Raw genomic sequence first — 57,671 nt, 5'->3', positions numbered from 1 at the left:
CTGAGGGTCGGTCAAGGCCTCGCACAAGGCTTGCACGACTTCGCGCTCCTCCCAGGCTTCCAGCAGCGCGGCCGCCTGGGCGCGCACCGTCTCGGCCGTGTCATGGGCCAGGCGGTCGATCAACCAGGGCAGTCCATCCGGTTCTTCGAGATCGGCCAGTTCGATCAGGGCAATGCGGCGCACACCCGGGTCGGGGTCTTGCAGGCGCGGTTGCAGGGCCAGGATGTCCGGATGGTCGATGTCGTCAAAGTTACAGGTCAGGTCAGTCATGTTCTTCAACTCAGCAGATACGGGATCTCGACCTTCACCGCACCGGTGGGGCAGTCTTTCTCGCAGGGCATGCAGTACCAGCATTCGTCGAAGGCCATGTAGGCTTTCTGCGTCGCCGGGTTGATGGCCAGGAGGTCCATCGGGCATACGTCGACACAGACCGTGCAGCCTTTTTCGGCGATGCACTTGTCTTCGTCGATGGTCACCGGGGCGTTGGAGCGGAAGAACACTTCCTGGGGCTGGTAGGCCATTTCACGGGATCCTTGGCGCGTATCGCGCTCTGTCTTTGAACGGGCGGTGTGGCGAATGGGTCAAGCAGCGTCGGCGCCTACGCGCAGACGGTCATAGGCCTGCATTTCATCGGCATCCAGCGCCACGATGTAGGGCTCGACCGGCTTCTTGAAACTTTCCATGCGTCCGTCTTTACCCTTTTTCAGGTGGCAATGACAGAACCAGTCACGGTCGTTGCGCAGGGGGTGATCCACCCGATGGTGGTACAGGCCCCAGCGGCTCTCGGCGCGGTACAGCGAGGCCCTGGCGGCCATTTCCGCGCAGTCGCGAATCACGCTGACTTCCATCGCCCGCATCAGCTCATGGGGGGTGTTGGCCTTGAGTTGGTCCAGATCGCGCTCGATCTGCGCAAAACGCTCCAGGCCCAGTTGCATCTTCCTGGTCACCTTGGGCGGTTGCAGGTAGTCGTTGACGAAGCGGCGCAGCTTGTACTCGACCTGGGCTGGCGGCAGCCCGTGTTCGCGGTCGAGCGGCGCATAGACCCGCGCCTGCTCGCGTTCGATCTGCTGCGCATCCAGAGTGGTAAAGGCCCGTTCGGCGACGTAGTCGGCCGCGTTGTTGCCGGCAAACCAGCCGTAGGTAAAGGCGCCCAGCATGTAGTTATGGGGCACGGCGGCCATGTCGCCTGCCGAATACAGCCCCTTGACCGAGGTTTCTGCGCGCTCGTTGACCCACACTCCGGACGCCGAGTGACCGCTGCAAAAGCCGATCTCCGAAATGTGCATCTCCACCATCTGGCTGCGGTAATCGGTGCCGCGATTGGCGTGGAACTGGCCACGGCTGGGGCGTTCGTTGCTGTGCAGGATCTGCTCGATGTTCTGGATGGTTTCTTCGGCCAGGTGATCGAGCTTGAGGAACACCGGGCCGTTGCCGCTTTCCAGTTCCTGATGGAACTCCCACATCATCTGGCCGCTCCAGTAGTCGCACTCGATGAAGCGTTCGCCCTTGTTATTGGCGGTGTAGCCGCCCAGCGGGCCGGTGACGTAGGCGCAGGCCGGACCGTTGTAATCCTTGATCAGCGGGTTGATCTGGAAGCACTCCAGGTTCGCCAGCTCCGCCCCTGCGTGGTACGCCATGGCGTAGCCGTCCCCGGCGTTGGTGGGATTCTCGTAGGTGCCCATCAGGTAACCCGACGCCGGCAGGCCCAGGCGCCCCGCCGCACCACAGGCCAGGATGACTGCCTTGGCTTTGATGACATGGAAATCCGCCGTTCGGCAATCGAAGCCCATCACCCCGTTGACCGCGCCTTCTGCGTCGGTCAACAGCCGGGTGCAGACCACACGGTTGGTGATGCTCACCCGCGCCCGCTTCAACTGGCGATAAAGCACCTTCTTGATGTCGTGGCCCTCGGGCATCGGCAGCACATAGGCGCCCATGTGGTGGACCTTCTTCACCGCGTAGTCGCCGGTTTCGTCCTTCTCGAATTTCACACCCCAGCGGTCCAGTTGCTCGATGGTTTCGAAGCTGTGGGTCGCGTAGGCATGCACCGCCGCCTGGTTGACGATGCCGTCGTTGGCAATGGTGATTTCCTTGGTGTACTGCTCGGGCGTGGCGTGGCCGGGAATCACGGCGTTGTTCAGGCCGTCCATGCCCATGCTGATCGCGCCGCTGCGCTTGACGTTGGCCTTGTCGATCAGCAACACCCGCAGCTCGCGGTTGCGCTCCTTGGCCTTGATCGCGGCCATGGGGCCGGCGGTGCCTCCACCGATTACAACGATGTCGTATTCCTGTTCAAGGGTCTGGCGCGTCATGACTGGGCCTCTCGCTGACGGTCGATCCGCAGGCGGTACTGGAATGCATCGCCGCGGTAGTAAAGGTGTTCGAAATCCACGGGCGCGCCGTCTGCGGTATGGGTCAGGCGTTCGATGCGCATGATTGGCGAGCCAGCCTCGACGTTCAGTGCAGCTGTCAGGTCCTCGTCGGCCAGCACCGCGTCGATGGCCAGGTCCGCATGCCCCAGGGACAGGCCGCAGTCGTTTTCCAGGATCAGAAAGATGTCGCGGGTCACAAGATCGGCATTCTCCAGCCGCTCGCCCAGGTGTTTGGGTAGCCAGGTCACTTCCAGCGACACTGGCTCGCGATTGATCAGCCGCACCCGCTTGATCTGCGCCACCGTCTCTCCCACTTCCAGGTTCAGGCGCTCGGCGACGAGCTTGTCGGCGGGCACGAAACGCAGGCTGCGCAAACGGTTGATGACCTCATAACCGCGCCCGGTCATGGATTCGGCCAGGCCTTGCAGGGTGCTGACGTTCTGGAACGCCTTGGGTTTGGAGACGAAGGTGCCTTTGCCGTGAATCTTGAAGATCAGCCCTTCCTTCTGCAGATCACCCAGCGCCTGGCGCACGGTAATGCGGCTGACCTTGAACACCGCCCCCAACTCGCTTTCCGAGGGCATCTGGCTGTTGGGCAGGTACTCGCCATCCAGGATGCGGGCGCGTAGCAGATCGCGCAGTTGGGTGTGCAAGGGCACGCTGGAAAGCGGTGAAAGGGTCTTGGCGGCGTCGGTCATGGCGATCACTTGTTATAACGAGTTATGACGTGATGTTATGAACCTAAGAGCCGCTTGTGAAATACCGTTTGTTTATAAGGTTAGCGCGCCGCTAAATTTCCGGTACACCTCACATCACCCTTCTGTGGGAGCGGGCTTGCCCGCGAAGCCGGTGGGTCTGCCACCGTCGATGCATCATGTCCGACGCATTCGCGGGCGAGCCCGCTCCCACAGGGGTCGCATTCGCCATGGTGACAAGCGCTCAGGTGGTATAGGTCAACGGCAACTGCGTGGTGGACTTGATCTGCTCCATGGCGAAGCTGGAGCTGATGTCGGTGATGCCCGACAGCTGGATCAGCTTCTTGTACACCGCGTCGTAACCGGCGATGTCCGGCACCACGATTCGCAGCATGTAGTCGGTATCACCGGCCATGCGGTAGCACTCCACCACTTCCGGCAAGGTCGCGATCAGGTCATGGAAGCTGCCCAGCCATTGCGCGTTGTGCTGGTTGGTTCGAATGGCGGCGAACACCGTGACCGCGACGTTCAACTGCGCCGGGTCGAGCAAGGCCACCCGGCCGCGAATCATGCCCTGCTCTTCGAGCTTCTGCACCCTGCGCCAGCAGGCGGTACTGCCCAGGCCGATACTGTCGGCGATTTCGGCAATGGGCCGCGTGCAGTCGGCTTGCAGAATCCCGAGAATCGCCTGGTCGAACTTGTCCATCGTAGGGGCACCCAGAAGAAGCGTTATCGCCGAATGCGATAAGGATAAGCCCATTTGCAAGGACCTGCGAAATCTTATTCTCCGAAAGATGGACACAGGAGAAAAATAATCTATTCATTGTGTGAATCTGCGTCGAGTTATCAATTTTTTTTCAGGTCAGCGCTAGTAGTATTTTCTGCATTATGGACAGCACGGATTCCTCCAATGAGCACCCTTCCCTGTTACTTCGATTACGCCGCCACCACCCCTGTCGATGACCGCGTCATCCAGGCCATGGTCACGTGCCTGGGCCGCGAAGGCACCTTTGGCAACCCGGCTTCCAGTTCCCACGGCTACGGCAACCAGGCCCGCCAGGCCGTTGAACTGGCGCGGCGTCAGGTCGCTGAACTGGTAGGCTGCGGGGCAGAATCGATCATCTGGACCTCGGGCGCCACCGAGTCCAACAACCTCGCCATCAAGGGCATCGCCCAGAGCGCCAAGGGCCCGCGCCGCCACTTCATCACCAGCCGCATCGAGCACAAGGCGGTGGTCGATACCGTTTCGCAACTCGAACAGGCCGGCTTCCCGGTCACCTGGCTCGAGCCTGACCGTCAGGGCCTGATCCAGCCGGAAGCCGTGCGCCAGGCACTGCGCGAAGACACCCTGCTGGTGTCGCTGATGATGGTCAACAACGAACTGGGCACGCTGACCGACATTGCCGCCATCGGTGAGTTGGTGCGTGAGCATGGCGCGATTTTCCACGTCGATGCGGCGCAAGGCGCAGGCAAGCTGGCCATTGATCTGAATACGCTGGCCGTGGACCTGATGTCGTTCTCTGCCCACAAGATCTACGGGCCCAAGGGCATTGGCGCGCTGTACGTCGGTGACCGCGCCCGCCCGCTGCTTGAAGCGCAGATCCACGGCGGCGGCCATGAGCAGGGTTTCCGTTCCGGCACCCTGGCCACCCACCAGATCGTCGGTATGGGCTCGGCGTACGCCTTGGCCAGCGCCGAGATGGTCGAAGAGGTTCAGCGGATTTCCGTGCTGTCGGCGCAGTTGCGCGAAGGTCTGCTGCAATTGCCGGGGGTCAGTCTCAATGGCGATCCGCTGCAGCGCGTGCCCCACACGCTGAACATCTGCGTCGACAAGGCCGGCTTCAATGCCCTGAGCCTGGCGGGTGACATTGCGGTGTCTTCGACGTCGGCCTGCAATTCGGCCAGCAGCGGCGCTTCCCATGTGCTGCTCGCGCTAGGCCTGACCCAGGCGCAGGCAGGCAGCAGCCTGCGCCTGAGTCTGGGCCGCTATACCCAGGCGGCGGACGTGGAAAAGGCCATCGCCGTGATCGCCCAGCGGTTGAGCAGCTAGGCCGCAACCTTTTGGTGAGGTGTAACCTCCAGGGGTTACATTTCGGAAAGTAACCCCTAAAGGTTACTTTCCTGACAGTTTGAGCACCGCCAAGCCAATCGCGATGCTCACCGTGAAACTCACCAGCGTGCCGAGCAGCACGTATTCGCTGAGCGGACGCTGGTCGGCGCCCTTGATGTCGTTGAACCGCAGAATGCTCTTGGCCGTGAGCAGAAAGCCGATGGCGGACCACTGCTCCAGCAGCACGAAGGTCAGAATCAACACTCGCTCCAGATAGCCGATCCAGGTGCCGGCCTTCTTCAGCGAGTCTTTGCTGCTGGCCTCCACGGCCGCCATGAACGGCGTCAGTACCGCGCCGGTCAGCGCCGAGGCGGGCCGCAGCACCAGGACATACGCCAGCAGCACCAACAGGTTATGGCCGGTGAACAGGGTTTTGCACAGCTCCCAGGCCCAGTTCCAGTACCCTTCGGCACTGAGCCAGATCACCGTCAATGCACCAACCTGCAAGCCGAACTGCAGCACAAAGGCAAACGCCGATCTGACCTTCGTCATTAGCCAGCCGATCAGCGCCCGAATCAGCGCAAACCCCAGGCCTGCGCCAAGCGCAGGTAGCCCGTGGCGATCGAACGCAAACAGCACGGCAGCGACCGCAGCACCTTGCACCAGCGCCTGTAGTCCCCTGAACGCAAGGCTCGCCGGTTGGCCGCGATGCTCTTGCCATTTGCCGAAAACGAACTCAAGCAGCAGATTGAGCAGAATCAACGCCAGCAAGACGGTAGAGGCATCACGCATCGACCACCTCCAGCAGCCATTGGCCGGTACAAGCCAGGTAGCGATCGAGCAAACGCGCCTGCCCCCGCTGCAAGGCCTTGTTGACCGCGACGCGGGACTTGCCCAGTTGCTCGGCGATGCTTTGCTGGTCGCCGCCGTCCAAGAGATGCGCGTAATAGGCCTGGGCTTCCACCACCGTCCATTTGTCGACGACGGCGGCGACAAACTCGGTTACCAGCCCGGCGCCGCGCTGCAACAGCGGGTCATGACTGAACAGGCCCAGAGTCAGTTTTTTCATGCCATCGAGCCCCTGCCCCGACAGCACGAAAGCTTCGCCGTAGCGCCCGCCGGATGCCGCGCCGCCAATGCCGATGGCAATCCGCGCATCCCAACGCTCACCCGCCGGGCTTGCCGAAATCAGACCGGCACGAATCGCCAGCGCACATTCAAACGCCTTGGCAGCGTGTTTCAGCTCCACCTGAAAACCATCACCACGGAAGGTGTCGATGGTCAGGCCGTAGGGCTTCTTCAGCGTCGCAAGTATGCGTTTGAGCCCGTCAAGGTAGGCATGGGTGTCGCTGACGGTCTGGGAATGCATCAGATCCCCGGTCAACACGGCTTTGGTGGTCATGGGTGCCCCACAAGGAAAATGCGATAGCGACCACTATAGGCCAAATTGCAGAAAAGTAACCTTTTTGGGTTACTTTCGAAAATGTAACCTGAAAAGGTTACACCTCAAGCCGCGCAAACCCTGCCAAACCCCGTGAAAACAGGGGCCCGGCCATCACACAACCACCCCGCTCTCTGGCACAATCGCGCATCCGTTTTTCCGAGACAGTCATGAGCATGGACCTGAACAGCGTTTATCAGCGCCTGAACACCGGCAGCAAGAAGTGGAGCCAGTACCCGCAGGACGTGTTGCCGATGTGGGTGGCCGACATGGACTTCGCGGTGGCCGAGCCGATCATGCAGGCGCTGAAGAATCGTCTGGAGCACCCGCTGCTCGGTTATTCGGTGGCCCAGGACCGTCTGCGGCAGACGCTGGTGGCCCGCCTGGCCGATCAGTATGGCTGGCACATCGCACCGGAAGACCTGGTGTTCCTGCCAGGCGTTGAGCCTGGGGTGAACATGGCGCTCAATGCGCTGGTCCAGGCTGACAGCGCCGTCGTGGTACAAACGCCGAACTACTCGCCGCTGCTGGATGCCCCTGGCAATTGGGACCTGGCGCGGATTGATCTGCCGTTTCACGCCGATGCAGATGGCATTTACCACACCGACATCAACGCTCTGCAAAACACCCTGTCCGACGCCCGCTGCCTGCTGCTGAGCAACCCGCACAACCCGCTGGGCAAGGTCTTCGAGCGCGATGAGTTGCGCGCCATCGGCCAGGCCTGTGTGGACCGTGATGTGCTGATCATCTCCGACGAGATTCACGCCGACATCCTGTTCGACGGGCGCAAGCACACCCCCATCGCATCCTTGAGCCCAGAGATCGCCGCGCGCACGGTCACGCTGATGTCCGCCAGCAAGGCCTGGAACATCGCCGGGATGAAGACCGCCTTCGCCATCGTGCAGAACCCCGAGCTGCGCAAGCGCTTCAACCGCGGCCAGCGCGGCTTGGTCGACAGCGTCAACGTGCTCGGTTATGAAGCCACCCAGGCGGCCTACAGCGAAGGCGGCCCGTGGCTTGCGCAGATCATGGCCTACCTGCAGGACAACCGCGACTATCTGGCCCACGCCATCAAGACCCGTTTTCCCGGCATTGCCATGAACCTGCCGCAAAGTACCTTCCTGGCCTGGCTGGATTGCTCGGGGCTTGGTCTGGAGAACCCACAGCGGTTTTTCCTTGAGCAGGCAAAGGTGGCGATGAGCGCGGGTCTGGAATTCGGCGACGATTGCGGGCAGTTCGTGCGCCTGAACTTTGGCTGCCCGCGGCCAATGCTCGAAGAAGCACTGGCGCGGATGGAGCGCAGCCTGCTCGTCAGAAATACTTGAGCCAGGAGATGTCGCGACGCCGGGCCTTGAGCTCGGCGAACCAGCGCACGGCAGGGAACAGTGCCACGATCAGCACCGCAGCGCACAGCCACACCGCCGCGACCGAATCGAAGCCGAAGTAACGGCCCTGATTCTGCCCCCACAGCGCAACGGCGATCAGGTACAGCACCTTGAGCACGTACAGGTGCAACAGGTAGAAAAACATCGGCGCGGCGCCAAAAATTACCAGAGGCTTGAGCCATTTCGACGACCCGGCGCGCTCCAGCCACGCCAGCATCAGCAGGCCCACGCCCAGCGTAAGGCTCAGGAACAGCAGCGATGGCGGGTACTTGGTGATGTTGAAAATGCTCATCAGCGTCAGGGTCGTGGTGTCGCCAGGCACCCATGGCTTCTCGCCGTAACCGTTCATGCCGCGCAAGGCCAGGAACAGCGCCACCAGGCCAACGCCCCAGGCGACCAGATTGGTCTGGCGCCTGATGGCATCTGCGTTACGGGCGAACCACGGCCCGGCGGCGTAGCCCACCGCGATGACGCCGATCCACGGCAACAATGGATATGAGGTGCGCAGACGCAGGCTGTCGTCGACCCCGATCCAGCCTCGGTCATGCAACACGGCCCAGGGAATGTGTATCAGCGAGTCGGCCCCGAAATGCAGCGTATCCAGCATGTTGTGCCCGGCGATGATCGCGATGCCCAAGGCGGCCAGGGCCAGGCGCGGCAAGGCGACCAGCGCCGCGAGTGCGATCATGCTAAGGCCGATGGCCCAGATCACTTGCAGGTAGATCACAGCGGGCGGGAACTCAAAGGTCCAGGCGAAGTTGACCAGCGTCACCTCCAGCGCAATCAACACCAGCCCGCGAACGAACAGGAAACGGCTGACCTGCCCCCGGCCCGGATGACGCTCGCCGTAGAGAAACGCCGAAAGGCCAGTCAGAAACACGAACAGCGGCGCGCAGAAATGCGCCAGGGTGCGGCTGACGAACAATTCCGGGCTGGTGCTGGCGACATCCATCGGGTCGGACACCTGGCGGTGCAGAAAGAAGGTTTCGCGCACGTGATCCAGCAGCATAAAAACGATGATGAGCCCGCGCAGCGCGTCGATCGATTGCAAACGGGTGTGGATCGCTGGCAAGACGGGCTGGAAGCGACTCATGGGCGGCGCCCCTCATTCACAGCCCCGAACGTCGGCGCGTGGCCGATGGATGACCAGGCCACGGCATCATGGGGGTGCAGGCTTTCAAGGTGCCTGACCGACACGCTGCTTACCGGAAAACCCATGGCCAGCGCCTGCTGAACCTTGCGCGCCGCATCCTCGACGTACATCAGGTTCTGCCCGTTGAGCCGGGCGAAGGCCTGTTCGTCGGCGCGCTTGACCGCCGTCTGCACCGGTGTGCCGAGGGCGTCTTCGATCAGGTCGATCAGGCTGTGCAAGCCCAGGTGATCGGCGTCCTGGTCGATCCGCACCTGAACCCGGGCCACGCTGCGCTGGCTGTGGGGCGTGGCATGGGAACCGTTGTGGCGCAACCACGCAGACACCTGCGCGCTGTCCACGGGACCAGCGCCGAAATGCAGGATGAATGCCTGTTCCAGCAGTTGCCGGGACAGCGCAGCCGAACACGGGCAAGTCGATGAATAGGTCACCTCGACGCCCGCCTCCAGCAGCAGACGGCCCTGCTGCCATTGCGCATCGATCACCACCGGATAGGATTTCCAGCCGCTCAAGCCTTGAGTAACCAGCGCCGGGCGTTTGCACAGCAGATCGAAGGTCAGGCGCAGCCGGGCCTGGGAGCTATGGCAATCGGCGTGGCTGGCCACCATCAATTCCAGCAGCGCGGCAAGGCTGGCCGGGCTGACCGCCTGATGTTCGGCGAAACGGTCGAGCAGCGTGTACAGCCGCGACATGTGAATGCCCTTGATCTGCGGTACCGGCAGATCGACATGCAGGTCGGCACGGGCATGAACCGGAGCGGCGGCGCCGGGCTCGTCGAGGGTCAGGGGAATGTCGATGCCCTGCATACCGACCCAATCGAGCGGCAGCAGGGCTTGGGACAATTCGGAGGAAGCGACGTCGGGAAGCGGATTGTTCATGGGAAGGATGAAGTCTCGAAGCGCATTTGATAGTTATAACATAACATTTCAAATGCAGACTTCCCACTGCTACGGGATCGGGGTATTCACAAAGGACGGGGTGTATCAATAACCTGTGGGAGCGGGCTTGCCCGCGAATGCGGTGTATCAAGCTACATCGAAGCGTCATCCCTGACGCCTTCGCGGGCTAGCCCGCTCCCACAGATCCGATCCCGGCAGCCATCCCACGGTCCGTAGCAGCACGGCTTGCCGGCGGGAGCGATTTCAGGGACGCCCCCGCCGGCAAGCCAAAATGCTACGGTTATGCCTCAATACCCCAACGAAAGCCCGGTATTACGACGCGGGTCGTTGGCCCCGTAGAAACGGTTGTTGCCCACCGGTTTGCCACCCAATGACGGCGCGCCGACCAGAATGGCGGCCAGGTGGTTGGCGTCCTGCGGCTCGGCGAACTTGTGGCCCCAGCTTTCGAGAATCTTCTGCGTGTCAGGGCTGACCGCGAAGTTTTCGAGGTTGGTGGTTTCCGGCATCCACTGCTGGTGGAAACGCGGTGCATCCACCGCTTCCTGGATGTTCATGCCGTAGTCGATAACGTTGAGCATGGTCAGCAAGGTCGCGGTGATGATCCGGCTACCGCCCGGCGTACCCACCACCATCACGGTCTTGCCGTCCTTGGTGACGATGGTCGGGCTCATCGACGACAGCGGCGCCTTGCCCGGTGCGATGGCGTTGGCTTCGCCCTGGATCAGGCCGTACATGTTCGGGACGCCGACCTTGGAGGTGAAGTCATCCATTTCGTCGTTGAGGATCACCCCGGTCTTGCTCGCCATCACGCCCGCACCGAACCAGTCGTTGAGGGTATAGGTGACCGAGACCGCGTTGCCCCATTTGTCGACGATGGAGTAATGGGTGGTGTTGTTGCCTTCGTGGGGTGCAACGCCCGGTTTGATGGCCTGGGAATCACCGGCTTTCTGCGGTTCGATGGCGGCACGCAGCTTGGCGGCGTAGTCGCGATCCAGCAGGTGGGCGATGGGGTTCTTCACGAAATCCGGGTCGCCCAGGTAGCTGTTGCGGTCCACGTAAGCGTGGCGCATGGCCTCGATCTGGTAATGCATGCCCTGGGCTGAGTGATAGCCCAGATCCTTCATCGGGTAGCCTTCGAGGATGTTCATGATCTCGCAGATCACCACGCCGCCAGAGCTGGGTGGTGGTGCGGAAACCACGTGATATCCACGGTAATCGCACTCGATGGGCGCAAGTTCACGGGTTTTGTATTTGTCGAGGTCAGCCTGGACGATGATGCCCTTGCCCGCCTTGCTGGAATCGACGATGGCCTTGGCGACCCAGCCCTTGTAGAAACCGTCGCTGCCCTTGGCGGAGATTTCCTTCAGGGTTTTGGCAAGATCCTTTTGCACCAGCTTGTCGCCGACCTTCAGCGGCTGGCCCTTGTTCAGGAAGATTCCGGACAGGTCCTTGTCGGCCTGGAATTCCTTGGTGGCGTAGTCCAGCAGATCGACGTCACCCTGCTCCAGCGCGAAGCCGTTTTCCGCCAGCTTGATCGCCGGTGCGATGACTTCGGCGCGCTTTTTGGTGCCGTATTTGCTCAGCGCCAGCTCCATGCCAGACACCGTGCCCGGCACCCCTACCGCCAGGTGGCCCTTGGAGCTGAGGTCCGGCACCACGTTGCCGTCCTTGTCCAGGTACATGTTCGCGGTCGCCGCCAGCGGCGCCTTTTCACGGAAATCGAGGAAGGTCTTGCGGCCATCGGCCAATTGCACGGTCATGAAACCGCCACCGCCCAGGTTACCCGCTGCGGGATACACCACCGCCAGCGCGTAGCCCACGGCAACGGCGGCGTCCACCGCGTTGCCACCGGATTTGAGAACGTCTACACCCACGTGTGTCGCCAGGTGTTGAACGGTGACCACCATGCCGTTTTCAGCGGCAACCGGCGCCACGGAGGCAGCGTAGGAACAGGAGACAGCCAGGGTCAGTGCCGTCGCGACGAGCGACTTGGCCAAGGGTTCGTACTTCATGGGGCAACTCTCTTCTTCTTTTTGATAGGAACATCAATGTTCGATTGAGGCCCTGTAAAAGTAGCGGCTGAAAGAGAGTTTGACAGAATATTTCATCGCAGCACGGCTTGCGGGTGCGGGCGATTTCATTGACGTCCCCGCGGGCAAGCCCGGCTGCTACGGGGATTTTGTTGTCTGTGCGGTCCGTAGCAGCACGGCTTGCCGGCGGGGCGATCTCAAAGAAGTACGACTACGTCTTAGAACCAGCGATCGTTGCGCTTGCGACCACGGGTCAGCGAAGGCAGGATCAACCCCAGCAGCAGCCCCGCGCCGGCAATGCTGCCGCCGTAGACCATGTAGCGCATCAGCACCTGATTGTTCTCGTCACCCAACTTGGCCTGGGTTGAGCGCAATTCTGACTGGGCGTCGGTCAACTGGGCGTTGAGGTCCTTGGTGCGCGATTCCAGCTCATCCACCAGTTTCTTGCGCGAGTCGAGGGTTTCCTGCATGCCCTGGACCTTGGTTTTCCAGTCGTCGTCGATGGTTTTCAGTTGTGCGCTGAGGTCGGCGACCTGCTGGGTCAGTTGCGGCACACGCTCGGCAGGACCAGGCACTTCCTGCAGTTCGGAGGACGGAATCCACACGGTGTCACCGGAAGTGCCCTTGACCTGGCTGTAGTCGCCCTGGGTGGTCAACAGCTCGACCTTCTGCCCGGACTTGAGTGTGCCGACGATGCGATAGCCATCGGTGGGGCCGCTGCGCACGTAGGTGCTCAAGGTGTCGGCCACCCAGCGATCCTTGCCTTCCGCCAGCGCCTGGCCCGCCAGGCCCAGGGACAGCAGCGTGCTCACCAGGCCAATGCCGAGCACGCGGCGACGAGCGCCCGGCTGCGGGGAAACGTGAGGGGTGGAGGCGCGATCAGGAGATAGAGACATGGATGATCTTCAACAAAAAATAAAAAAGAAAGGCCGGATGGTCGGGCCCCGTGCAATGGACAAAAACCGGGCGGCGCTGCGCGCACAGTGGTCTACTGACAGTTCAAATGGTGTCAGGTTCAGTGTCGGGGGGTGACGTTCGTCCGGTGGATGGCCGATGCCTGTAGGAGCGCGCTTGCCCGCGACGGCGATGTGCCAGTGGACATGGAGGTACCTGACCCGGCGCATTCGCGGGCAAGCGCGCTCCTACGGGATCGGTGCGCGCCCGCCACCTGAGGACAACCCATACCCCGTAGCAGCACGGCTTGCCGGCGGGGGCTTCCTCAAGATCGCCGACGCCGGCAAGCCGGACTGCTACGGGCGCTGTGTGATGAAGAAATGGCGGAAGGCAGCGGGAGTCGAACCTGCCCGGGAACGGCTGCCGTCCCCAACCGGGTTTGAAGCCCGGCCGCGCCACCGGGCGCGATTGCCTTCCATGATCGATCAGACCGCGCCCGACGCCCCCTGTGCCAAGGCATTGTCCGGGCGAATCCGGCGTTGATCGCCGATACGCCGTGTGAAACCGATGCGGTCGAAAAACTCGAGAATCTGGATGCTGCGCTTGCGGCCGATGCCCAGCCCGTCGCGAAACACCGCAGCCTGAATCACCGGGTCAACCGCCGACAGCTGCACAAGCATAGCCACCATTTGTGCGGTCACGGACTCAAGATAGAACAGATCGCGCACCACCTGGTGTACCTGGCCTATGCGCGCCAGCTTGCGCAGCAGCAAACGCACTTCGGCCTCGGGATGGCCGGTGGCGGCGGCCAGATCGCGCACCCAGGGCGGGTCGAACCCGGCGTTCGCCAGCAACGGCTCGATGCGCTGCCAGAGTGCATCGTCCTGCTCGCTGAGTTTGACCTGGTGATCCGGCAGATGCAGCCAGGGCCCGCTGCTACAGATCCGGCCCGAGCTCAGCAACTCATCGACCAGCGCAATGAACGCAGGCCGATCCAGCGTCATCGCGGCAAACCGGCGCAAGCGGTCGCGATCAGGACCCAACTGGTCAGGCTCCTGCTGATGAAAGCGCCCCAGATGGGCCAGCAATTCGTCGCGCAGGGCCTGCCATCGCGCGTCACTGAACAGCAATTGGCCCTGGCGCGTGGCGATGATGCGGATGTCGGCGGGCAAACGCCAGGTGGCCCGCAGACGATTGAACTGGCGCTCCAGTCTTTGCGGGTCCAACCCGGTTTCGCTGCTGACGATCAGCGCAGGCAACACCTGTTCCAGGCTGTCAGCGCTGGCCAGAATCCGCAACTGTTCAAGCCGGGCTTCGCTTCGACGCTGGCGCGAGGGTGCGAACGGATCCAGCAGCCGCCCGCCACCCAGCGTGCGCTGGGCACTCTGGTCACGCAATACCAGACGGTCGCCATGCACTCCGTGCACCGGGGCATTGAGCAAGAGTTGCGCGAACATGCGCTGGCCGGGTTGCAGCGTGCTGCCTTCCAACAGCGCAACCCGGGCGGTGACGTCCTGAGTGCCGACATGCACGTGGACCGGACTGAAATGCTCGAAGGCGCGGGTTTCGCTGGCGAGCAATTGCAGGTCGATGTCCATGCGCTGGGTGGGCGCGAACAGCCACGGCGCCAACAGCCAGTCGCCCCGGTGAATCTGCTCGAGGCTGAGCTTCTCCGCACTCAGGTTCAGCGCCACCCGCTGGCCGATCCAGGCCTGGGCGGCGCTCTGGTTCTGCGCATGCAGCCCGCGCACTCGCACCTGTCTGCCGGCCTGACCCAGTGCCAGGGTGTCACCCACCGTCACCTGCCCGGCCAGCGCGGTGCCGGTGACGACAATCCCCGCCCCTGCCACCGTGAACGCCCGGTCGATATCCAGACGAAACCCGCCCCGATCACTGCGCTCAGCCACGTCCTCCTGCGCCAGCAGCAGCGCCTGGCGCAAGGTTTCCACACCATCGCCGCTGTGGCTGGACACCTCGAACTGCAAGGCATCGGCGTAAGGCCCGGGCGCCAGCAACTGCCTGATTTGCGTGCTCACCTGCTGCACCCGCGCAGCCTCAGCGCGGTCGCATTTGCTGATGACCACCAACAGCTCGGGGATGCCCAGCAACTCGACTATCGCCAGGTGCTCGCGGGTCTGGGGCATCACGCCGTCGTCTGCGGCCACCACCAGCAGCACCAGATCGATGCCCTGGGCGCCAGCGAGCATGTTGTGAATGAACCGCTCATGGCCCGGCACATCGATGAAACCGGTCAGCGGCGCCCCAGGCTTGAGCGGCGCGTAGAGGTAACCCAGATCGATGGTGATGCCGCGCTCGCGTTCCTCACGGCGACGATCACCGGCCTGCCCGGTCAACGCCTCAAGCAACGCCGTCTTGCCGTGGTCGATATGCCCCGCCGTGCCGACAATCACCCTGCCTCGCCCTCCCATTGCAGCTGATTCAACTGGGCGATCCAGCCCGCTTCGTCATCCAGCTGGCGCAGATCCAGCCACAGGGCGTCATCATCGATACGCCCCAGCACCGGGATCGGCAGCTTGCGCAAACCCGCCTCCAGCCCATGCAACTGCCGCCCTCGCAGCTTTTTTGAGACGATCGGTCGTAAACACAGCGACGCACTGGGAAGCCGCGCCACAGGCTGGCTGCCGCTGCCGATCATGCCCAGGCTCGGCTGCACCGCAACGCCCCAGCCCTCGCCCAGCACCCGGGCCAGCAGAGGCCTCAAGCGCTCGGCCTGGGCGAGGATTTCGTGCTGCGGGCGGGTCAGCAGGCGCAGGCTGGGCAGGCGCGCGGCGAGGCGGTCCGGGTCGCGGTACAGACTCAGCACGGCTTCCAGCGCGGCAAGCGTGAGTTTGTCCACGCGCAGGGCACGCTTGAGCGGGTTTTTCTTGATCCTGGCGATCAGCGCCTTGCTGCCGACAATCAACCCGGCTTGCGGGCCACCCAGCAGTTTGTCGCCGCTGAAGGTGACGATGTCCGCGCCGTCGAGCAGCGCCTGGTGCACCGTGGGTTCGGCGGGCAGGCCCCAGCGCGTCAGGTCCAGCAGGCTGCCGCTGCCCAGGTCTTCCAGCAGCGGCAGGTCGTGTTGATGGGCGATTGCGGCGATCTCGGCGGTCGATACGCTGGTGGTGAAGCCCTGGATGCTGTAGTTGCTGGTGTGCACGCGCATCAGCAGGCCGGTGCGCGGGTTGATCGCCTCTTGATAGTCCTTGGCGTGGGTGCGATTGGTGGTGCCGATCTCATGCAGTCTGACGCCGGCGCGGGCCATGATGTCGGGAATGCGAAAGGCGCCGCCGATCTCGATCAGTTCGCCCCGGGAGATGATCCCCTCCTTGCGCGCCCCAAGGCTGTTCAGGGCCAGCAACACCGCAGCGGCGTTATTGTTGACCACGGTGACGGCTTCGGCGCCGGTCAGCTCGCGGATCAGGCCTTCGATAAGATCGTCGCGGTCACCGCGCTTGCCGCTGGCCAGGTCGAACTCCAGGTTCAAGGGATAGCGGGCGGCGATCTGGATCGCTTCTATGGCTTCTTCCGGCAGCAGCGCCCGGCCCAGATTGGTATGCAGCACGGTGCCGGTGAGGTTGAACACCCGCCGCACCCGGCTTTGATGGGCTGCGGCAAGACGCTCGGCCGCCCTGCCCGCCAGCACCTCACTGCCCAGTTCGCTGGCGCTGAGCTGGCCCAGGCGGATCGACTCGCGAAGGTCGTCCAGCAGCTGGCGCAAGGTGGCCAGCAGCGCGTCACGGCCATAGCGTTCGATCAGCGGATGGCAGGCGGGGTGACGCAACAGGCTGTCGATGGAAGGCAAGCGCGGCGGGACCGAGGCGAAGGTTTGCGACATTCAAGGCTCCTACGGATCTGCGTCGTAGCAGTTCGGCTTGCCGGCGGGAGCGTCCTGAAAATCGCCACCGCCGGCAAGCCGAACTGCTACGGGAGAACGGCATGGCATGAGTCTAGCCGCCTATTTCACTCCCCTCCCGGCGCCAGCATCAGGTTCGGCGCCATGCGGGCGATGCCTTCCAGGTCCAGGCGCATGTCCAGCGCCAGGCTGGCGAGATCCGCTGACAGCGGCTCGGCGCAGGCATCGCATTCAAGGTAGATCTGCTTCAGGTAGGTGTTGCACCCGGGACAGACCTCGGCCCGCAACGGCGCCTTGTCCACGGCCACGCGATCGCTGTCCAGGCTCATGTATTTGAGGCCCTTGCTCTGCTCGCAATACACGCACTTGACCCGCACCACATGCCACTCGCAGGCGCACAGCGAACAGGCCAGATAACGCAGGCCATTGTGTTTGCCGCGATGACGCAACACCCCGGCCATGGCCGGCGAGCCACAGGCCGGGCACAGGCTCAGGGCATCGCAGGCCTTCAGTTCATGGGTCGGCAGCATGAGCAGCCAATGAGTCCACGCCGCCTGCAAGGCTGCACCAAGAAACGGCACCAGCGCCGGCGGCAGGCCTGAGAACTGACCGCCCAGCAACATCAGGGCCCAGGCCCTGCGCTGCCCCTCGCCAGCCTCGCGCAGGCCGGCCAAGGCCTGGCCCACCAGCGTCGAGTCCGACGCCGGATAGCGTTCGAGCAGCGCGTCCAGCCAGACCTGCCATTGCACCTGACGCACCATGCTGTCGGCGGCCAGGGGTGGCAAACCGCGCTGACGGCACAGCTCCAGGCTCTGGGCGTCCATCGCCCACTGCGCCGGAGGCTGGTCGAGCAGCCTCTGCTGCACCCGACACAGGCTTGCGATCAGCCGCAGGTAACCGGCCAGCGGGTGGCCCTGGGCAAGCTGCTCCAGGCGGGCAGCACGCAGGGCGAACAGATCCGGCGGCGGCAGGTGCAGGAATGGCGGCGAGCCGGCAGCCGCTTCGATTTGCCCGGGTTCGAGAATCTGGCTCAACGGCTCATCCTTTTTTTGTCACGCGGGTGGGTGTCTGATCCTTATCGACCACTTGGCGATACCACAATTCATGGTGTTTCTTCGCCCAGCGACGGCTGACCCAACCATGGAGCATGGCACTCACCGAGCCCTTGATCCAGATCCCGGCGTAGATGTGCACGATAATGCTGGTGATGAGCACAAATCCGGCCAGCGCATGAATCAAGGCGCCCAGGCGAATCACCGTGATGTCGAAGTACTCGCTGAAATACGCCCGCCAGATCACCAGGCCGCTGACCAGCAGCCCGAGCATGCACAGCAGCAAGGTCCAGAACAGCAGTTTCTGCCCCGGGTTGTACTTGCCCACCGGGGGCACGCCCTCTTCCTCGTTTTTCATCACCCGGTCGATGCGCTTGAGCCACAGCCGGTCGTTGGCGATGAACAGGTTGGCGCGCCAGAAACGCAGCACCAGCCCCAGGAAGAACACGAACATCGCCACGCCCATGAACGGATGCAGGATGCGTGTCCACGGCCCGCCGCCGAACAGGTTGGTCAGCCAGAACATCGCCGGGTGAAACAGCGCGAGGCCCGACAGCCCGGCCATGAAAAACAGGATGGCGACGATCCAGTGGTTGGTCCGTTCGTTGGCGTTGTAGCGCAGGATGGTCTTGCCCGGTTCGCGGTTCTCGTTCATGGCCGGCGCTCCCCATCAGGTCCCGGTTGGTTTGGCTGTCCGCTGCGTGGATCGTAGACGTGCACCGCCGGATCGACCTCGTGAACGTCCGGGTCCTTGCCGTGCTCGCTGTGCGGGTCTTCCTCCCGCTGCGGGCCGATGCGCACGTAGTGGAAGAACCCGGCCAGCACCGCCAGCCCCATGGCCAGCAGGCCCAGCGGCTTGGTCACGCCTTTCCACAAGCCCACCAACGGGCTGATTTCCGGATTGAGCGGCAGCCCGGCGTAGAGCCTGGGATCGTCAGCGTGGTGCAACACGTACATCACATGGGTGCCGCCAACACCTGCCGGGTCATACAGGCCTGCGTTCTCGAAGCCACGAGACTTGAGGTCCACCACCCGCTCGGCGGCGTGGGTCTTCATGTCGGCCTTGGTGCCAAAGACGATGGCGCCGGTCGGACAGGTTTTCACACAGGCCGGTTCCAGCCCCACCGAGACCCGATCCGAGCAAAGAGTACATTTGTACGCCTTGTGGTCTTTCTGCGAGATTCGCGGAATGTTGAACGGGCAACCGGTGATGCAGTAGCCGCAGCCGATGCAGTGGTCCTGGTTGAAATCGACGATGCCGTTGGCGTGCTTGATGATCGCGCCGGGGCTGGGGCAGGCCTTGAGGCAGCCTGGGTCGGCGCAGTGCATGCAGCCGTCCTTGCGGATCAGCCACTCCAGATTGTTATCCGCAGTTTCGTGTTCGGTGAAGCGCATCAGGGTCCAGGTCTGGGCGCTCAGGTCCTGCGGGTTGTCGTAGGTGCCGTGGTTGTGGCCGACCTCGTCGCGCAACTCGTTCCATTCCGAGCACGCGACCTGGCAGGCCTTGCAACCGATGCACTTGGTGGTGTCGATCAGCTTGGCGACTTCCTCAAGCTGGCGCACCGAGGACGGCACCGTGGTGGTGGCCGAACGGGCAATCACATCCTGAATGGCCATCAGATTTTCTCCAGGTTGACCAAAAACGACTTGGATTCCGGGGTCTGGGAATTACCGTCACCCAGAAACGGCACCAGGGTATTGGCCAGGTAGCCATTGCGCGTGGTGCCGGTGAAGCCCCAGTGGATCGGGATACCGATCTGATGCACCACCTGATTGTTCACCTGCAAGGGGCGAATGCGCTTGGTCACCACCGCCACGGCCTCGATGAAGCCGCGCTTGCTGCTGACCCGCACCCGATCCCCCGCCACGATGCCCTTCTCCTTGGCCAGCGCCTCGCCGATCTCGACGAACTGCTCCGGCTGGGCAATCGCATTGAGGGTGCAATGCTTGCTCCAGTAGTGGAAGTGCTCGGTCAGCCGGTAGCTGGTGCCCGCGTAGGGGAAGTCCTTGGCCACGCCCAACGTGTCCCACACCGAATCGAACACGCGCCCGGCCGGGTTGCTGGTGGCCTGCTTGTTGTTCGGATGCAGCGGGTTGATGCCGATGGGCGTCTCGAAGGGTTCGTAGTGCTCGGGAAACGGCCCCTCGTTCATCTTGTCCACGGCGAAGAACCGCGCCACGCCCTCGGGGTTCATGATGAACGGGTTCATCCCCGCCTCAGGCGCGGACGTGGGTACGAAGTCTGGCACGTCGGTGCCGGTCCAGACCTTGCCGTTCCACCAGATCAGGCGTTTCTTCGGATCCCAGGGTTTGCCCTGCACGTCGGCCGACGCGCGGTTATAGAGAATGCGCCGGTTGTTCGGCCACGCCCAGGCCCAGCCCTGATGCTGATGCATGCCGAACGGGTCGCTGTTGTCGCGCCGGGCCATCTGGTTGCCGGCCTCGGTCCAGCTGCCGCAGAAGATCCAGCAACCCGATGCCGTGCTGCCGTCATCTTTGAGCTGCGCAAAGGCCGTCAACTGCGCCCCGCCCTTGACCGCCGCGCCTGAGGCGTCGGTAAAGTCGGTGGTGGCCGCGCCGTTGATCTCCTTGGCGATCTCTTCCGGCGAAGGCTCCTCGGGGATCTTGTACGGCCAACTGAGTTTGAGCAAAGGTTCGGCGTAGGCCCCGCCCTTCTCCAGATACAGCTTGCGCAGGCGCAGGAACAGCTCGCTCATGATGCGCACGTCGGTGATCGCCTCGCCGGGGCCCTCGGCACCCTTGAAGTGCCATTGCAACCAGCGGCTGCTGTTGACCAGCGAGCCGTCCTCTTCGGCAAAACAGGTGGTGGGCAGGCGAATCACTTCGGTCTGGATGTTTTCGCTCTGCACGTCGTTGTACGGCCCCACGTTGTGCCAGAACTCGGAGGTCTCGGTGGCCAGCGGGTCCATCACCACCAGCCACTTGAGCTTGGCCAGGGCCTTCATCACGCGGTTCTTGTCCGGCAGCGCGGCAATCGGGTTGAAGCCCTGGCACAGGTAGCCGTTGACCTTGCCGCTGCCCATCATGTCGAACATCTTCAGGACGTCGTAGCCGGGAATGTCCAGCTTGGGCAGCCAGTCATAGCCCCAGTTGTTCTCGGCCGTGGCGTTGGCGCCGTACCAGGATTTCATCAGGCTGACGTGGAACTTGCTGTAGTTCTGATAGTAGGACAGTTGCCCCGGCCGCAGCGGTTTCTGCGTGCGCTTGGTGATGTAGTCGTTGTAGTTTTGCTCGCCGTCGCTGGCCAGGGTCAGGTAACCCGGCAACGAGTTGGAGAGCAGCCCCAGGTCGGTCAGGCCCTGAATATTGGAGTGACCACGCAGTGCGTTCATCCCCCCGCCAGGCATGCCGATATTGCCCAGCAACAGCTGCACCATGGCCGCACTGCGGATGATCTGCGCGCCGATGGAGTGCTGCGTCCAGCCCAGGGCGTAGAGGATGGTCATGGTCTTGCCGGGGACCGAGCAGGTGGCGATTTCCTCCCAGATCTTCATCATCTGATCCTGGGGCATGCCGCAGGTCAGACTGGCGATGTCGGCGGTGTAGCGGCTGTAATGCTGCTTCATCAACTGATAGACGCAGCGCGGATCCTGCAGGGTCGGGTCGACCTTGGCGAAGCCGTCCTCGCCCAGCTCGTAGCCCCAGCCGGACTTGTCCGTGTAGACCCGTTTGGTCGCGTCATAGCCGCTGAAGATGCCGTCTTCAAAGCCATAACCGGCTTTGACGATGAACGAGACGTCGGTGTAGTTGCGCACGTATTCGTGCTGGATCTTGTCCTGGGTCAGCAGGTAATTGATCAGCCCGCCCATGAACGCGATGTCGCTGCCGGTGCGAATCGGCGCGTAATAGTCGGCCACGGAAGCGGTACGGGTGAAACGCGGGTCGACCACGATCAGCCGCGCCTGGTTGTGCGCCTTGGCTTCGGTCACCCATTTGAAGCCGCACGGGTGCGCTTCTGCGGAGTTGCCGCCCATTACCAGAATCAGGTTCGCGTTGGCGATATCGGTCCAGGTATTGGTCATGGCTCCACGGCCATACGTCGGGGCAAGACTTGCCACCGTCGGGCCATGTCAGACACGTGCCTGATTATCGAACCCCAGCATGCCGGTTGCGCGAATGACCTTGTGGGTCATGTAGCCTGCTTCGTTGGAAGCCGCCGATGCCGCGAGAAAGCCCGTGGTGAGCCAGCGGTTGACGGTTTCGCCCTTGGCGTTCTTCTCGATGAAGTTGGTGTCGCGGTCTTCCTTCATCAGCTCGGCCACGCGGTCCAGGGCTTCATCCCAGGAAATGCGCGTCCATTCCTTGCTGCCTGGCTTGCGCACCTGCGGGTACTTGAGGCGGCTGGGGCTGTGAATGAAGTCCAGAAGGCCCGCGCCTTTGGGGCACAGGGTGCCGCGATTGACCGGGTGGTCGGCATCGCCTTCGATATGGATGATGTTTTGCGCCACATTCTTGGCCGCATCGCCCTGGCTGTACATGATGAGTCCGCAGCCGACCGAGCAGTACGGGCAGGTGTTGCGGGTTTCATGGGTGTGGGCGAGCTTGAAGTGGCGTATCTGCTCGGCGAAAGCGGGCGCGGGCGCCATGCCCAACGCCGCCAGGCTCGAGCCTCCAAGGCCGATTGCAGCGACCTTGAAGAACTGCCGACGGTTGAGGTCCATCGTGCACTCCTCATCAGGGAATGATCCCGGTACATGGCCGGGAGAGTGTTCGATCACGGTGTCGACAGCGCAGCATCGACCGTTTCAGCGTAGTTCAGATTGTGCGCGGGATCATGAAAATGGACGGTTGGCGAGGGGTGGAAGCCCTGTAGGAGCGCGCTTGCCCGCGACAGCGGTGTGTCAGTCGACATCGAGGTGCCTGACCTGACGCCATCGCGGGCAAGCGCGCTCCTACAAGTGAGGCGTTCCCACGCGGGAGCGTGGGAACGATCATTACCGGGCGGGGTTATTCCTCGCGGACCGGTTTGAACACCACCACGGCCAATGGCGGCAGATTCAACGCCAACGAAACCGCCTGCCCGTGGCTCTTGATCTCGTCGGCCGTCACCGCCCCGCCGTTGCCGACGTTGGACCCGGCATACACGCCAGCGTCGGTGTTGAGCAATTCCGCCCATTTGCCACTGAACGGCACGCCCACCCGATAGCCATGACGCGGCACCGGGGTCAGGTTCGCCACCACCAACAGCGGTTCGCCCTCGCGACTCCAGCGCAAGTAGGCATACACGCTGTTGCCAGCGTCGTCGCCAATCACCCACTGGAAGCCCTGCGGCTGGCAATCCTGCTCGTACAGGGCTTTCTCCGAGCGATACAACCGGTTCAAGTCCCCCACCAGCGTGTGCACACCCTTGTGCTCGGCGTAGTTGAGGAAATGCCAGTCCAGCTCGGTGTCATGGTTCCACTCGCGCCATTGCCCGAACTCGCAACCCATGAACAACAGTTTCTTGCCCGGGTGGGTCCACATGAACGTTAGATAAGCCCGCAGGTTGGCGAATTTCTGCCAGCGGTCACCGGGCATCTTGTCGATCAGCGAATGCTTGCCGTGCACCACCTCATCGTGGGAAATCGGCAGGATGAACCGCTCGGACCACGCATACACCAGCCCGAAGCTCAGCCGGTCATGGTGATGCTGGCGATGGATCGGGTCCTGCTCGATGTACTTGAGCGTGTCGTGCATCCAGCCCATGTTCCATTTATAGGCGAACCCCAGGCCGCCCTGTTGGGTCGGCTGGCTGACACCCGGCCAGGCCGTGGATTCCTCGGCAATCACCAGCGCACCCGGGGCCTCCAGTGCTACCACGTCGTTGAGGTGACGCAGGAAATCGATCGCTTCCAGGTTCTCGCGGCCACCGTAGCGGTTCGGCACCCACTCCCCGGCCTTGCGCGAATAGTCGCGGTACAGCATCGACGCCACGGCATCCACCCGCAGGCCATCGACATGGAAATGCTTGAGCCAGTGCAGGCCCGAGGCGATCATGAAGCCATGCACCTCGGTGCGGCCCAGGTTGTAGATCAGCGTGTCCCAGTCCTGGTGGAAGCCCTCCTGCGGGTTGCCGTACTCGTACAGTGCGGTACCGTCGAATTGCGCGAGGCCGTGGGTGTCGGTAGGGAAATGCGCCGGCACCCAGTCGAGGATCACGCCGATGTCGTTCTGGTGACAGGCATTGACGAAGGCCGCGAAGTCCTCAGGCGAGCCGTAGCGCGCGCTCGGGGCGAATTGCGAGAGCAACTGATAGCCCCAGGAACCGCCGAACGGGTGTTCCATGATCGGCATCAGCTCGATGTGGGTGAAGCCCAGGTCCTTTACATAAGGAATCAACTGGTCAGCCAGTTCGCGCCAGTTGAACGGGCGATCCGGCTCGTCTTCGCCGCCGTGGTGCCAACGCCATGAGCCTGCGTGCAACTCATAGATCGACAGCGGCTGGTGCACATCCTGCTTGTCGCCACGGGACTGCATCCAGTCATGATCCTGCCAGTCGAAGCTCAGCGGCGCGGCCACCTTGGAAGCGGTGTCAGGCGGCAGCTTGGTGGCCAGGGCCATCGGGTCGGCCTTGAGCGGCAGGACGCCGTGCTGCCCCAGAATCTCGTACTTGTAGGCCTCGCCCGGCCCGATGCGAGGAATGAAGACTTCCCAGACGCCGCTTGGGTGTCGCGCACGCATCGGATGCCTGCGCCCGTCCCAGCTGTTGAAATCCCCCACCACCGACACCCGGCGGGCGTTCGGCGCCCAGACCGAGAAGCGCACGCCATCGACGCCATCGACGTTCTTGACCTGTGCCCCCAAGGCGCTACTCAGGTCGCGGTGATTGCCCTCGGCGAACAGGTAGAGGTCCATCTCTCCCAGCAACTGGCCGAAGCTGTAAGGGTCCTCGGTGATCTGCTCGCCCGTGGCCCAGTTGATCTTCAACAGATAAGGCTCGCGAGTCTCGAAGTGCCCGGCGAAAAAGCCGGGCTTGTCACTCATCGTCAGCTCGCCCAGATCGCGTTCCCCGTCGCGGGACAGCACGCGCACCCCCAGGGCCTGTGGCAGGTAGGCACGGATCACCTGGCCATTCTTGCCGTCGCTGTGGGGGCCGAGTATGGAGAACGGATCGGGGTGTTCGGCGCGGATCAACGCGTCCATATCGCCGGCGGTTGGCAACACATCCCGGTTGCCCTTGCCGAATTGGTCAGACGCACTCATTTTCATTCTCCATCAGACAAGTTCAACAGCCCGCGCAAGCCTTGAAGCGGTACCGACAACCAGGTCGGCCGATTCTCGGCCTCGTAGGCCACTTCATAAGCGGCTTTTTCCAGGGTGAACAACGCCAGTGCAGCGGCCTCTCCCTTGGCATCCTTCCAGGCGTGGGCGACGTCGGCGGTGGCCGTGTTGTAGCCACCGAGGAACGCTTCCCGCGCCTGTTGTAGATAGATCTGTGCGACCTGTTCGCGCGCAGCATTGGCGGCGGGCGATGTGTCGGCCGCCAGCGCATTTCGCATGGCCATGGCGCCAGCGTAGTCGAAAGATCGCAACACGCCGCTGACATCTTTGAACGGGCTGTATTTGGCCCGTCGTTCCTCCAGCGGCCGGGCAGGTTCGCCCTCGAAATCAATCAGATAGGCATCACCCTTGACCACCAGCATCTGCCCAAGGTGCAGGTCGCCGTGGACGCGCATGCGCAGCCCGCCGACCGATTGTTTGGCCAGGGTCTGCACCTGTGCAAGCAGCGCCTTGCGCTGGCCGAGCAACTCGCCGACCAGTTGCTGGTCGTCCGCCTCCAGCGAATCGCGATGCTGCTCAAGCAGCCCCAATGCACGCTCGACCTGCGCCGAAACGCTGTGCGCCGAGGCCTGTGCGTCCTTGACCGAGGTGACTTCGGTTTTGAAGTCCGGGTTGTCGGTCGGCGCGCTGAGCACCACGTGCATTTCGCCCAGACGTTGCCCCAGCAGCGCAGCAAAATCCTTGAGTTCGATCAACGCATTGGAGTGTTGTTCAAGGTCCGAGCGCCCGTGGGCCATTTCGTCACGCACGGCGCGTTCCAGGTTGTTCTGCGTCCACTCCCAGGCATCGCCCTGGTTGCTCAGATACCCTTGGGCGATCATCAGCAGATTGCTCTGGCCTTCATTATCGACCCGCACCACGGCGCCCAGCAGCGGTGAGATGTGCGCATAGCCGGCTTCGGTCAGGTAGGCACCCATTTCCAGTTCAGGGTGGGTACCGGCACTGACCCGGCGAATCATTTTCAGCACCAGGCTGCTGCCAACCACCACCGAACTGTTGGACTGTTCGGCCGACAGGTAGCGCACCTCGGACTCGTCGTTGAGTCCCAGCGGCGCCAGTTGCGAGGTCTGCTGGAAGCGCAGTTCGCCGTCGCCGGTGGGCAGGACGGTCTGCTGTTGCATGCCCGCGATCACCGCGCGAATGAACGGCTCAAGGGTAAAGGCATCGGTAATCAGCCCGACCTGCCGCCCGCGACGCACCCTCGCCAGCGCCAGTTGCTGAGGCAAGGCGCTGCTGAAATCATCTTCGGCGAGAAAGCCGAACGGCAACTGATAGCGGGCCACTTCGCCGCCCGCAGAAACTTCGATCTCGCTCAGCAGCACCGGCCGCTGGGTGGTGCCGAAGCGCACCGCGTAGGCAATGTGCACCTTGTCGATGGCCGTGCCCTTGCCCGCGAACCAGCGGCGCTTGGGCAGGTAGACCGACAACGAGGTCTGCTCCATGGTCTGGCGCAGGGGTTCTTCGAGCAATTCTTCCAGGCGCTGCTTGAGCACCAGGGTCGGGAAGTCCGGCATGCTCTGGGCCGGCTCGACGTGCCAACTGGGCATCTGATTCTCCGCGGCCAGCAAGAACCAGTAGAAGCCGTAAGGAGGCAACGTCAGCAGGTAATTGAGCTGGCCAATGGGTGGGAAGGCGCTGCCGCCGAGCATCTCCACCGGCACCGTGCCGGCGTAATGGGACAGTTCGAGTTCGGCAGCCTGGGACGCCGCCGAAACGTTGGCGACGCACAGGATGATTTCGGTCTTGCCGTCGGGCCCGGTGTATTCACGGGTGTAGGCCAGGATCCGGCGGTTGCTCGGCGAAAGCATTTTCAGCGTGCCGCGCCCGAAGGCCTTCTGCTGCTTGCGCACGGCGAGCATGCGCCGCGTCCAGTTGAGCAGCGAATGAGGGTCCTGATCCTGGGACTCGACGTTGACCGACTGAAAGCCGTACAGCGGGTCCATGATCGGCGGCAGCACCAGGCTTGCCGGATTGGCCCGGGAGAACCCGCCGTTGCGGTCGATCGACCACTGCATGGGCGTGCGTACGCCGTCGCGGTCGCCGAGATAAATGTTGTCACCCATGCCGATTTCGTCGCCGTAATACAGGGTCGGCGTGCCTGGCATGGACAACAACATGCTGTTGAGGAGCTCCACGCGGCGCCGGTCCCGTTCGAGCAACGGCGCCAAGCGCCGACGGATGCCGAGGTTGATGCGCGCACGGCGGTCAGCGGCGTAGTAGTTCCACAGATAGTCGCGCTCACGGTCGGTGACCATTTCCAGGGTCAGCTCATCGTGGTTGCGCAGGAAAATCGCCCACTGGCAGTTTTCCGGGATTTCCGGGGTCTGGCGCAGGATGTCGGTGATCGGAAAGCGGTCTTCCTGAGCCACGGCCATGTACATGCGCGGCATCAGCGGAAAGTGAAACGCCATGTGGCATTCGTCGCCGTCCTTGCCCTTGCGATCGCCGAAATACAGCTGGGTGTCTTCGGGCCACTGGTTGGCCTCGGCCAGCAGCATGCGGTCCGGGTAATTGGCGTCGATTTCGGCACGAATCTGCTTGAGGACGTTGTGGGTTTCTTGCAGGTTCTCGTTGTTGGTGCCGTCGCGTTCGATCAGGTACGGAATGGCGTCCAGGCGCAGGCCGTCGATGCCCATGTCCAGCCAGTAGCGCATCACCTCCAGCACCGCCTTCATCACCTGCGGGTTGTCGAAGTTCAGGTCCGGCTGATGGGAGTAGAAACGGTGCCAGAAGTACTGCCCGGCGACCGGGTCCCAGGTCCAGTTGGATTTCTCGGTATCGAGGAAGATGATCCGCGTGCCGTCGTACTTCTGATCGTCATCGGACCAGACGTAGAAATCCCGGGCCTTGGAACCCTTCTTCGCATGTCGCGCCCGCTGGAACCACGGGTGCTGGTCCGAAGTGTGGTTGATGACCAGCTCGGTGATGACCCGCAGCCCACGCTTGTGCGCCTCGGCGATGAATTTCTTCGCGTCGGCCATCGTCCCGTAATCGGTGTGGATGCCACGGTAATCGGCGATGTCGTAGCCATCGTCGCGCCGCGGTGACGGGTAGAACGGCAACAGCCAGATGGTGTTGACGCCAAGCTGGGCGATGTAGTCCAGCTTGGCGATCAGGCCGGGAAAGTCGCCGATCCCGTCGTCGTTGGAGTCGAAGTACGACTTCACATGTACCTGGTAAATCACCGCATCCTTGTACCAGAGCGGATCGTCGATGAAGGCTGCGTTCCGGGTTTTCTTCGCCATGGCCACTCGCGTCCTGTTATTGGTGTGTGGCTTTGATTCGCCAGATGCCAAACGGCTGATAGGAAGGGTCGATGCGCATCCACTGGGTTTTCCCGTACCAGGTCCAGGAGTGGCCGGTCATCAGGTCCTCGCCAAAGGTTGCGGCATCATCGGGCAGGCCCATTTCCCACAGCGGCAGCTCGAAGTGCGCCTCTTGCGCGTTGTGCGGATCGAGGCTGACGGCCACCAGCACGAAGTTGCTGCCGTCATGACTGCGCTTGCCGAAGAACAGGATGTTGTCGTTCCAGGCGTTGTAGATCCGCAAGCCCAGGTGAGTCTGCAGGGCCGGGTTCTGCCGACGGATACGGTTGAGCTGGGCGATCTCGGCGATGATGTTGCCGGGCGCGGTGAAGTCCCTTGGACGGATCTCGTATTTCTCCGAATCCAGGTACTCCTCCTTGCCCGGAACCGGCGCCGATTCGCAGAGTTCGAAGCCCGAATACATGCCCCACAGACCCGAGCCCATGGTCGCCAGCGCCGCCCGGATCAGGAATCCTGCGCGGCCCGAATCATGGAGGAAGTAGGGGTTGATGTCCGGCGTATTGACGAAGAAGTTCGGCCGGTAGCACTCGCGCCACGGCGTCTGATTGAGCTGGGTGAAGTACTCGGCCAGCTCGGCCTTGGTGTTGCGCCAGGTGAAATAGGTGTAGCTCTGGGAGTACCCGACCTTGCCCAGGCGAGCCATCATCGCAGGCTTGGTGAACGCCTCGGCAAGGAACATCACGTCCGGATGCTGGGCGCGCACGTCCGCGATCATCCATTGCCAGAATGGCAACGGCTTGGTGTGCGGGTTGTCGACGCGGAAGATCTTCACGCCCTCTTCCACCCAGCCCAGCACCACGTCGCGCAGCTCGAGCCACAGGCTGGGAATGGCATCCGGCGCGTAGAAATCGACGTTAACGATGTCCTGATATTTCTTCGGCGGGTTTTCCGCGTAACGAATCGTGCCGTCCGGACGCCAAGAGAACCAGCCCGGATGCTCCTTGAGCCAAAGGTGGTCCTGGGAGCACTGGATGGCGAAGTCCAGGGCGATTTCCAGCCCGTGGTCGGCAGCGGCCTTGACCAGATTGCGGAAGTCTTCCCGGCTGCCCAGTTGCGGATGAATCGCTTCATGGCCGCCGTCGGCACTGCCGATGGCATATGGGCTGCCCGGATCGTCAGGACCGGCCTTCAGGGAGTTGTTCGGGCCTTTGCGGTGCGCGCGGCCGATGGGGTGAATCGGCGGAAAATACAGCACGTCGAAGCCCATGTCGCGGATCATCGGCAGGCGGCTGTGCACGTCGTTGAAAGTGCCGTGGCGCTGCTTGTCGTCGGTGATCGAGCGCGGAAACAGCTCATACCAACTGGCGAACTGGGCCAGCTCACGCTCCACGTCCAGCGGGAATTCCAGGCTGCGGCTCAGGAACGCGTGGTTGTCGGCATGGGACATGATCGCGGCAGTTTCGCTGTTGAGCAGCAAGGCCACCTGCGCTTCATGGTCGGTATTTTCGCCCAGACGCTGCAACAGGCTGTCGATCTGCCCACGCAGTTCATGCTGGCTGCGCTCGGCGGCATGCACCAGGTGCAGGCGCCCTTCTTCCAGTTCCAGGCCGATGGGCACACCGGCTGCGTATTTTTTCTCCAGCTCGTAGCGATAGCTGGCGAACAGGTCGATCCAGGCTTCCAGCCGGAACAGGTAACGGCTGACGCTGGTGGGCGTGAACTCGCCGATCCAGCTGTCGTTGCCCAGGTCGCGCATCGGCGCCTTGTGCCAGTCCTGCTCGTCTGCCGCACGATAGCGAATGCGCACCGACATCTTGTCGTGGCCGTCGGCAAACACCTTGCTGGTCACGGTGACCGGCTGGCCGATGATCGCCTTAGCCGCCAGCGTGCCGGCCTCGATCACCGGCTGCGTGTCTTCGATGACAATGCGCGGCAGTTGCAGGGCCTGTGTCAGGGGTAAAGGCTGGGTTGGGTGGGGAACATCGGTGGCCAGAGAGTCCGGGCCGTATGGCTGATCAGCAGTCACATTCATCGAGCATCACTCCTCACGCCCCAGGGACGCTCCTTGTTAAGAGTCCTTTCCATCGACATCCAATCCTTGATACGTAAAGGAAGGCCACCGGACTGAACCCGCCCGGAATTGGCCGCATAGGTTCCGAAGCCTGCCTTGGGGAAAAGTTCAAAGAGCTTGCGACGCAAAAATTCGATCCGTTGCCCAGCTTAGCCGCAGGATCGAAAAGCACGTGCAAATCGCCGGAAATCTTCAAACAGACCCGCTGTCGAACCCTGCAAGCGCGCTGAAATCCGGTATTCCCGCCTGTTCAAACCTGCGCTCTCAGGAAGGTGAAGCAATGAACATTCCCATTCCCGCAGAAACGCCCGACCCGAACATCGATGACCCCGAATTGCCGGTGCCCAAACCCGAGGAGCCGCCGCCACCGACCATGCCACCGGTGATCGAACCGCCCAAGGGCGATCCGCCCAGCCAGGAGCCGCCTGCGGTGTTGTGGGAGTGAGCGTGGTGTAGCAGCACGGCTTGCCGGCGGGGCGCATCTGGAATCGCCCCGCGGGCAAGCCTGGCTGCTACGGGGCGGTGGCGATCTCAAGGTTGATGTGAATCCCTGTCCTGCGGCGGCTCGAACCGATCGGTAATCAACGGCACCAGACTGAAGATCCCCAGCGCCAAAACGGTGCTTACCACCGCTGTCATTTCCCGCCCCATGCCTGCGGCGATGCCGATGGCTGCGGTCATCCACAAACCTGCCGCGGTGGTCAGGCCCTTGACCTGGGCCGTGCTGAGCTTCTCGCCCTTGAGGATGGTGCCGGCGCCAAGAAAGCCGATCCCTGCAACAAGCCCCTGCACTACACGACTCAACGCTGCATCATCGGCACCGGCCAGCCGAGGCACCAGCACGAACAGCGCCGCGCCCATGCACACCAGCATGTGTGTTCGCACCCCGGCAGCCTTGCCCTTGTGTTCGCGCTCGAAGCCGAGAATGCCACCCAGCACTGCCGCGATTACCAGACGCACCACCACCTGGGTCAGCTGTTTGGCATCAGTAATGTCCGAGAACTCGGATTGCAACGTGTCGACGACTTCTTGCCACCAGGTATTCATCGCCATTCCTTCTGATGCCGTTGAAGAATGGACCGCATCCAGCGTCAGGAGTGCTGGCGGTCGGAATCCGGAAACGATGCAAAACCCTGGCAGTCGCACCTAGATACACCTTGAAGGAGCGCGACCATGCCACTGGAATTCGACAGTACCCATGAATACTGCTCTGCCTACATAGACGGCGCGCAATACCGCAGCGCGGTGGCGGATGTGGTGATTACCACCAACGACGAGACCCACATGTCAGAGGCCCATATCGGCGGCAAACAGGTGCCGATCACAGAGGCAGAAGCGGATGCGCTGACGGTGTACAAGGCCAAGGATCTGCGGCATCACACCATTGGTGTTGAGCCGGGTGAGGATTCGCCGGTGATCTAAATCCCATGCCGTTCACCTTACCTGTAGGAGTGAGCTTGCTCGCGATGGGGCCGGATCGTTAGGCGCATTTATGTCTGATCTGCCGCTATCGCGAGCAAGCTCACTCCTACAGGGGATATGGCGAACATGCGGGGCGTGAACTGATCCGGTATTAATCGCTAAGACTGCATCTGTACTGAAAACAGTCTGACGCGCATATTCCGTGCTCATCTGCACCGAATATTCGCGAGCCCTCCATGAAGCGTTATGAAAAGTTTGCCGACGACATCGCCGAAATGATCCGTTCCGGCGTACTTGCCTCCGGCCAGCGCGTGCCTTCGGTGCGTTACGCCAGTCAGACCCACGGGATCAGCCCGTCCACGGTGTTCCAGGCCTATTACCTGCTGGAACGGCGCGGCCTGATTCGGGCGCGGCCCCGCTCGGGGTATTTCGTCAACGACAGCTTCGTCAATGAAAGTATCGCCAGCCAGCGCTTTGAAATACCCGCAGTCCCAGAGGCTCTGCCGGCGAATCAGGTCAGTGAAAGCACCGAAGTGGATGTCAGTGAGCTGGTGTTTTCCGTGCTCGAATCGATCAAGGATCCGAACACTGTTCCTTTCGGCTCGGCATTCCCCAGCGCCGGGCTGTTCCCGCTGCAACGCCTGGCGCGCTCCCTGGCCAGCGCCACCCGGGACATGGACCCGAGCATGGTGGTCAGCGATTTGTCGCCGGGCAATCCGGTGCTGCGCCGGCAGATCGCGCTGAGGTACATGGTCGCCGGACAAGTGTTGCCCATGGAGGAATTGCTGATCACCAATGGTGCCCTGGAAGCTTTGAACCTGTGCCTGCAGGCCGTGACCGAGCCCGGTGATCTAGTGGCCATCGAAGCCCCGGCCTTTTACGCCTGCCTTCAGGTGCTGGAGCGTTTGAAACTCAAGGCGGTGGAAATTCCGGTGCATCCCCAGACCGGCATTGACCTGGCCGTGCTGGAGCAGACCCTGCAACGCCATCCGGTCAAGGCCTGCTGGAGCATGACCAGCTTTCAGAACCCTACCGGGGCGACCGTCTCTCAGGACCGCAAGCGGGACCTGGTCGAGTTGCTGCGCCGGCATCAGGTGCCGCTGATCGAAGACGATGTCTACGCAGAACTCTATTACGGGCAGAACGCGCCCAAGCCTGCCAAGGCCTTTGATACCGAAGGGCTGGTGTTGCATTGCGGGTCGTTCGCCAAGAGCCTGGCTCCGGGGTATCGCGTGGGATGGGTGGCGGCCGGGCGGTATGCGCAGAAGGTTGAACGGCTGAAACTGATGACGTCGCTGTGCGCCTCGATGCCCGCCCAGGCCGCGATTGCCGACTATCTGCAACATGGCGGCTATGACCGGCACCTGCGCAAACTGCGTAACAGCCTGGAAGATCAGTTGCGGGCGATGCTGGGCGCCGTGGCCCGGCACTTCCCGCCGCAGACGCGGGTCAGCCAGCCGTCAGGCGGGTATTTCCTATGGCTGGAGTTGCCGGAGCAGATCGATTCGCTGAAGGTGTTCCAGATTGCGCTGGCCCAAGGCATCAGCATCGCCCCCGGCCCGATGTTCTCACCCACCCGCCGCTTCAAGAATTGCATCCGCCTGAACTACGGCAGCCCCTGGAACGAGACGTGCGAGCGGGCGATGGAAACTCTGGGCAAGATTATCCGCTCGATGATGGGAAGCCACACCGCGTCGTAGCAGTCCGGCTTGCCGGCATGAGCGCCGTACGACTGTGGGAGCGGGCTTGCCCGCGAAAGCGGTGTGTCAGGCACCATGATGGAGACTGATCTCACGCTTTCGCGGGCAAGCCCGCTCCCACAGGGATCTGCGAGTTCATGTGAGTTGCGGCACGGGTGGTCAGCGGCCGCCACCCAGGTCGATGAAGGTGCCGGTGGAATACGACGCTTTATCCGACAGCAGCCAGACGATCGCCTCGGCCACTTCGTCGGCCAGCCCGCCGCGGCCCATGGGGATGGTCGGCTCCAGCTTGCTGACCCGCTGCGGGTCGCCGCTGAGGGTGTGGAACTCGGTGAAGATGTACCCCGGACGCACCGCATTGACCCGCACGCCCTCGCCCGCCACTTCCTTGGCAAGGCCGATGGTGAAGGTATCCAGCGCACCCTTGGACGCCGCGTAGTCGACGTATTCGCCCGGCGAGCCCAGCCGCGCCGCCACCGAGGACACGTTGACGATACTGCCGCCGTGCCCGCCATGGCGGGGCAACATGCGCAACAGCGCGTGCTTGCTGCACAGCATCGGGCCGACCACGTTGCTCATCATGATCTTGAGCAGGCGGAACTCGGACATGGTGTCGACCCGAGACGTCTCCCCCACGGTACCGGCGTTGTTGACCAGCGCGGTGATGCGCCCAAGGTCGGCGTCCACGCGGGAGAACAGGCGAATGATTTCATCTTCGTTGCTGACGTCGGCCTGGACCGCAATGGCGTGGCCGCCCGCTTCGCGAATCTGCCCGCAGACCCGTTCGGCCGCCGCGTGATCGGAAAGGTAGTTGATGCAGACGCGATAACCCAGTGATGCCGCCAAAACTGCCGTGGCCGCTCCGATACCTCTGGAGCCGCCAGTGATGAGGAGGTTTTTATCCATGGAATTTCCGATTAAAAATCCAAGCTTCTTAGAGGGGTGTCACACGTAAACGTCAGAGAGTGCTCTCGGATACCCGTTTCTGCGCTGCGCTAATATCCGCCATGAAGCGGTCCGCTGGCAATGGATGCCCCAGCAGATAGCCTTGCAACGAGTCGCAACCCAGTTGGGTCAGGAAGCTCTGCTGGCTGGTGGTCTCCACGCCTTCGGCGACGATGCGCAGGTTCAGCGCCTGGCCGAGGGCGACGATGGCCGAGACAATCGCCGCATCATCGCTGTCGCGTTCCAGTTCGCGAACGAACCCGCGGTCGATCTTCAGCTCGTTGGCCGGCAAGCGCTTGAGGTACATCAGGCTCGAATAGCCGGTGCCGAAATCGTCGATGGACAGGTCCACCCCCATGTCGGAAAGCTTCTGCAGCACCGTCATGCTGGCATCGGCGTCGCTCATGGCGGTGGTTTCGGTGATTTCCAGGGTCAGGCAGTTGGCCGGCAGCCCGTGGGCCGACAACGCAGTGGCGACGGTTTTCACCAGCCCTGCGTGGCAGAACTGCAACGCCGACAGGTTCACGGCGATCCGCCAGTGGGTGTACCCCGCGTCGTACCAGACGCGCATCTGGCGGCAGGCCTCATTGAGCACCCACTCGCCGATGTTGATGATCAGGCCGGTCTTTTCGGCAAGGCCGATGAATTTGTCCGGCATCAACAGCCCGTGCTCCGGGTGATTCCAGCGCACCAGGGCCTCGGCGCCCACCGGTGCGCCCGAGCCTGCGGCAAATTTTGGCTGGTAATGCAGGCAGAACTGGCCCTCGCGCAGGCCGACGCGCAAGTCCTGCAACAGTTGCAGCTGATTGCGTGCGTTGGTGTTCATCGACGCGTCGAAGAAGCTGTAGCCGTTTTTCCCCGCGCTCTTGGCGTGGTACATCGCGGCGTCAGCGTTCATCAGCAGTTCCTGCTGGGTGCGGCCGTTGCCGGGGTACAGGCTGATACCGATACTGACCGTCACTTGCAGGTCGTGGTCCTGTACGTTGAACGGCTTGCCCACCAGCGCCACCTGACGCGAAGCGACGGTGGTGGCGTCGTCTACTTCTTCAAGCTCCACCAGCAGCACGAATTCATCGCCGCCGATGCGGGCCAGGGTGTCGTGGCGGTGGAAGTTCTCGCGCATGCGCGCGGCCACTTCCTTGAGCAGCAGGTCACCGACGTGATGGCCGAAGGCATCGTTGACCGGCTTGAAGCCGTCCAGGTCCATGAACATCAGCGCGAACAGGCCGCCCTGGGAGTCAACCTTGCGCATGGCCTGCTCAATGCGGTCAGCCAGCAGGATGCGGTTGGGCAGCCCGGTCAGGGTGTCGTGCAGCGCCAGTTGAGTGAGTTCGCGGTTGGCCTCGCTCAGCGAGTGCGCAAGCTGCGCGGTGCGCGCCTCAAGACGCGCATCCAGCACCGAGGTAAGCAAGGTGATGGTCAACACGGCAAGGCTGGTCACCAGCACCAGTTTGTCCAGCCCGTCGGTGCGCAGGCCGGTGACCGCCGAGCCGCAGAAACTGCCCTCGGGGAAATTCGCTGCGGCCATGCCGGTGTAGTGCATGCCGACGATGGCAAAGCCCATGACCACCGCCGCCCCGCCGCGCCAGAGCTGCACGTGGGGTGTCTGCCCACGCAGGCGCAGCGCGATGCACAGGGCGGCGCCCGAGGCGGTCACGGCAATCACCAGGGAGGCGACGAACAGCGTGGGGTCGTAATCGATGCCCGGTTGCATGTGCAATGCCGCCATGCCGGTGTAGTGCATGGTGCTGATGCCGGTGCCCATGGCCAGCGCGCCAAACAGCACATGCAACACTGGCACGTGGCGATGGCTCACCAGCCACAGGGCAAAGCCCGAGGACAGCACGGCCACCAGCAGGGAAACCAGGGTCAGGGTGAGGTCGAAGCCAAGGTCGATAGGCAACTGGAACGCCAGCATGCCGATGAAATGCATGGACCACACGCCGATGCCCATGGACAACGCCCCGCCGCCGATCCACATCAGCCGCGAACGCCCCCGCGATGCCTGGATGCGTCCGGCAAGATCCAGGGCGGTGTAGGACGCCAGGATTGCCACCACGATGGAAACCAGGACCAGCGACAACGTGTAGTGTCCAATCAGCATGGCGCGCGACTCAAACTCAACCAGGAAAGGCTCTGACAGCCCAGGAATTCGGCGGCGATTCTACCGGTTTCTGCAAGAATGTCGCGGTTATTCCGTCGCAATCATGGCAATAGGCCTCTACCCATGATCAGCGGCGGGAAAACGCCGGTTCCTGCGCAATATCTGTCTCGGTATTCCAGCCGCCACCCAATGCCGCGATCAACTGGACGCTGGCAATCAGTCGGCTTTGCAGCAATGTCAGCACGCTGCGCTCATTACTCAATGCAGTGGTTTGTACGTTCACTACATCAAGATAGCCAATCAATCCGGCTTTGTATTGGTTACTGGTCAGGCGCAGCGATTCACGGGCGGCATCCAGTGCCTCTTTGCGCACCCCTGCCTCTTGCTCGTAGACGCGCAATTGCGACATGTAATCCTCGACTTCCTTGAAGCCGTCGAGCACGGTCTGGCGATACTGGGCCACGGTCTGGTCATACACCGCCTCCGTGCGATCGACCTCGGCCGAGCGCTGGCCGCCGTCGAACAGGGTCATGGCCAGTTGCGGCCCCACGGACCAGAAGCGGTTCGGGAGGCTGATCCAGTTGCTGAAGGTACTGCTGCTGTAGCCGCCGCTCATGCTCAAGGTCAGATCGGGGTAGTAGGCAGCCTTGGCCACGCCGATATTGGCGTTGGCCGCCATCACCGACCGTTCGGCGGCGGCGATGTCGGGGCGACGCTCCAGCAACTGCGATGGCAGTTGCGCCGGAATCTGCGGCAAGGCCGGAATGTCGGTGGTCGGCGCCAGGCTGAAATCCGCAGGTGGCAGCCCCATGGCCACGGCGATGGCACTCTCGAACTGCGCTCGCTGCCAGGCCAGATCGATCAGGTCGGCCTGGGTGCTCTTGAGCTGGGTTTGTGCCTGAGCCACGGCATCGCGCCCGGAAATCCCGGCGCGATACTGGTTCTGGGTCAGTTTGAGCGACCGCTCGTAGGCCTGGACCGTGGCTTCCAGCAGGCGTTTCTGCTCGTCGATCACTCGCAGTTGCAGGTAGTTCTGCACCAGCAGCGACTGCTGGCTCAGGCGAATCGACGCCCAGTCGGCGAGGCTTGCCTGGGCACTGGCCTTGTCTGCTTCCAGGCCACGGCGCAGTTTGCCCCAGACGTCCGCCTCCCAGCTCACGCCCAGTTGCGCGTTGTAGGTGTCGCGAATCCCGCTGCTGGAACTGCTCAGGCTGGAACTGCTGCTGCCGGTGCCCTGGCTTGAACGGTTCTTGCTGGTGGTCAGGTCCAGGGTCGGAAAGAACGCACCACGGGCGCTCTTGACCAGCGCCAGCGCCTGCCGGTACTGCGCCTCGTTCTGGGCGATGGTCTGGTTGGAGGTGTTGAGTTTCTCCACCAGCCCGTTCAACTGCGCATCGCCGTAGACTTCCCACCAGGCGCCACGGGCCATGGCATCGCTGGGGTTGGCCTGGGTCCAGCCTTCGGCCTGCTTGAAGTGCGCGGGGGTGGCGGCGTCCGGCTTTTTGTAGTCCGGGCCGACGGCGCAGGCACTGAGCAGCAAGGCGCACAGGCTGACGCTGAAAATGCGCCGAAATGGCAAGGTCCGCTGTGTCACAGAGGCGTTCAGACGAATGTTCATAGCGGCGTTTCCAGAGCGGCATCCGTCTGCACACCGCGCCACTTGTTGAAGCGATGGCGCAGACGGTCGAGGTAGAGGTAAACCACCGGGGTGGTGTAGAGCGTGAGAATCTGGCTGAGAATCAGGCCACCGATGATGGTCAGGCCCAGTGGACGGCGCATTTCCGCCCCTTCGGCGCTGCTGAGCAGCAAGGGCACGGCACCCAGAATTGCCGCCAGGGTCGTCATAAGGATCGGCCGCAGGCGTTGCAGACAGGCGTTGCGGATCGATTCCAGAGGTGTCATGCCACTGCCCCGTTCCAGTTGCAAGGCCAGGTCGATCATCAGGATCGCGTTCTTTTTCACCACGCCAATCAGCAGGAACAGCCCCAGCAGGGAAATCAGGCTGAATTGCCCGCCGGTCAGGTAGATGCTCAGCAGCGCGCCGACACCGGCAGACGGCAGCGTCGAGAGGATGGTCAGCGGGTGAATGTAGCTTTCATAGAGAATCCCGAGCACCAGGTAGACCGCCACCAGCGCCCCGAGAATCATCCATGGCTGGCTCTTCTGCGTTGCAGCGAAGGCGTCGGCGGTGCCGGCCATCTTGGCGATCACGTCTTCGGGCAAGCCGACAGCCGCCACGGCGCGCTCGATGGCGGCGGTGGCCTGGTCCAGGGTCACGCCGTCGGCCAGGTCGAACGATACGTTATCCGAGGCAAACTGCCCGTCGTGGGTGACCCGGTCATCTTCCAGGCTGCGCTCGTAATGGGCGATGGTCGACAGCGGCACCCGCGCACCATCGGCGGTGATGACCTGCACCTGCTCCAGGGTCACCGGATCCAGGGCGTATTTCGGATTGACCTCCATCACCACCTGGTACTGGTTGAGCGGGTCGTAGATGGTCGAGACCTGGCGCTGGCTGTAGGCGTTGTTGAGCACCGTGGTGACCATATTCATGTCGATGCCCAGGCGCTTGGCAGCGTCCCGGTCAACGATCAGGGTCACTTGCTGGGTGCCGCCGCCGTCGTGGGCGTCGATGGCGGTCAGTTCCTTGAGGGATTTCAACGCCGTGACCACCTTCGGATACCAGTAGCGCAGGCTTTCAAGGTCGCCACTCTGCAGGATGTACTGGTACTGCGAGGTGGTCTGCTCGCGGCCGCCGCCCAGTTGCAGGTCCTGGTCGGGCTGCAGGAACAAGCGCCCGCCAGGGACCTGGGGCATTTCCTTGCGCAGACGCTCGACCACCTGTTCGGCGCCGATCTTGCGCTCGGCAATCGGCTTGAGCCGCACGATGATAAAGGCGTTGCCGGTACCGCCGTTGCCACCAATGAAGCCGGCCACGCTCTGCACCGCCGGATCCTTGAGAATCGCGTTGCGGAACACGTCCATTTTCGGCTGCATGACCGAGAACGACAGGCCGTCATCCCCGCGCACGAAGCCCATCAATTGCCCGGTGTCCTGCTGCGGCAGGAAGGTCTTGGGCACCACCACGTACAGCGCGATATTGACGCCGATGGTCAGCAGCAGCGTGACAATGGTCAGGCGCCGGTGACGCAGGGCCCAGCCCAGGCTTTTGTCGTAACCGGCGACCATGCGGTCGTTGACCCGCTGGCTCCAGCGTTGCAGGCGATTTTCGGTGCCCGGCACATGGGGTTTGAGCCAGCGGGCGCAGAGCATCGGGGTCAGGGTCAGCGACACCACCAGCGAGACGATGATCGACACCGACAAGGTGATGGAGAACTCGCGGAAAAGGCTTTCCACCAGCCCGCCCATGAACAGGATCGAGATGAACACCGCCACCAGCGACACGTTCATCGACAGCAGGGTGAAGCCCACCTCCTCCGCACCGCGATACGCCGCCTGCATCGGCGGCACGCCTTCGTCGATATGCCGGGAGATGTTTTCCAGCACCACGATGGCGTCGTCCACCACCAGCCCCGTGGCCAGGATCAACGCCATCAGCGACAGGTTGTTCAGGGAGAAACCGCACAGGTACATGATGGCGAACGTGCCCACCAGCGACACCGGCACCGCGAGGGTCGGGATCAGCGAGGCGCGGAAGTTGCCCAGGAACACGAACACCACCAGGATCACCAGCACAACGGCGATCAGCAGGGTCATTTCCGCCTCATGCAGGGTGGCCTTGATCACCGGCGAGCGGTCCATCGCCAGGTCCAGTTTCACGCTGGAGGGCAACACCGCCTGCAACGCGGGAAGCTGCGCCTTGATCGCGGCCACGGTCTCGATGATGTTGGCCCCGGCCTGACGGTTGATGACCAGCAGCACGGCGGCGTCCTTGTTGAAGAAGCCGCTGTTGTAGCGGTCTTCCACTGAGTCCTTGACCTTGGCCACGTCCTTGAGGCGCAGCGCCGCGCCGTTCTGGTAATGGATGATCAGCGGCTCGTAATCCTTGGCCTTTTCCAGTTGGTCGTTGGCCTGCACCTGCCAGTTATGGTCGGCGTTTTCCACGAAGCCCTTGGGTCGGCGAACGTTGGAGCCAGAAATCGTGGTGCGCACCTCGTCCAGCGACACGCCGTACTGGTCCAGCAACTTGGGCTCCAGTTCCACCCGCACTGCGGGCAGCGAACTGCCGCCGATCTGCACCTCGCCCACGCCGCTGACCTGGGACAGGCTCTGGGACAGGATGGTCGAGGCCATGTCGTACAGCTGGCCCTTTTCCAGCACATCGGAAGTCAGCGACAGCACCATGATCGGCGCCTGGGACGGGTTGACCTTCTTGTAGGTCGGCATGCTGCGCATCCCACTGGGCAACAGGTTGCGCGAGGCGTTGATTGCGGCTTGCACCTCCCGCGCCGCGCCGTTGATGTCGCGGTCCATGTCGAACTGCAGGATCACCCGCGTCGAGCCCTGACTGGAACGGCTGCTCATGGTGTTGACCCCGGCAATGGTGCCCAGGGACCGCTCCAGTGGCGTGGCCACGCTCGAGGCCATGATTTCCGGGCTGGCGCCGGGCAGCGAGGCGCTGACCACGATCACCGGGAAATCCATGTTCGGCAGCGGCGAGACCGGCAGCAAGCCGAAGCTCAGCCCGCCCAGCAGCATGATCGCCAGGCTCAGCAGCATGGTCGCCACCGGGCGGCGGATGAAGGGGGCCGAGAGGTTCATGAGCAGCTCCAAGCCACAAGCCGCAAGCTGCAAGCCGAAGCCGCGCCGCCTGTCAGCTTGAGGTCCGGCGCATGAGGGGTGCCGATCATACGGCCACCTCGGTCTTTTCGGCGCGACGGAACCTGCGCCCCATCCGGTCGAAGTACAGGTAGATCACCGGCGTGGTGAACAGGGTCAGCACCTGGCTGACCAGCAAGCCGCCGACCATTACCAGACCCAGTGGCTGGCGCAGCTCTGCACCGGAGCCGGTGGCGAACATCAGCGGAATGGCGCCGAACAGCGCTGCCAGGGTGGTCATCAGGATCGGCCGGAAACGCAGCAGCGCGGCTTCGTAGATCGCTGTCTGCGGATCGATGCCACGGTTGCGTTCGGCGTCCAGGGCGAAGTCGATCATCATGATCGCGTTCTTTTTCACGATGCCGATCAACAGGATGATGCCGATGATCGCGATCATGCCCAGGTCATTGCCGCTCAGGATTAGCGCCAGCAAGGCACCGATGGCCGCCGACGGCAGCGTCGAGAGGATGGTGATCGGGTGGATGTAGCTCTCATAGAGCACGCCCAGCACGATGTACATGGTCACCACCGCTGCCAGCACCAGCAACAGCGTACTGGACAGCGAGGCCTGGAACGCCTCGGCCGCGCCCTGGAACTGGGTCTGCACACCGAGCGGCATGCCGATGTCCTGCTGCACCTGCTCAATCACTTTGACCGCCTCGCCCAGCGCCACACCCGGCGCCAGGTTGAACGACATGGTCACCGCCGGGAACTGGCCGATGTGGGAAATCGCCAACTGTGCCTGACGCTGCTCGATGCGCGCCAGGCTCGACAGCTTGACCTGCCCGCCGTCGGTAGTCTTGACGTGAATCTGCTCCAGCGCCTTGGGCCCCAGATCGTTGCCCGCCGCAGCTTGCAGCACCACGCGGTACTGGCTGGCCTGGGTGTAGATGGTGGAGATCTGGCGCTGGCCAAAGGCGTCGGACAGCGCGTCGGTGATGTTGGACACCGAGACGCCCAGGCGGCTGGCGGCATCGCGGTCGATGTTCAGGTAGACCTGCAAGCCCTTGTCCTGCAAGTCACTGGCCACGTCACTCAGCTCGGGCCGCTGGGCCAGTGCATCGACCAGCTTGCCGCTCCACAGGGCCAACAGCTCCGAATCCGGCGACGACATGCTGAACTGATACTGGGTGCGGCTGACGCTGTCTTCGATGGTCAAGTCCTGCACCGGCTGCATGAACAGGCGGATGTCCGAGAGGTGGTCGACCTGGGGCTGCAGGCGTTGAATCACCTGGGTTGCGGAAAGATCACGCTCCTTGTGCGGCTTGAGGTTGATGAGCATGCGCCCGCTGTTCAGGGTCGCGTTGTCACCGTCCACACCGATGTACGAAGACAGGCTGGCCACCGCCGGATCCTGCAGGATGATCTTCGCCAGCGCCTGTTGCCGCTCGCTCATCGAGGCGAACGACACCGACTGCGGCGCCTCGGAAATGCCCTGGATCACCCCGGTGTCCTGCACCGGGAAGAAGCCCTTGGGCACGGCCAGATACAGCAGCACCGTGATGGCCAGCGTGGCGATGGCGACCAGCAGGGTCAGCGGCTGGTGCTTGAGCACCCACTGCAACTTGCGGCCGTAGGCGCCGATCAGCCAGTCGATCCACACGCCGCTGGCGTGGTAGAACCGGCCCTGCTCTTCTTCCTTGGGCTCACGCTTGAGCAGCCGCGCGCACATCATCGGGGTCAGGGTCAGGGACACCACCAGGGAAATCAGGATCGCCACTGCCAGGGTGATGGCGAACTCTCGGAACAGCCGGCCGACCACATCGGCCATGAACAGCAGCGGAATCAGTACCGCGATCAGCGAGACGGTCAGGGAAATCAGGGTGAAACCGATCTGCTTCGCGCCCTTGAGCGCAGCCTGCAGTGGGGTCTGGCCCTCCTCCAGATGCCGGGAAATGTTCTCCAGCATCACGATGGCGTCATCCACCACGAAGCCGGTGGCGACCGTCATGGCCATCAGGGTCAGGTTATTGACCGAAAAGCCGGCCAGGTACATCACGCCAAAAGTGCCGATCAGCGACAGCGGCACGGCCACCGAAGGAATGATCGTCGCGCTCAGGCGGCGCAGGAACAGGAAGGTCACCAGCACCACCAGGACGATGGAAATCAGCAACTCGTGCTGCACGTCACTGACGGAGGCGCGAATGGTCTGGGTGCGGTCGGTCAGGACCGTGACGTCGATGCCGGCAGGCAGGTTGTCGGTGATGCTCGGCAACAGCGCCTTGATTCGGTCGACCACTTCGATGACGTTGGCCCCGGGCTGGCGCTGGATGTTCAGCAGCACAGCCTGGTTCTCGTTGGCCCAGGCGGCAAGACGTTCGTTTTCCGCACCGTCGGCAATCTGTGCCACGTCCTTGAGCCGCAGCGGGCCGCCATTGGCGTAGGCCAGGATCAGGTTGGCGTATTCGTCCGGGGACTTGAGCTGGTCGTTGGCGTCGAGCATCGAGACCCGGGTCGGGCCATCGAAGTTGCCCTTGGGGGTGTTGACGTTGGAGGCGCTGACCAGCGTGCGCACGTCCGAGAGGTTCAGGCCGTTGGCGGCCAGCGCCTCGGGATTGACCTTGATCCGCACCGCCTGGCGCTGGCCACCGGCGATGCTGACCATGCCGACGCCGCTGATCTGCGCGATCTTCTGCGCCATGCGCGTATCGACCAGATCGTTGAGCTTGGGCAGCAGCATGGTCTTGGAAGTGATGGCCAGGGTAAGCACCGGCGTATCCGCCGGGTTGACCTTGTTATAGGTCGGCGGCGCGGGCAAGTCGCTGGGCAGCAGGTTGGTGGCGCCGTTGATTGCCGCCTGCACTTCCTGCTCGGCGACGTCCATGTTCAGGTCCAGGCTAAAGCGCAGGGTGATCACCGAGGCGCCGCCGGAACTGGTGGAGGCCATCTGGGTGAGCCCCGGCATCTGCCCGAACTGGCGCTCCAGCGGCGCGGTCACGGCACTGGTCATCACTTGCGGGCTGGCGCCGGGGTACAGGGTCATGACCCGGATGGTCGGGTAATCGACCTGCGGCAAGGCCGAGACCGGCAACAGGGTGTACGCGATCAAACCCGCCAGCACGATGGCCAGCATGCTCAGCGTGGTGGCGACGGGCCTGAGGATGAACAGGCGTGACAGGTTCATACGTTGCCTTTCTGCTCGGTGTCGGCGCCGGCCGACTCACCGGATTCCTTGGAAGGCTTGCCCTGCAGCTTCTGGCCGGGGGTGGCCGGGACGTCCTTGCTGTCATTGACCACTTCCACGTCACTGCCGTCTTTCAGGCGGTCGGTGCCTTCGAGCACCACACGGTCACCGGCGATCAGGCCGTCGGTGATGACAGTGGAGTTTTCATCGCTGGGGCCGGCCTTGAGCTGGCGAATCCGCACTTTCTTGTCGCCGTCCATGACGTAAACGAAAGTGCCGTTGACCCCGAACTGCACCGCTGCCGAAGGGATGAGCACGACGTTTTTCAGGGTGTTGGCCAACAGGCGCGCATTGACGAACTGATTGGGGAACAGCGATTCGCTTTCGTTCTCGAAACGCGCCTTGAATTTCAGGGTGCCGGTGGTGATGTCGATCTGGTTGTCGATACTGGCCAGCACGCCACGGGCCTGCATTTTCACATCGCCACGGTCCCAGGCTTCCACCGGCAGCTTGTCGCCGTTGCGGTAGTGGCTGATGACGTCGGCCAGGTCTTTCTCGGGCAAGGTGAAGTTGACGGTGATAGGTTTGGTCTGGGTGATGACCGCCAGTGCCGTGGTGTCATTGGCCGCCACCAGGTTGCCAACGTCCAGCTGACGCAGGCCGATGCGGCCGGAGATCGGTGCACGAATCTGGGTGAAGTCCAGGTTCAGCTTGGCATCGCCCACGGCCGCCTGGTTGGTCTTGATGGTGCCCTGATACTGGCCGACCAGCGACTCGGCGGTGTCCAGCGTCTGCTTGGCGATGCTGTCTTCTTTATAGAGGTCGCGATAGCGCTGCACGTCGATCTGCGCATTCTTGAGCAGCGCCTGATTCTGCATCAGCGTGCCCTCGGCCTGTTGCAGGGCGATCTGGTAGCTGCGCGGGTCGATCACCGCCAGCAGGTCGCCGGCCTTGACCTGCTGGCCTTCCTGGAAGTTGATCTTGACCAGTTCCCCCGCCACCCGGCTGCGCACGTTGATGGTGTTCATCGCCGTGACGGTGCCCAGTGCCTTGTAGTAGATGGGGAAGTCACCGGTGGTCGCAGGCGCGACGCGCACCGGAACCGGCCCGGTGGAACCGCCGAAGCCCGGACGCTGGCCGGTCATTTTCCCCGCCCCGCCACTGCGGCTCGCACCCTTGTGTGGTTGCTCGCCTTTCTGCGCGGTGGCGTCGGTTTTACCCGCCGACGACTCTACACCCAGGCGGGGCCAGTAATGCCAGCAGACGCCTGCGACGATCAAGAGAACCAGCAGGCTGAACAGCCAGCGACGGGAGTTGCGAGGACCAGACGATTGCATGAATAAGTCAACCAGTGTGCGCGTGAGCGTCTTCGGAAGGCTGAACAATAAGCATAGATACGTGCCAAGCAAAGGGCCTTTACCGGCAATTTACCTAGTGCTTACTTTGGTAAGGTGCTGACGTGCAAATAAAAACGGCCTGATCGAGTCAGGCCGTTTTGTGTTGCGATGTATTGCCCGGATAACGCGGCCAATACGCAACGGACAACTTATTTCAGGACAGCCAGTGCGGCGTCGTAGTTCGGCTCCTGGCCGATCTCCGGTACCAGTTCGCTGTGCAGGACGTTGTCGTTTTCGTCCAGCACTACCACGGCGCGCGTGGTCAGGCCGACCATCGGGCCGTCGGCGATGGCAACGCCGTAGTTTTCCATGAAGTCGGCGCCACGCATGGTCGACAGGTTCTTCACGTTTTCCAGGCCTTCGGCGCCGCAGAAACGCGCCTGGGCGAACGGCAGGTCAGCGGAAATGCACAGCACCACGGCGTTGTTCAGATCGTTGGCCTGGGCGTTGAACTTGCGCACGGAAGTCGCGCAGGTCGGGGTATCGACGCTTGGAAAGATGTTCAGCACTTTGCGCTTGCCGGCAAAGGTTTCCAGGGTCACGTCAGCCAGATCGCCACCGACCAGTTTGAAGGCAGGCGCCTTGCTGCCGACCTTTGGCAGTTCGCCGCTGATCTGTACCGGGGAGCCTCGACGAGTCACTTGAGCCATGAGCTGAGTCCTTATTCTGAAGTTGCGATTCTGAGGGTGCCGCAAGGGTGTTGCAGAAAAACGAAGTTAACCACGAAACCGGTAACCTACCTACCGCTATACATGAATTTATTGTCAGAGAATGTGCTCTGGTTCGGGCCTGTCGAGCAGGCCGGGCCGCGCGCACAGCTCCACCAGCCAGTCGACGAACACCCTCACCCGCCGCGACATCTGCCGGTGGGCCGGGTACAGCGCGGTCAGTGCCAGGGTCGGCTGCGGCACGTCGGCCAGTACCTCCACCAGTTCGCCCCGGCGCAGTGGCCCGGCGGCATGATAGTACGGCGTCTGCACCAGCCCGTACCCGGCCTTGCAGGCGGCCAGATAGCCATCGGCGCTGTTGGTGGCCAGGGTCTTGCCCAGGCTGATTTCCTGATCCCTGCCGTCTATGACGAATTCCAGGCCATATCGTTTATTGGTGGTTGCGGAAAAGTATTCGATGACCTTATGCCCGCCCAGGTCCGCCAGCGTTCGCGGCACGCCGCTGCGTGCCAGATAGGCGGGGCTGGCGCAGATCACCTGACGCATCTGCGCCAAGGGCCTTCCCACCAGTGAGTGATCCAGCGGCTGGCCACCCCGGATCACGCAATCGAAGCCTTCGCGGATCAGATCCACCGGGCGGTCGTTCATGCCCACTTCCAGCTCAAGCCCCGGGTAGCGCTCGGTGAACTCCGGCAGCGCAGGCATGACGATCAGGCGGCCAACGCCTGCGGGCATGTCCACCCGCAACACGCCCTGGGGCTGCCGGGCCACCGACGAAAACGCCGATTCGGCGTCATCCAGGTCATTGAGCAGGCTGACGCAGCGCTGATAGTAGGCCTGCCCGTCCAGCGTCGGCGTGACCTGCCGCGTGGTGCGCAGCAGCAGTTGCACGCCCAGATAGGCTTCCAGTTGCTTGATCAGGATGGTGACCGAGGCGCGGGGCATGTGCAGGCTGTCGGCCGCCCTGGCGAACCCGCCCAGTTCGACGATCCGGGTAAAGGCACGCATGGCGTTGAGGCGGTCCATTGAGGGCTCCGGCGGGGCATTGTTTAGAAATTACCAATAGTGAAAGCATTTTCAGGCGGTTTATCAAGATTCTTTCTAGGCGCAACAATGGGCGGGTCTTCAATCCGCAAAAGGAACTCGACATGCAAACCCGTCAACTCGGCAAGAACGGACCACAGGTTTCGGCATTAGGCCTTGGCTGCATGGGCATGACTGACTTCTACACCACAGGCACCGACACCCGGGAAGCCGTGGCCACGATCCACCGCGCACTGGAACTGGGGGTCACCCTGTTCGACACCGCCGACATGTACGGCCCGCACACCAACGAAGAGCTGCTGGGCAAGGCGCTGGCGGGCAAGCGTGACCAGGCCTTCATCGCCAGCAAATTCGGCATCGTGCGCACCCCGGGCGATGCTGCGGCACGGGGTGTCAATGGCAGCCCGGAATACATCCGCGCGGCCATCGACGGCACCTTGAAGCGGCTGAACATCGACACACTGGATCTGTACTACCAGCACCGCATCGACCCGAGCATCGCCATCGAGGAATCGGTGGGTGCGCTGGCCGATCTGGTCAAGGCGGGCAAGGTTCGGTATCTGGGGCTCAGCGAGGCCTCGGCCAAGACGCTGGAGCGGGCGCAGAGGGTTCATCCGATTGCCGCGCTGCAAACCGAATACTCGCTGTGGAGCCGTGACCCCGAAGAGAATGGCGTACTGGAAACCTGCCGCCGCCTGGGGATTGCCTTCGTGCCCTACAGCCCGCTGGGACGTGGGTTTCTGACCGGCACACTGAAAAGCCCGGACGATTTCGCCGCCGACGACTACCGCCGCAGCAGCCCGCGCTTTCAGGGTGAGAACTTCAGCAAGAACCTGTTGCTGGTGGAAAAGGTTCAGCAACTGGCCAGGGACAAAGGCGTCACTGCCGGGCAGCTGGCGCTGGCGTGGGTGCTGGCGCAAGGAGACGACGTGATCCCGATTCCGGGGACCAAACAGCGCAAGTACCTGGAAGAGAACGTCGCGGCACTGGACGTGAAGCTCAGCGGCGCCGAACTTCAAACACTCAAGGATCTGTTCCCCGTGAATGCAGTGGCCGGCGGACGGTATCCGGAGGCGGCGTTGAAGCTCGTCAACGGGTAAACCAAATTTAGCAGCACGGCTTGCCGGCGGGAGCGCCTTCAGGATCGCCCCCGCCGGCAAGCCGTGCTGCTACGGATCGCTCACCTGACACACCGCATCGCCTGTAGGAGTGAGCTTGCTCGCGATGGCGTCAGGTCCATCACCTCAGCAATATCTGACAAACCTCTTCACCTGTAGGAGCGCGCTTGCCCGCGACGGCGTCCCGTCAGTCACCTCGGAGGCGTCTGATACACCGCAATCGCGGGCAAGCGCGCTCCTACAGGCGGCCTTCAGAAATCCCGCTTGTAGAAGATATCCAGCGAACTCGCCACGCCGCTTGCGGCTTCCAGATACACCTTTTTGCTCAACAGGTAACGCAATGCAATGGTATTGGCCGGTTCGAACACCCCTACCCCATATCGCAGACTGAGCTTGTCGGTAATCTTGCCGCTGGCAACCACTGAAGTCTTGTCGCCGCTGCCGGAGGTGTCCAGGTCGAAGTCCTTGATACCCAGCCCCGAAGCCAGCTTGCCCGCCGTCGATGAACTGCCCGCCAGCCCCAGAGCCAGTGCAGCCTGGGCCATCATGTTGTTGTCTTCGCCATTGGTGCTCAGCGGTCGGCCCAGCACCAGGTACGACAGCGCCTGCTCCTGACTCATCGCAGGCTCCGAGAACACCGTGGTGGTGGGCTGCTCGGCGCTGCCGGTCAGACGAATACCGGCAATCACATCATCGGTCTGACGAATCGCTTCAATGTCCAGATACGGCTGATCCAAAGGCCCTGCGAACAACAGCCGCGCCTTGCGAATGGTCAGGCGCTGGCCGTAGGCGCGGTAGCGGCCATCGTTGAGGTTCAGCTCGCCTCGGGTGTCGAGGTTGTCGCCGATGTGCACGTGCCCGGCCAGGTTGGCGGTCAAGCCGAAGCCGCTGAAACTCAGTTTGTCCTGACCCACCTCGACATTCACATCCATGGCGATGGCCAGCGGCGGCTTGCCTTCCTTGGTCTGCGCACCGACGATCACCGTGTCATCGGACACCTTGACCGTCGATGGCGGCAACTGGCGAACCGTGATCTCACCCTTGGGAATCAGCACCTTGCCAGACACCGCCAGGCGGTCGTTGAGCAAGGTGATTTTCAGATCCGGTGCTGCTTCAAGCTTGGCGTAGGGTTCCACGGTGATGGGCAGGCGCGAGCCTTGCAAAGCGATATCGACGTCCAGCCCCTGAGCCCAGGCCACATGCCCGCCGATATTGCCCTGCCCGGCCGCGCCGCTGCTCCAGTTACCCTTGAGCTGCACGTTCTCGCCGGCGATCAGCGCCTGCACATTGAGTTTTTCCAGGCTGATCGGTAGCTCAGGTCCCGACACCTCGCCTTCGCTCAAGGTGACGTTGCCGTTGACCTGAGGGGCCAGCAAGCCACCGGTTATCCGGCCATTGCCGTCGAGCTTGCCATTGAGCTTCTCAACCATGGGCACGAATGGGCGGGCCACGGAAACGTCCAGCCCGCTGAGATTGAAGTCGCCGCTGACGGTCTTGTTTTTCGCCAAGGGATCGATGCTCAGGCGAGCGATCAGCTCACCCAGCTTGCCGCCGCGAAAATCGAGGCTGGTATCGACTTTCTTCGGTGTCAGGTTACTGGTCAGCTTGAGCGTCTGATAAGGGAAATCCAGCCACTGGCCCTTGTCCCTGACTCGCAGCGTACCGCCGCTGGCATCGACAACGATCTGGCCCTTGGGGCCTGACGCCGGAACGTCGAGTTGCACGTCGGCATTGAGCAGGCCTTTCCAGGCGAAGTCCTTGGGCAGCCACTGCGCCAGGCTGTCCAGCGGGAACTGCTTGAGGTGATAGCGCAGGCGCGGGTCGGGCATCAGGCGCTGGTCTTCGCCGCACAGGCTGGCGTTGCCGGACAGCCAGCAATGGGCGCCGAAGTTGATCTTGCCATCGGCCAGACGCTCAAGCTTCGCCGGTTGCTGGAGCTTCCAGTCTTGTCCGCCCGTCTGCACATCGCCGCTCGCCAGGCGTCCACGCCAGTTGCCCTTGTCCAGGTTGCCGTCCAGCGCCAATGCCAGCTTGAGCAGCGGGCCTTGCAAGCCGAGCTTGACCTGCTGGCGCTTGATATCGCCCTGCCCATCGACCGTCAGCGTGCCCAGCGCGGTGTCGCCGGCCTGGATGCCGGTGGTCTTGAGTTCGATGTTGGCGCGCTGGGCGTTGTCCAGTTTCGCGGCCAGATTCAAGCTTTGCAGCTTGTTGGTTTCATAGGCCAGTTGCGAGCCTTGCAGGCCCAGTTGCCCTTGCGGCGCCTGCAGCGTGCCGGCCAGGTCCAGCCGCCCCTTGACCTGCCCCTGCAGGCGTGGCCAGAGCTGCCCCAGGCGAGGCAGGTTGATGTCCACCTGCCCGGCCAGTTTTTGCTGCAGGCTGCCACTGCCCTGGATGCGGTTGTCGCCCAGGCGGATCTCCAGTGCATTGAGGTTCCACTTGTCCCCGGTGCCATCGGCCTTGGTCTGCAACACGGCGGGCTGCCCGCGCAGGCGGCCCTTGAGGTCCAGGTCGGCGTTGAGGTTCAACTGCTCGTTCCTGAACGCGCCCTTGCTGCGCAACGGGCCTGCGAGCGAGCCCGGAAGCTCCGCCACCCAGTAAGACGGGTCAATGGCACTAAGGTCCAGCGCGGTGTCCCAAGCGATGCCGTCGGCGAACTGCAGATTCAGATGGCCCGTGGCCTTGCCCTGCCCGGCCACCAGTTCGAGCTGCGGCAGGAAGATCTGCTGCAGGTCACCACTGAACGGGCTTTGCAGGCTGAAGGCCCCGGCTGGGCCTTTGAAGTCGCCGGCAAAGTTACCCAGGTATTTGCCATCGGTGTAGGACACCTCGCCCTTGAAGCTGTGAACGCTGACCTGAGGCTCATCGATCACCGGGTACAGACGATGCCAGGGGAAATCCAGCCAGTCGATTTTAGCCTCGGCATTCAATCCTTTTTGCCAGTCCAGTGTGCCGCTGAGTTTCAGGCGCTGTTCGTTGCTCGCGGTCAGATCCAAGGTTCCGATCTGCGCGCCCTTGGCATCGACCCGGCCTTGCAATGCCAATGTCACCGGGCCCTGCTCGGCGGGCAAAGTCGCATTACCCAGAATCCCATAGCCTTGGGCCAGATCGCCCTTGGCATTGAGGGTCAGCTTGTTCAGTTGCAAGGTGTCAGGCAGATCATCGGCAGGCTTGAAGGCGTCACTGGTGATCGCGACTTCCGCGGGCAGGTTCTCCACCAGCGGTTGCAACTGGCCCACCAGTTGCGCATCGATGTAACCGGTGGTCCGGGCATTGAGGTTGAGGGTCTTGAGCAAGTCACCGGTGACGTCCAGCGTCAGCGATAATGGCTTGCCGGCGATATCCGGAAGCTTGACCTGGCCCTGGGCAGTCAATGGCCAGTCGGCGACCGGTTTGAGCAAGCCGTTGAGGTCAAGGACGATATCGTCGCGCTGGGCATGCACCGAGTCGATTTTCAGCCCGTCAGCGGTCCAGTGGGCCGCCAGTTGCAGGTCGCGCACCTGCTCGCTGCCATCCAGATGCAGGCTGCCGACCTGCACCTGGCCAAGCTCTATGGCCAAGGGCAACTTCAGATCCGGCAAGGTGATGGGACCGCTGTTCGATTGCTCAGTCGAGGGAACAAAGTGCATGCGGATATCGCCTGCCTGTAGGGTGTCGATGCACAGGGTCATGCGGGTCAGGCACGACGGCGACCAGTCGAACACCGGTGCATCAACCTCGACCTTGCTCTCGCCGCTCTGCCACACAAGGGAATCAGCCTGCCAGCGCCCACCCAGATGGCCGCTGAAGTTCTCGACCTGCACCCCGGGCACCCATCCCAGCACCATACGGCTACCCGACTGAGTGCCCAGGATCATTCCCACAGCCACAACCACCAGCAGCACCAGTGCCAACAGGCTGAGCCCGGTAATGATTGCAATACGTTTCAGCAAAGCCGTACTCGTCACAGTTCAGGTCCCATCGAGAAGTGCAGACGAATACCGCCGTCATCATCCAGTGCATGTGCCAGGTCCAGGCGCAGCGGCCCGACCGGTGAAACCCAGCGCACACCGATACCGACACCGGTTTTCAGGCTGGGGAAGTCAAGTGAGTTAAAGGAGTTGCCCTCGTCGATGAACGCAGCAATCCGCCATTTTTCGGCAATCGAGTATTGATACTCGGCGCTGCCGGCCACCATGTAGCGGCCACCGATCTTGTCGCCGTCGGAGTTTTCCGGGGACAACGACTGGTAGTCATAGCCGCGCACGCTCTGGTCGCCACCGGCGAAGAAACGCAGCGAAGGCGGAATGGATTTGTAACCGTTGGTGGCGGTGCCGCCCACCTGAACGCGTCCCAGAAACCGATGATTCTGGGCGATGGTGGTCAGCCCCTTGACCAGTGCGGTGCCGTGCACCACGTTGGCGTCCGACCCCAGGCCCTCCTTGGCGACCTGAGTCTCGAACTGCAAGCGATAGCCGTTGTGCGGATCGATGCGGTTGTCGCTGCGCAGGTAGGAATAGCTGATACCCGGCATCAACAGCGTACTCAGGCCCGAATCGTTACCCAGGCGATACTCTTCGCGCTGCCACTTGAGGGAAATCACCCGCTCCCAACCGCTGGGCAACTTGCTGTGCCATTCGGGGCCGACCGTCAGCAGTTTGCTGAGGCTGTCTGTATCGGCGATCTCTTCATACTGATAGCCGCCGGCAAAGCGGAGCTTGTCGGTCAGCGGCGGATCCAGCGGAATGTCATAGAACAGGCCGACGTTCTGCCTCGGCGCGGACAGCTCCGACTCGATGCCATAACTGTGGCCCTGCGGGTTGACCCAGTGCCGGGTCCAGTTGGCCTTGACCCGCGGCCCGACGTCCGTGGAATACCCTACACCCAGGCCCATGGTTCGCGGCTTGCGGGTCTGCAACTGAACGGCCACCGGGATGACTTGCCCCTGGGCGTCGGTGGGCGACGCATCGACGCGTACACCTTCGAAGTACCCGCTGGACTGCATCGCCTGATTGAGCTCGGCAATCAGCTCGGAGTCATAGGGGGTATTTTCTTTGAACGGCACCATGCGCTTGAGCAGGTCCTCGTCGAAGGGCGCATCGCCACTGAAAATGACCTTGCCCAGGGAAAAACGCGGGCCGCTGTCGTAGACCAGTTCGATGTCGGCCACCCCTGCACGGGGATCGACCGACAGACGCTGGGTCACGAAGCGACCGTTAAAGAAGCCATAGCGCGCCGCCTGATTCTGGATCAGTTTCTTGGCGTCTTCGTAATTGCCATGGTTAAGCACAGCGCCGGTTTTCAGCGCGTCACTCTTGGGCACTCTGAATGCCTTGAGCTGGCTGGCGGGGCCTTCGATGCGTACCGTCACGTTGCGCAGGTGCACCGGCTCGCCCGCTTGCACACTCAGGATCAGATGCAGGTTCTTGTCGATGCGTTTGACTTCGCTGTCGACCTGGGCCTGGTAGTAGCCCAGGGCCTGCGCGGCTTTCTGCGCCTGCTCGACGGCCCCCACGCTGAAACGCTCGAGCGCCTGTTCGTCACGCTCGCCGAGGCTGCCCACGTACCCTTCAATGTTGGATTTGAGAGCGGAATTGGACGGTTTTATCTTCACATCCAGTTGCGCATCGGCAAAAACCGCGCAACTGGAAACCATCAGGAGAAAACCACTGGTGAATCGACCGGGAAACTTCATAGGCGCGGATGCTACACGAGCGGCGGGCGATGCTGAAACCCGCAGGAATTGAGAGTTAATCCGCGGTCAAGCCATGGAACCCAGTGAAACCTGTGGATTGGGGTGAAAAAACACATGCTCTCGGACAGGTCCTACGGCAATTTCACCGATTTCCTCGTACCCCTGTCTGCGATAGAAATCCAGATATTTACCGTTTCCGGTATCGAGCACCACCCCTTGGGAATTCTCGTCCACGGCACACCAGTCATGCAGCGCTTGCAGCAACTGTTCGCCATAGTGCTGGCCCTGGAAGTCCGGGCGAATGCCGAGCAGTGGCAAGACATGCACCGCGTCCGAGGGCAGGCAGGCCAGCACTGACTGGTAATACTCCAGATAGCGCTGTGTGCAGCGCAACCCGGCGCCCATCACCATACGCAGGCGCCAGGCCCAGCTTTCGGTGATGCCCAGACGACGTTGCGGCGGCGCGATCAGGGCCACGCCTATCAGACGATCTTCGACGAAGAGCCCCAGGGCCGGCATGTCCTGAAGGAAGTGTTGCTTGACCAGTTCACGGATGGTCGCCCGCACTCGCTGCTCATAGCCGGGGCGTGCTGATTCGAACAGCCACTCGAAGCTGGGTTCGTGCCGATACGCCTGATACAACAGGGAGCGTGCTTCTCTGGAATAGCCGCTGTCCAGTTGACGAATTTCGGCAGGGGCATTCGTTGATTCAGGCATGTGATCCGTTCCTTTCCATGGCGACCTGGCGCGACTGGCCGGTCTGCTGGTTTCAACACTTCGAGTGACTGGCTCCCACGACAGTTCCGGCGAGTTTTACCTGCGTTTCCTACAGCGTAGCAGGCTCGCAGTCCGAGATTGTGTGTTGGCGCTGGCCGTTGGCGGCGTGCTCAGCTAGCATCGCTTTTTGTTTTGTGCCGGGACTTGCGTCTATGAAAATTGTTTCTTTCAACATCAACGGCCTGCGCGCCCGTCCGCATCAGCTGGCGGCGCTGATCGAAAAACACCAGCCCGACGTCATCGGCCTGCAGGAAACCAAGGTCTCGGACGAACAGTTCCCGCAAGCGGAAATCGAAGCGCTGGGCTATCACGTTCACTTCCACGGCCAGAAAGGCCACTACGGTGTCGCCCTGCTCTCGCGCCTGCCACCGCTGAGCCTGCACAAGGGCTTTGACACCGACGATGAAGAGGCCCAGCGCCGTTTCATCTGGGGCACTTTCGCCGATCGTAACGGCGTGCCGGTGACGATCATGAACGGCTACTTCCCACAGGGCGAAAGCCGCGACCACCCCACCAAGTTCCCGGCCAAGACCAAGTTCTACGCCGACCTGCAACAGTTGCTGGAAACGCGCTTCAGCAATGATCAGCCGTTGCTGGTGATGGGTGACGTGAACATTTCCCCCGAAGACAGCGACATCGGCATCGGCCCGGACAACGCCAAACGCTGGCTGAAAACCGGCAAATGCAGCTTCCTGCCCGAAGAGCGCGAGTGGATGGCCAAGCTCAAGAATTGGGGCCTGGTGGACAGCTTCCGGCATCTGTACCCGGAAGTGATCGACCAGTTCAGCTGGTTCGATTACCGCAGCCGCGGTTTCGAAGACGAGCCCAAGCGCGGCCTGCGCATCGACCTGATCATGGCGTCCCATGGCCTGCAACCGCGGATCAAGGCAGCCGGTGTCGATTACGAATTGCGCGGAATGGAAAAACCTTCCGATCATGCGCCGATCTGGCTGGAATTAACCTGAGCCCCGCCCCTGGTGTACCGAATCGTGCCTGCAACCCCTAACCCGTAGCAGCCGGGCTTACCCGCGGGGGCGTCCTTGAGATCGCTCCCGCCGGCAAGCCGTGCTGCTACGGGTTATGCGGTGCACGCCTCCGTCGCGTACAGCCGTATCCGTAGCAGTCCGGCTTGCCGGCGTCAGCGGTCTTTTCGCTGTCATATTCATGCAACGCGACTGTCTTATTCTCCGGCAACTTTTGTTTACAAGAAGATGCCGCTCATGCAGCGCACTGGTTTACTTTCCTCTCTCATCGTGGCCTCCCTGGCGGCGCTGATCCCTTTCTTCGCAAACGCTGGCGCCCTGCCCGTACCCGCTGACGGCACGCCCGCTTTGCGCATTCAAGGTTCCAACACCATTGGCGCCCAGTTGGGTCCGGCGCTGGTCATGGGGTTGCTCGGCGAACAAGGCGCACGCGCCGTCGAGCTGCAACCGGGTGCACGCGCCAATGAAAGCCGTGTCGTTGGTCAGCTGCCGTCCGGTGAGAATGTCCGCATCGACATTGCCGCTCACGGCTCAAGCACAGGCTTTAGCGCGCTGAAAAACAATCATGCAGACCTCGCCGCGTCTTCACGACCCATCCGGGACAGTGAGGCCAGCGAACTCTCGGCACTGGGCGACCTGCGCAATGCCAAGGCTGAACAGGTGATCGCCATCGATGGCGTAGCGGTGATTCTCAACCCGGGCAATCCCGTCCGTGAACTGACCACCGCGCAACTGGCCGGGATGTTCAGCGGCGAGATCCACGACTGGGAACAGGTGGGCGGTACTGGCGGCGCCATCCATCTTTACGCCCGCGACCAACAGTCAGGCACCTATGACACGTTCGCCGAACTGGTCCTGGCCAAATTTGGCAAAACCTTGAGCGCGCAGGCGAAACGTTTCGAATCCAGCGAAGAGCTTTCCGACGAGGTCAGCCAGGACCGCCAAGGCATCGGCTTCATCGGTCTGCCCTACGTGCGCAAGGCAAAGGCCGTGGCGATCATCGACGGCGATTCCAGACCCATGCTGCCCACCGTCAGCCTGATTGCCACCGAAGATTACCCCCTGTCCCGCAGGTTGTATCTGTACCTTGCGCCCGACAGCAAACAGCGCTGGGCCAAGGCGCTGGTGCGCTTCGCCCAGAGTCCGCAGGGTCAGTCCATCGTCGCGCAGAACGGTTTCGTCGCCCAGACCGTGCAGGCGGTGAAGGTACGGCCTACCCAGGAAATGCCGGCGCAGTATCAGGAATTGACCCGCGAGGCCGAGCGCCTTTCAGTCAATTTCCGCTTCGCCCAAGGCAGCGCCACCCTGGACTCCAAGGCCCGGCTGGATCTGAAGCGGGTGGTCGATTACCTCAAGACCCATGACAAGCTGAAGCAGAAAGTCACGTTGGTGGGGTTCGGCGATGCCAAGAGTGACCCGGCCCGGGCGCAGTTGCTGTCCAGGCTGCGGGCGATGGCCGTGCGCCGGGAACTGCTGAAAAGCCAGGTGATCCTGCGC

At 62.6% G+C, this 57,671-nt stretch carries 41 protein-coding genes and 1 tRNA gene (2 of these 42 running past the window's edge); 9 read left to right on the top strand and 33 right to left on the bottom strand.

Going from position 1 to position 57,671, the window contains the following annotated elements; genetic code table 11:
• From ACIPOO_RS10850 to ACIPOO_RS10830, 5 genes are all read right to left on the bottom strand, one after another.
• Nucleotides 1-261, bottom strand: partial view of a HEAT repeat domain-containing protein gene (locus ACIPOO_RS10850; protein WP_400607707.1) — the start only. Its footprint begins 702 nt before the window's first position; 261 of the gene's 963 nt are visible here — the first part of the coding sequence; it begins with the start codon at nt 259-261; the stop codon falls past the left edge of the window.
• Nucleotides 262-275: 14 nt separating this feature from the next.
• Nucleotides 276-521, bottom strand: coding sequence for a ferredoxin family protein (locus ACIPOO_RS10845; RefSeq protein WP_274131089.1), 246 nt, complete (start codon nt 519-521; stop codon nt 276-278).
• 60 nt (nt 522-581) lie between these two features.
• On the bottom strand, nt 582-2,312 hold the full coding sequence (locus ACIPOO_RS10840; protein ID WP_400606620.1) for a fumarate reductase/succinate dehydrogenase flavoprotein subunit: 1,731 nt from the start codon (nt 2,310-2,312) through the stop codon (nt 582-584).
• A complete protein-coding gene (locus tag ACIPOO_RS10835) occupies nt 2,309-3,070 on the bottom strand; it encodes a GntR family transcriptional regulator (protein WP_400606617.1) in 762 nt (253 codons plus the stop codon). Before ACIPOO_RS10835 ends, ACIPOO_RS10840 begins: the two co-directional genes overlap by 4 nt.
• A gap of 241 nt (nt 3,071-3,311) precedes the next feature.
• Complete coding sequence (locus tag ACIPOO_RS10830) at nt 3,312-3,773, bottom strand: Lrp/AsnC family transcriptional regulator (protein ID WP_274131092.1); 462 nt, start codon at nt 3,771-3,773, stop codon at nt 3,312-3,314.
• A gap of 204 nt (nt 3,774-3,977) precedes the next feature.
• Between ACIPOO_RS10830 and ACIPOO_RS10825 the strand changes: the two genes are divergently transcribed.
• The gene (locus ACIPOO_RS10825) at nt 3,978-5,117 is read left to right on the top strand and encodes a cysteine desulfurase family protein (protein WP_400606613.1); all 1,140 of its coding nucleotides are present in this window, start codon (nt 3,978-3,980) and stop codon (nt 5,115-5,117) included.
• Between the two features lie 63 nt (nt 5,118-5,180).
• Here ACIPOO_RS10825 and ACIPOO_RS10820 read toward each other — a convergent pair whose 3' ends face one another.
• Together ACIPOO_RS10820 and ACIPOO_RS10815 are read right to left on the bottom strand one after the other, a co-directional pair.
• Nucleotides 5,181-5,909: a hypothetical protein gene (locus tag ACIPOO_RS10820; RefSeq protein ID WP_274131094.1), complete on the bottom strand. Its 729-nt coding sequence runs from the start codon at nt 5,907-5,909 to the stop codon at nt 5,181-5,183.
• Nucleotides 5,902-6,519 (bottom strand): hypothetical protein, encoded by a 618-nt coding sequence (locus ACIPOO_RS10815; protein ID WP_400606611.1) that lies wholly within the window; start codon nt 6,517-6,519, stop codon nt 5,902-5,904. The genes ACIPOO_RS10820 and ACIPOO_RS10815 overlap by 8 nt, the downstream gene beginning before the upstream one ends.
• A gap of 209 nt (nt 6,520-6,728) precedes the next feature.
• Between ACIPOO_RS10815 and ACIPOO_RS10810 the strand changes: the two genes are divergently transcribed.
• Nucleotides 6,729-7,883: a MalY/PatB family protein gene (locus tag ACIPOO_RS10810; RefSeq protein ID WP_400606608.1), complete on the top strand. Its 1,155-nt coding sequence runs from the start codon at nt 6,729-6,731 to the stop codon at nt 7,881-7,883.
• Here ACIPOO_RS10810 and ACIPOO_RS10805 read toward each other — a convergent pair.
• The 4 genes from ACIPOO_RS10805 to ACIPOO_RS10790 form a co-directional block, all read right to left on the bottom strand.
• Nucleotides 7,870-9,036: a DUF1624 domain-containing protein gene (locus ACIPOO_RS10805; protein WP_400606606.1), complete on the bottom strand. Its 1,167-nt coding sequence runs from the start codon at nt 9,034-9,036 to the stop codon at nt 7,870-7,872. The genes ACIPOO_RS10810 and ACIPOO_RS10805 overlap by 14 nt on opposite strands.
• Complete coding sequence (folE2, locus tag ACIPOO_RS10800; RefSeq protein WP_400606604.1) at nt 9,033-9,971, bottom strand: GTP cyclohydrolase FolE2; 939 nt, start codon at nt 9,969-9,971, stop codon at nt 9,033-9,035. Before folE2 ends, ACIPOO_RS10805 begins: the two co-directional genes overlap by 4 nt.
• A 308-nt stretch (nt 9,972-10,279) precedes the next feature.
• The gene (ggt, locus tag ACIPOO_RS10795; RefSeq protein ID WP_400606602.1) at nt 10,280-12,004 is read right to left on the bottom strand and encodes a gamma-glutamyltransferase; all 1,725 of its coding nucleotides are present in this window, start codon (nt 12,002-12,004) and stop codon (nt 10,280-10,282) included.
• A gap of 236 nt (nt 12,005-12,240) precedes the next feature.
• Nucleotides 12,241-12,918 carry a TIGR04211 family SH3 domain-containing protein gene (locus ACIPOO_RS10790; RefSeq protein ID WP_400606599.1) on the bottom strand — a complete coding sequence of 226 codons (678 nt, stop codon included), beginning with the start codon at nt 12,916-12,918 and terminating at the stop codon, nt 12,241-12,243.
• Here ACIPOO_RS10790 and ACIPOO_RS10785 point away from each other — a divergent pair.
• Nucleotides 12,917-13,054 carry a hypothetical protein gene (locus ACIPOO_RS10785; RefSeq protein WP_400606597.1) on the top strand — a complete coding sequence of 46 codons (138 nt, stop codon included), beginning with the start codon at nt 12,917-12,919 and terminating at the stop codon, nt 13,052-13,054. The genes ACIPOO_RS10790 and ACIPOO_RS10785 overlap by 2 nt on opposite strands.
• Nucleotides 13,055-13,297: 243 nt before the next feature.
• Here the strand turns inward: ACIPOO_RS10785 and ACIPOO_RS10780 are convergent.
• The 10 genes from ACIPOO_RS10780 to ACIPOO_RS10735 form a co-directional block, all read right to left on the bottom strand.
• Nucleotides 13,298-13,393: transfer RNA gene (locus ACIPOO_RS10780), tRNA-Sec, on the bottom strand.
• A gap of 8 nt (nt 13,394-13,401) precedes the next feature.
• Nucleotides 13,402-15,327 (bottom strand): selenocysteine-specific translation elongation factor, encoded by a 1,926-nt coding sequence (gene selB, locus ACIPOO_RS10775; RefSeq protein WP_400606595.1) that lies wholly within the window; start codon nt 15,325-15,327, stop codon nt 13,402-13,404.
• On the bottom strand, nt 15,324-16,754 hold the full coding sequence (gene selA, locus ACIPOO_RS10770; RefSeq protein ID WP_400606593.1) for an L-seryl-tRNA(Sec) selenium transferase: 1,431 nt from the start codon (nt 16,752-16,754) through the stop codon (nt 15,324-15,326). The genes selB and selA overlap by 4 nt, the downstream gene beginning before the upstream one ends.
• A gap of 125 nt (nt 16,755-16,879) precedes the next feature.
• On the bottom strand, nt 16,880-17,806 hold the full coding sequence (fdhE, locus tag ACIPOO_RS10765; protein ID WP_400606591.1) for a formate dehydrogenase accessory protein FdhE: 927 nt from the start codon (nt 17,804-17,806) through the stop codon (nt 16,880-16,882).
• 4 nt (nt 17,807-17,810) lie between these two features.
• Nucleotides 17,811-18,479: a formate dehydrogenase subunit gamma gene (locus ACIPOO_RS10760; protein WP_400606589.1), complete on the bottom strand. Its 669-nt coding sequence runs from the start codon at nt 18,477-18,479 to the stop codon at nt 17,811-17,813.
• Entirely contained in the window at nt 18,476-19,441 is a 966-nt protein-coding gene (gene fdxH / locus ACIPOO_RS10755) for a formate dehydrogenase subunit beta (RefSeq protein ID WP_400606587.1), read from the bottom strand. The genes ACIPOO_RS10760 and fdxH overlap by 4 nt, the downstream gene beginning before the upstream one ends.
• Nucleotides 19,441-22,506, bottom strand: coding sequence for a formate dehydrogenase-N subunit alpha (gene fdnG / locus ACIPOO_RS10750; RefSeq protein ID WP_400606585.1), 3,066 nt, complete (start codon nt 22,504-22,506; stop codon nt 19,441-19,443). Before fdnG ends, fdxH begins: the two co-directional genes overlap by 1 nt.
• 286 nt (nt 22,507-22,792) lie before the next feature.
• Nucleotides 22,793-25,027, bottom strand: a complete 2,235-nt coding sequence (glgB, locus tag ACIPOO_RS10745) for a 1,4-alpha-glucan branching protein GlgB (protein ID WP_400606583.1) — start codon at nt 25,025-25,027, stop codon at nt 22,793-22,795.
• A 2-nt stretch (nt 25,028-25,029) separates the two neighbouring features.
• Nucleotides 25,030-28,350, bottom strand: coding sequence for a maltose alpha-D-glucosyltransferase (gene treS, locus ACIPOO_RS10740; protein WP_400606581.1), 3,321 nt, complete (start codon nt 28,348-28,350; stop codon nt 25,030-25,032).
• A gap of 16 nt (nt 28,351-28,366) precedes the next feature.
• The gene (locus tag ACIPOO_RS10735) at nt 28,367-30,403 is read right to left on the bottom strand and encodes an alpha-1,4-glucan--maltose-1-phosphate maltosyltransferase (protein ID WP_400606579.1); all 2,037 of its coding nucleotides are present in this window, start codon (nt 30,401-30,403) and stop codon (nt 28,367-28,369) included.
• Nucleotides 30,404-30,722: 319 nt separating this feature from the next.
• Between ACIPOO_RS10735 and ACIPOO_RS10730 the strand changes: the two genes are divergently transcribed.
• On the top strand, nt 30,723-30,887 hold the full coding sequence (locus ACIPOO_RS10730; protein WP_274131111.1) for a hypothetical protein: 165 nt from the start codon (nt 30,723-30,725) through the stop codon (nt 30,885-30,887).
• 86 nt (nt 30,888-30,973) lie between these two features.
• On the opposite strand, the gene ACIPOO_RS10725 is transcribed toward ACIPOO_RS10730, so the two are convergent.
• A complete protein-coding gene (locus ACIPOO_RS10725; RefSeq protein ID WP_400606576.1) occupies nt 30,974-31,489 on the bottom strand; it encodes an MgtC/SapB family protein in 516 nt (171 codons plus the stop codon).
• A 126-nt stretch (nt 31,490-31,615) separates the two neighbouring features.
• Here ACIPOO_RS10725 and ACIPOO_RS10720 point away from each other — a divergent pair, with 126 nt between their 5' ends.
• Nucleotides 31,616-31,864: a DUF3203 family protein gene (locus ACIPOO_RS10720; protein WP_400606574.1), complete on the top strand. Its 249-nt coding sequence runs from the start codon at nt 31,616-31,618 to the stop codon at nt 31,862-31,864.
• A 236-nt stretch (nt 31,865-32,100) separates the two neighbouring features.
• Nucleotides 32,101-33,564: a GntR family transcriptional regulator MpaR gene (mapR, locus tag ACIPOO_RS10715; protein ID WP_400606572.1), complete on the top strand. Its 1,464-nt coding sequence runs from the start codon at nt 32,101-32,103 to the stop codon at nt 33,562-33,564.
• Between the two features lie 159 nt (nt 33,565-33,723).
• Here the strand turns inward: mapR and ACIPOO_RS10710 are convergent, their stop codons facing one another.
• From ACIPOO_RS10710 to ACIPOO_RS10675, 8 genes are all read right to left on the bottom strand, one after another.
• On the bottom strand, nt 33,724-34,470 hold the full coding sequence (locus ACIPOO_RS10710) for an SDR family oxidoreductase (RefSeq protein ID WP_274131115.1): 747 nt from the start codon (nt 34,468-34,470) through the stop codon (nt 33,724-33,726).
• A 52-nt stretch (nt 34,471-34,522) separates the two neighbouring features.
• On the bottom strand, nt 34,523-36,613 hold the full coding sequence (locus tag ACIPOO_RS10705) for a putative bifunctional diguanylate cyclase/phosphodiesterase (protein ID WP_400606570.1): 2,091 nt from the start codon (nt 36,611-36,613) through the stop codon (nt 34,523-34,525).
• A gap of 127 nt (nt 36,614-36,740) precedes the next feature.
• Nucleotides 36,741-38,231: an efflux transporter outer membrane subunit gene (locus ACIPOO_RS10700; RefSeq protein WP_400606568.1), complete on the bottom strand. Its 1,491-nt coding sequence runs from the start codon at nt 38,229-38,231 to the stop codon at nt 36,741-36,743.
• On the bottom strand, nt 38,228-41,335 hold the full coding sequence (locus ACIPOO_RS10695) for an efflux RND transporter permease subunit (RefSeq protein ID WP_400606566.1): 3,108 nt from the start codon (nt 41,333-41,335) through the stop codon (nt 38,228-38,230). The genes ACIPOO_RS10700 and ACIPOO_RS10695 overlap by 4 nt, the downstream gene beginning before the upstream one ends.
• An 85-nt stretch (nt 41,336-41,420) precedes the next feature.
• A complete protein-coding gene (locus tag ACIPOO_RS10690) occupies nt 41,421-44,516 on the bottom strand; it encodes an MdtB/MuxB family multidrug efflux RND transporter permease subunit (RefSeq protein ID WP_400606564.1) in 3,096 nt (1,031 codons plus the stop codon).
• Nucleotides 44,513-45,868 (bottom strand): MdtA/MuxA family multidrug efflux RND transporter periplasmic adaptor subunit, encoded by a 1,356-nt coding sequence (locus tag ACIPOO_RS10685; RefSeq protein WP_400607705.1) that lies wholly within the window; start codon nt 45,866-45,868, stop codon nt 44,513-44,515. Before ACIPOO_RS10685 ends, ACIPOO_RS10690 begins: the two co-directional genes overlap by 4 nt.
• A gap of 194 nt (nt 45,869-46,062) precedes the next feature.
• On the bottom strand, nt 46,063-46,563 hold the full coding sequence (gene tpx, locus ACIPOO_RS10680) for a thiol peroxidase (RefSeq protein WP_274131120.1): 501 nt from the start codon (nt 46,561-46,563) through the stop codon (nt 46,063-46,065).
• 114 nt (nt 46,564-46,677) lie between these two features.
• Nucleotides 46,678-47,607: a LysR family transcriptional regulator gene (locus ACIPOO_RS10675; RefSeq protein WP_400606562.1), complete on the bottom strand. Its 930-nt coding sequence runs from the start codon at nt 47,605-47,607 to the stop codon at nt 46,678-46,680.
• A 122-nt stretch (nt 47,608-47,729) separates the two neighbouring features.
• On the opposite strand from ACIPOO_RS10675, the gene ACIPOO_RS10670 reads away from it, so the two are divergent.
• Entirely contained in the window at nt 47,730-48,725 is a 996-nt protein-coding gene (locus tag ACIPOO_RS10670) for an aldo/keto reductase (RefSeq protein WP_400606559.1), read from the top strand.
• A 269-nt stretch (nt 48,726-48,994) separates the two neighbouring features.
• Here ACIPOO_RS10670 and ACIPOO_RS10665 read toward each other — a convergent pair whose 3' ends face one another.
• From ACIPOO_RS10665 to ACIPOO_RS10655, 3 genes are all read right to left on the bottom strand, one after another.
• On the bottom strand, nt 48,995-52,669 hold the full coding sequence (locus tag ACIPOO_RS10665; RefSeq protein WP_400607702.1) for a translocation/assembly module TamB domain-containing protein: 3,675 nt from the start codon (nt 52,667-52,669) through the stop codon (nt 48,995-48,997).
• Between the two features lie 14 nt (nt 52,670-52,683).
• The gene (locus tag ACIPOO_RS10660) at nt 52,684-54,414 is read right to left on the bottom strand and encodes an autotransporter assembly complex family protein (protein ID WP_400606557.1); all 1,731 of its coding nucleotides are present in this window, start codon (nt 54,412-54,414) and stop codon (nt 52,684-52,686) included.
• Nucleotides 54,415-54,480: 66 nt separating this feature from the next.
• The gene (locus ACIPOO_RS10655) at nt 54,481-55,131 is read right to left on the bottom strand and encodes an N-acetyltransferase (RefSeq protein ID WP_274131124.1); all 651 of its coding nucleotides are present in this window, start codon (nt 55,129-55,131) and stop codon (nt 54,481-54,483) included.
• A gap of 212 nt (nt 55,132-55,343) precedes the next feature.
• On the opposite strand from ACIPOO_RS10655, the gene xthA reads away from it, so the two are divergent.
• Together xthA and ACIPOO_RS10645 are read left to right on the top strand one after the other, a co-directional pair.
• Entirely contained in the window at nt 55,344-56,156 is an 813-nt protein-coding gene (gene xthA / locus ACIPOO_RS10650) for an exodeoxyribonuclease III (RefSeq protein ID WP_400606554.1), read from the top strand.
• A 246-nt stretch (nt 56,157-56,402) separates the two neighbouring features.
• On the top strand, nt 56,403-57,671 hold the 5' portion of the coding sequence (locus ACIPOO_RS10645; RefSeq protein WP_400606552.1) for a substrate-binding domain-containing protein. Its footprint extends 96 nt past the window's final position; 1,269 of the gene's 1,365 nt are visible here — the first part of the coding sequence; its start codon is at nt 56,403-56,405; its stop codon lies beyond the right edge, outside the window.

It is taken from the genome of Pseudomonas sp. NPDC090201 (assembly GCF_044746825.1).
GTDB classification, from domain to species: Bacteria; Pseudomonadota; Gammaproteobacteria; order Pseudomonadales; family Pseudomonadaceae; genus Aquipseudomonas; species Aquipseudomonas putida_AD.
This window is presented reverse-complemented; position numbering and strand designations above follow the sequence as displayed.

Coding starts and splice junctions, on each gene's coding strand:
- xthA (WP_400606554.1), top strand. CDS start 55,344: ATGAAAATTGTTTCTTTCAACATCAACGGCCTGCGCGCCCGTCCGCAT.
- ACIPOO_RS10670 (WP_400606559.1), top strand. CDS start 47,730: ATGCAAACCCGTCAACTCGGCAAGAACGGACCACAGGTTTCGGCATTA.
- ACIPOO_RS10660 (WP_400606557.1), bottom strand. CDS start 54,414: ATGAAGTTTCCCGGTCGATTCACCAGTGGTTTTCTCCTGATGGTTTCC.
- ACIPOO_RS10810 (WP_400606608.1), top strand. CDS start 6,729: ATGAGCATGGACCTGAACAGCGTTTATCAGCGCCTGAACACCGGCAGC.
- ACIPOO_RS10805 (WP_400606606.1), bottom strand. CDS start 9,036: ATGAGTCGCTTCCAGCCCGTCTTGCCAGCGATCCACACCCGTTTGCAA.
- ACIPOO_RS10725 (WP_400606576.1), bottom strand. CDS start 31,489: ATGAATACCTGGTGGCAAGAAGTCGTCGACACGTTGCAATCCGAGTTC.
- ACIPOO_RS10720 (WP_400606574.1), top strand. CDS start 31,616: ATGCCACTGGAATTCGACAGTACCCATGAATACTGCTCTGCCTACATA.
- ACIPOO_RS10830 (WP_274131092.1), bottom strand. CDS start 3,773: ATGGACAAGTTCGACCAGGCGATTCTCGGGATTCTGCAAGCCGACTGC.
- ACIPOO_RS10710 (WP_274131115.1), bottom strand. CDS start 34,470: ATGGATAAAAACCTCCTCATCACTGGCGGCTCCAGAGGTATCGGAGCG.
- ACIPOO_RS10760 (WP_400606589.1), bottom strand. CDS start 18,479: ATGAACGAGAACCGCGAACCGGGCAAGACCATCCTGCGCTACAACGCC.
- ACIPOO_RS10835 (WP_400606617.1), bottom strand. CDS start 3,070: ATGACCGACGCCGCCAAGACCCTTTCACCGCTTTCCAGCGTGCCCTTG.
- ACIPOO_RS10790 (WP_400606599.1), bottom strand. CDS start 12,918: ATGTCTCTATCTCCTGATCGCGCCTCCACCCCTCACGTTTCCCCGCAG.
- ACIPOO_RS10730 (WP_274131111.1), top strand. CDS start 30,723: ATGAACATTCCCATTCCCGCAGAAACGCCCGACCCGAACATCGATGAC.
- ACIPOO_RS10675 (WP_400606562.1), bottom strand. CDS start 47,607: ATGGACCGCCTCAACGCCATGCGTGCCTTTACCCGGATCGTCGAACTG.
- tpx (WP_274131120.1), bottom strand. CDS start 46,563: ATGGCTCAAGTGACTCGTCGAGGCTCCCCGGTACAGATCAGCGGCGAA.
- ACIPOO_RS10825 (WP_400606613.1), top strand. CDS start 3,978: ATGAGCACCCTTCCCTGTTACTTCGATTACGCCGCCACCACCCCTGTC.
- ACIPOO_RS10705 (WP_400606570.1), bottom strand. CDS start 36,613: ATGCTGATTGGACACTACACGTTGTCGCTGGTCCTGGTTTCCATCGTG.
- folE2 (WP_400606604.1), bottom strand. CDS start 9,971: ATGAACAATCCGCTTCCCGACGTCGCTTCCTCCGAATTGTCCCAAGCC.
- ACIPOO_RS10820 (WP_274131094.1), bottom strand. CDS start 5,909: ATGCGTGATGCCTCTACCGTCTTGCTGGCGTTGATTCTGCTCAATCTG.
- ACIPOO_RS10700 (WP_400606568.1), bottom strand. CDS start 38,231: ATGAACATTCGTCTGAACGCCTCTGTGACACAGCGGACCTTGCCATTT.
- ggt (WP_400606602.1), bottom strand. CDS start 12,004: ATGAAGTACGAACCCTTGGCCAAGTCGCTCGTCGCGACGGCACTGACC.
- ACIPOO_RS10690 (WP_400606564.1), bottom strand. CDS start 44,516: ATGAACCTGTCACGCCTGTTCATCCTCAGGCCCGTCGCCACCACGCTG.
- mapR (WP_400606572.1), top strand. CDS start 32,101: ATGAAGCGTTATGAAAAGTTTGCCGACGACATCGCCGAAATGATCCGT.
- ACIPOO_RS10735 (WP_400606579.1), bottom strand. CDS start 30,403: ATGAATGTGACTGCTGATCAGCCATACGGCCCGGACTCTCTGGCCACC.
- ACIPOO_RS10695 (WP_400606566.1), bottom strand. CDS start 41,335: ATGAACCTCTCGGCCCCCTTCATCCGCCGCCCGGTGGCGACCATGCTG.
- ACIPOO_RS10655 (WP_274131124.1), bottom strand. CDS start 55,131: ATGCCTGAATCAACGAATGCCCCTGCCGAAATTCGTCAACTGGACAGC.
- treS (WP_400606581.1), bottom strand. CDS start 28,350: ATGGCGAAGAAAACCCGGAACGCAGCCTTCATCGACGATCCGCTCTGG.
- fdxH (WP_400606587.1), bottom strand. CDS start 19,441: ATGGCCATTCAGGATGTGATTGCCCGTTCGGCCACCACCACGGTGCCG.
- ACIPOO_RS10815 (WP_400606611.1), bottom strand. CDS start 6,519: ATGACCACCAAAGCCGTGTTGACCGGGGATCTGATGCATTCCCAGACC.
- glgB (WP_400606583.1), bottom strand. CDS start 25,027: ATGAGTGCGTCTGACCAATTCGGCAAGGGCAACCGGGATGTGTTGCCA.
- ACIPOO_RS10785 (WP_400606597.1), top strand. CDS start 12,917: ATGGATGATCTTCAACAAAAAATAAAAAAGAAAGGCCGGATGGTCGGG.
- ACIPOO_RS10840 (WP_400606620.1), bottom strand. CDS start 2,312: ATGACGCGCCAGACCCTTGAACAGGAATACGACATCGTTGTAATCGGT.
- ACIPOO_RS10845 (WP_274131089.1), bottom strand. CDS start 521: ATGGCCTACCAGCCCCAGGAAGTGTTCTTCCGCTCCAACGCCCCGGTG.
- selA (WP_400606593.1), bottom strand. CDS start 16,754: ATGTCGCAAACCTTCGCCTCGGTCCCGCCGCGCTTGCCTTCCATCGAC.